We start from the raw sequence: 57281 nt of genomic DNA, 5'->3' as shown, positions 1-57281 counted from the left end.
GATGGCAACCTATCGCCCGCACAATAATAAGTTGATGGAGTGGATCCAAACCCGCGGTCGTATGCGCTCCAACAAGGCCATGATCGGCAGAAATAATCTGCGCGGTATTGTCGGCGCCCTGAAAAAAGGGGAAGCGGTATGGTTTGCCCCCGATCAGGACTACGGTCGTAAAGGGAGTTCATTCGCCCCCTTCTTTGCAGTCAAAAACGTCGCGACCACCAACGGTACTTACGTGCTGTCACGGTTATCGGGCGCAGCGATGCTGACCGTAACCATGGTGAGAAAAGCAGATAACTCCGGTTACCGCCTGTTCATCACGCCAGAAATGGAAGGTTATCCAACAGATGAAAGCCAGGCAGCGGCGTATATGAACAAAATTATCGAAAAAGAGATCATGCGCGCGCCCGAGCAGTATCTCTGGATCCACCGTCGCTTCAAAACTCGCCCGATGGGTGAAGCCTCGTTGTACATCTAAAAAGAAAGGCCGAAAGGCCTTTCTTTTTTTCTGCGCCTGAATTACTTCACGCCCCACTTGTTCTGTAATTCAGCCATTCGCTCATTGTAGTTACGGGCTATACACGCTGGCTTATCCTGCTCTTTCCAGCATTCGTTACGCCCTTTCACCCAGCCGCGTTGCTCTGCTTTGAGCGTCGGGTTATTACTCGATTTCACCAGCGCCTGCTTGTAGGCCCCGTTCAATGCCAAATCCATGGCTGAGAGCGAAGGACTTTGACAGATAACCTCTTCGATACTGCCCTTTGCTACCGCAGAACAGGAAAAAGAAGGGCCGTTGCTGGTCGATTTCTTTGCCCCTGAAAAGTCGATATTGTCTTCAGGCAGGCAAATCCCGTGCTTACGATTAGGCCCGGTCCAGGAAACGTCCGGATTCCCGTCATCTTTACGGGAGATAGACACGGTATTGTTACCGCTTTTTGCTTCCCAGTAATTTTCATTGAAGGCCTTTACCGTCGCCTTAGTGCCATCAATCCAGATATTGCCTTTACCATCACTATTCACACCACCAATACTTGCGCAGCTGAAATTGAATGCCATCGGCGAGGCCGCCATCGACGTCACTGGCGTAAGAACGAGTGCTAACATCATTAATCTGGTCATTTTTAACCTTTTCATAATCTCATTCCGCGAAAAATTAACCGCATTAACATCATGGATGTATGAGAATTCTCCGAGTAAACATTCCGTCGCTCAATAGCAATTTATTACCGACAGAAATTAAACTGTCGCCGAATCACGACACTTGTAAGTTATTGAAATTAAATAAAAAAATGCCTCTTGTCTCACCTCATTTTTAGGCGTACATTAGCGCCGTCTGGAGCATAAAAGCTCAGAATTCTGAGGTGATGCAGACAAGCAAACGAAGGGAATTCTCCATTTCGTTTACGCGTGCATCAGCTCTCTGTCAGGTTAGCATATGTTCATTTAGACGTACCTCAGGTACGCGGAGAGATGAAAAGTGAAATATTTCTTTATGGGCATTTCTTTTATGGTCATCGTTTGGGCCGGTACTTTCGCCCTGATGATCTAAATTAAAAGACGCAGCAAAAAAACAGGAGCCTGATGGCTCCTGTTTGCTTTTGGGGAAACGTGTTGTTAGTCGGTACTTTCAGTGGCCGATTTTGCACTGGCAGGCAGTAAGCCATCGGCGCGGAACATTGCTTTGATGCCACGGATCGCCTGGCGGGTACGGTCGCGGTTTTCAATTAACGCAAAGCGCACGTGCGTATCACCATAATCACCAAAACCAATCCCCGGCGAAACGCATACCTTCGCCTCGTTCAGCAGTTTCTTGGCAAATTCAAGTGATCCCATCGCGGCGTATTGCTCTGGGATTTTCGCCCAAACGTACATCGAGGCCTTGGGCATCTCGACCATCCACCCGGCTTCATGCAGCCCCTTAACCAGCACATCTCGACGACGTTTATATTGCTCAGCAATATCCCGCACGCACTGCTGATCGCCTTCCAGCGCGGCGATTGCTGCAACCTGCAACGGAGTAAAGGTTCCGTAATCGTGATAGCTCTTAATTCGAGCCAGCGCGTTCACCAGCGTTTTGTTACCTACCATAAAACCGATACGCCAGCCCGCCATGTTGTAGCTTTTCGATAGGGTGAAAAACTCCACCGCGACATCACGAGCGCCCGGTACCTCCATAATCGACGGCGCTTTCCAGCCATCGTAGACGATATCGGCATAGGCCAGGTCATGAACCACCAGCACGTCATAGCGTTTAGCCAGGGCCACAACTTTTTCGAAGAACTCCAGCTCGACGCACTGCGCAGTCGGGTTGGAAGGAAAACCTAAGATCATCATCTTCGGTTTCGGGTAGCTTTCGCGAATCGCGCGCTCCAGCTCATTAAAGAAATCGACGCCTTCGACCAGCGGCACTGAGCGTACCTGCGCGCCGGCAATCACCGCGCCATAAATATGGATCGGATAGCTCGGGTTCGGTACGAGGACCGTATCGCCGTGATCCAGCGTGGCCAGCATCAGGTGCGCCAATCCTTCTTTCGAGCCAATCGTCACAATCGCTTCGGATTCCGGATCGATCTCAACGTCATAGCGTTCCTGGTACCAACGGGAAATCGCCCGACGCAGACGCGGAATGCCGCGCGAGGTGGAGTAACCGTGCGTATCCGGGCGCTGCGCCACGGTACAGAGTTTTTCGACGATGTGAGGAGGCGTGGCCCCATCCGGGTTCCCCATGCTGAAATCGATAATATCTTCGCCGCGCCGACGCGCAGCCATCTTTAGCTCAGCAGTAATGTTAAAAACGTAAGGGGGAAGGCGATCAATACGCGTAAAGTGACGTTCAGGGCGGGAGTCAGCCATAATATCCTCAGATTAACGTTAGCGCCCGGACCGTCCGAGCGACGCTGCCACGATGGTGGCACGTTTAGAAAATAGCCTGAATAATTTCCTTCTGTCGAGAGGCAAAACAAAATATTTTTTATTGAGATAAAAGAGGAATAGCCAGAAAAAATGAGGAAATAAAATTTTTCACACTCCGCTTAAAATTACCACCATTTAACATTTTATTGTTAAACATATTACTTTGTGCGCTCCGTTGACAGGACAGGCATTGTAAATACAACAATCATGCAACAATCCCCTTTTAATATTAAGGTTTTTCCCCATTAGCTACAGGCTGCGGGTTTGCTGGTCATCCAGCCTCAGGTTACCTATCATAGAGGTTTAACCCTTGCGCAAGAGTCACCCGTGCACGAAATATTCAATATGCTGCTGGCGGTATTCGACCGGGCAGCACTGATGCTGTTCTGTCTGTTTTTCCTGATTCGTATCCGCCTGTTTCGCGAACTGTTGCACAAGTCAGCCCACTCCCCGAAAGAGCTGCTCGCCGTTACCGCGATTTTCTCAATGTTTGCCCTGTTCAGTACCTGGTCCGGCGTACCGGTTGAAGGCTCACTGGTTAACGTACGTATTATCGCCGTCATGTCAGGGGGAATTCTGTTCGGTCCCTGGGTCGGTATCATTACAGGCCTGATCGCGGGCACCCACCGCTACCTGATCGACATCGGCGGCGTAACCGCCCTGCCCTGCTTTATCACCAGCATTCTGGCAGGCTGCATTGCCGGCTGGATCAACCGTAGGATCCCCAAAGCGCAGCACTGGCGTGCGGGTATTTTAGGCGGAATGCTGTGCGAATCTCTGACCATGATCCTCGTCGTCGCCTGGGCGCCCACCACCGAACTGGGGCTGGATATCGTCTCGAAGATCGGCATCCCAATGATTCTGGGTAGTGTCTGCATTGGTTTTATCGTCATGCTGGTGCAAAGCGTGGAAGGCGAGAAAGAAGCTAGCGCCGCGAAGCAGGCTAAGCTTGCTCTGGATATCGCCAACAAAACTCTGCCGCTTTTTCGCCAGGTCAATAGCGAATCGCTTCGCCAGGTGTGCGAAATTATTCGCCATGATATCCATGCTGATGCCGTCGCTATTACCAACACCCAGCACGTGCTGGCCTACGTTGGCGTGGGTGAACTTAACTACCGCGATAATGATGATTTCGTCAGTCCGACTACGCAACAGGCGATCAATTACGGAAAAATCATCATTAAAAACAATGATGAAGCGCACCGTACGCCGGAAATACACTCCATGCTGGTGATTCCGCTTTGGGAGAAAGGTGTTGTCACCGGTACGCTAAAAATCTACTACTGTCACGCCCACCAGATAACCTCCTCGCTACAAGAAATGGCCATCGGCCTGTCGCAAATTATCTCGACTCAGTTGGAAGTCTCCCGGGCGGAGCAGCTACGCGAAATGGCAAATAAGGCAGAGCTGCGTGCGCTACAAAGTAAAATAAATCCCCATTTCCTGTTTAACGCCCTGAACGCAATTTCATCGTCGGTGCGACTGAATCCAGACACAGCGCGCCAGCTGATTTTTAATTTATCGCGCTATCTTCGCTATAATATTGAATTAAAAGACGATGAGCAGATCGACATCAAAAAAGAGCTGTATCAAATCAAGGATTACATCGCCATCGAACAGGCCCGTTTTGGCGACAAGCTGACGGTTATTTATGATATCGATGAAGAGGTAAGCTGTTATATTCCCAGCCTGCTGATTCAGCCGCTGGTAGAGAACGCTATCGTCCATGGGATTCAACCCTGCAAAGGAAAAGGGGTGGTCACCATCAGCGTTGCGGAGTGCGGTAATCGGGTACGGATTGCCGTGCGGGATACGGGCCACGGTATCGATCCAAAAGTGATTGAACGGGTCGAATCCAATGAAATGCCGGGCAATAAAATTGGTCTGTTGAATGTGCATCATCGCGTTAAGCTGCTCTACGGCGAGGGCCTCCATATCCGCCGTCTGGAGCCAGGCACTGAGATTGCCTTTTATGTGCCTAATCAGCACTCGCCCGCAGCCGCACCGGCCACATTGTTGCTTTAACCAGGAGTGAAGTCGTGAAAGTCATCATTGTTGAAGATGAATTCCTGGCCCAACAGGAACTTAGCTGGCTGATAAAAGAGCACAGCCAGATGGAGATTGTCGGCACATTTGACGACGGTCTGGACGTGCTGAAATATCTCCAGCACAACCGCGTTGACGCCATTTTTCTGGATATCAATATTCCCTCGCTGGATGGCGTCCTGTTGGCGCAAAACATCAGCCAGTTCGCGCACAAGCCCTTTATTGTCTTTATTACCGCGTGGAAAGAGCACGCTGTTGAAGCCTTTGAACTGGAGGCCTTTGACTACATCCTGAAGCCGTATCAGGAATCACGCATCGTCGGCATGCTGCAAAAGCTGGAAGCAGCCTGGCAGCAACAGCAAACGGGAACCTCGCCTGCCAGTCCGGTGACCCGCGAAAACGATACGATCAATCTGATCAAAGATGAGCGGATCATCGTGACCCCGATCAACGACATCTACTACGCAGAAGCCCATGAAAAGATGACGTTTGTCTACACCCGGCGCGAATCGTACGTGATGCCGATGAACATTACTGAATTTTGCAGCAAATTGCCTGCTTCGCATTTCTTCCGCTGCCACCGCTCGTTCTGTGTGAATCTGAATAAAATCCGCGAGATCGAACCCTGGTTTAACAACACCTACATTTTGCGCTTAAAAGATCTGGAGTTTGAAATCCCGGTGAGTCGGAGTAAAGTGAAGGAGTTCAGGCAGTTAATGCACTTATAGCGCAGAGAAAGAGCGATGAAAGAGCCAGGCCTCCCCGCAGACCAACAGTTTTTCGCCGATCTGTTCAGCGGCCTGGTATTGAACCCGCAGCGTCTTGGCCGCGTGTGGTTCGCGACCCAGCCCACCACGTTTCCGTCCGGCAGTTTGTGTATTGACCTTCCGCGCCTCGATATCGTGCTGCGTGGCGAATACAGTAATCAACTGGAAAAACAGCAGCATAGTCTGCCTGAAGGCGACATGCTGTTTATCCCGGCGAAAGCGGCGAATTTGCCCGGCAGCGATAAACCCGTGATGCTACTGAGTCTGGTGTTTTCTCCGGCCTGGCTGGGGCTCTCTTTTTACGATAATCGAACGGCATCGCTGTTACGTCCGATTCGCCGTATTGAGTTACCACATCCGCAGCGCGGCGAAGGTGAGGCGATGCTCACCGCATTAACCCATTTAAGCCGCTCTCCTCAGGCGCAGGATATTATTCAGCCGCTGGTGCTTAGCCTGCTGCATCTGTGTCGTAGCGTGGTGAATACCCGCCCTGACACAGAGCGTCCGCGCGCTGAATTTCTCTATCACAGTATGTGTAACTGGGTGCAGGATAACTATGCCCAACCGCTGACCCGGGAAAGCGTAGCGCAGTTTTTTAATATCACGCCCAACCACCTGTCAAAAGTGTTTGCCCAGCACGGCACCATGGGGTTCGTCGAGTACCTGCGGTGGGTCAGAATGGCGAAGGCGCGCATCATCTTACAGAAATACCATCTGTCGATTAGCGAAGTCGCACAGCGGTGCGGGTATCAGGACAGTAATTATTTCTGCCGCCTGTTCCGGCGTCAGTTTGGCCTGACGCCGGGAGAGTACAGCGTACGTTTTCAGTCAGCACGTTAAGTGAGACAACACCAACAGGTTAGTAATATCCGTTTGCATCGTTGTAAAATAACGGCATGTAGCTCCCCCTGCAGGCTTACTCAATAAAGTGAATATGCGATGAAAAACAGACGTGCACTCTCCCTGATGTGTTTTCAGATGCTGGAATCAGGTGCGGATCGTCAGACCGTGAAAAGAGCCCTTACCTCCCGCCGTGTTAAAGCTCGCCAGGCGGTGGTTCTGCTCTGCAAGCAAGAAATGACGCTCTTAAGAGCCGGGAAACTGCCGGTGCCAAACGCGCCGCATTGATGATGTCGCTTTCCGGTCGCGTTCATCCAGCCTGCAACCAGATCGTCGCAGGCTGGAGAGCGCTCTTTCAGTGAAGCTTAAAACGTCAGTTCCGCCTCCAGCAACGCGAGAATACTGTCGGCATTTTCAGCGGCAAACAACGACTGGCGGAACGGCTTGTTCACCAGCTTACGCGCCAGCTGCGAGAAGACCTTCACGTGGTTAATGCCTTCATCAGCCCCCAGCGTCAGCATGATAACCAGTTCCACTTCGCCCATCTCTGACTGCCAGTCAACGGGATGAGCAAGCCGGGCAATACTGATACTGGAATGGCGGATCCACTGGGACTTAGTGTGCGGAATAGCCACACCAAAACCGACAGCAGTGGTGACTATCTCTTCGCGCTGCCAGATATCTTCCTCCAGTTCAAACGGATGTTCAGTTCGCCCATTAACCCCCAGATTGCCGCACAGAAACTGAATCACCTGCTCTTTGTTACTCAGAGATTCACCAACAAAGATGTTCTCCCGCGCCAGTAGCGGACGCACGTCTTTCTGCGGTGCAAACTGGTTTAGCAGATCTTCTATCTCTTGAGCGCTACGGCACTCACAGGCCCGTATGGCGAGTTCCCGGCATGCCTGGCCCTCCAGTTGACGAAGCTGACTTTTCACCGCCGGAATACGTGGACTGCTCATGCTCAGCTCGTCGAGTCCTAAGCCCAGTAGCAGCGGTAAATAGCGTCCTTCGCCCCCCAGTTCGCCGCAAATGCCCACCCATTTACCGCGTTCGTGCGCCACGCGGACAATCTGCTGCAACATTCGCAGGAACGACGGCGTAATCGGGTTGTACAACGGCGAAACGCGCGGGTTATTACGATCGACGGCGTACAGGTACTGGGTCATGTCGTTTGAACCAATACTGAAGAAATCCACCTCATCGCAGAAATGGTCGATGATGTAACACACCGACGGCACTTCAACCATAATCCCCAATGAAATTGTCGGAGCATGGCGTAAACCGTCGGCTTTCAGTGCCACCAGCGCTTTTTGCAGTTCGCTTTTTACCCACAAAATCTGGTCAAGGCTGTGCACCATTGGGATCATCAGTTGCGCATTGCCGAAGGTTGCCGCACGTAAGATGGCGCGCAGCTGCGTGCGAAACAGTCCGGCAAACTGCGGATAAATTCGCACCGCGCGGTAGCCCAGGAACGGATTCTCTTCCTGCGGAATATTGAGGTAACGGATATTTTTATCCCCCCCAATATCCATGGTGCGAAAGATTACCGGCTTGTCGCCCGCGGCCAATAAGACCTGCTGGTAGGCTTCAAACTGTTCCTGCTCGTCGGGAGCGCTGTCGCGGTCCATAAACAGCATTTCAGTACGAAACAGCCCAATCCCTTCCGCGCCATTGGCAAACGCCCCCGGCGCTTCCAGCGCGGTACCGATATTCGCTGCAACGTCAATACGCTGATTATCTTTGGTCAGCGCGGGCTGGGCGGCATCAAGCGCCTGCCGCCGCTGGCATTCATCGGCCAGCTTCTGCGCAATCGCGTAATAACCGCGAACCGCATCGTCTGGATTGATGGCCAGTACCCCACAGCGGGCATCCAGTACCGCATGCTGGCCTGCATAGCGGCTAATGGCCTCCAGCGGCAAGCCGCTAAGCACCGGAATAGCCGACGCGCGAGCAAGGATCAGGGTGTGCGATGTGCGCCCTGTTTTCTCCAGGATCATGCCTGACAGATGCTGCAAATTGAGGCTTAAAAACTGGCTGGGCGTCAAATCCTCAGCAACCAGAATCGTCGGCTTATTCAGCACCAGCGCATTGCGCGGACGTCTTTCAGGCCAGGTGATGTGCAGCAGCTGTTCGCTGATATCACGGATATCGCTAACGCGCTCGCGCAGGTAATCGCTACCGGAGGCCGACAGCTTGTCGCACACCTGCTCCATATTGGCGATAATCGCCGCCCCTAACCCCAGATGCTGCTCCAACATTAAGCGACGAATATTCCCGGCAAACTCGTCGTCCTGAATCAGAGACAGATGGGCGCTGAGGATGGTTTTACTCTCACCCTCACGCTCGCGCAGTTGCTGATTGAGCTGTTCGGCAAGCGTCGCCAGACTATGCTCCAGCCGGGTATTGTCTTCCGCACTCGGCGCAATCGCGCGATAGCTTTCCAGATTATCGCTCTGCCAAAGCGTGAGCGAACCTGCCCCCACGCCTCCTGCCAGCACGGTGCCATAAAGAAGGTCTGGGTTGAGGCGAATCAGCGAACGCGGCAACGGATGCGCCGCCAGTTCCGCCTCCGTCGGCTGAACGCTGTCGCTGTCAATAAACCGGTGCAGGATGTACTCCTCTAGCGCTCGTCGGGCCTGTTCTTCATCGCGACCGGTGATGGTTAAGCTACAACTGTCATTAAACAGCGTCCCGGTGCCAATCAGCGCCAGCGAGCTTTTCGCATCAGCCCTGGCGTTCTGGCGATGGTTAAGAAATATCACCTCACTTTGCCACTGGCTGCACTGCTCTTTCAGCTCCCACGCCGGACGCGCATGCAGGCCATTGGGTAACGGGCAAAGAAATTGAATCGTTAGCATAACAACTCCTGATTAGCGCGAAATCAGCACCTGAAATCCGTCAGATGAACCACGGTTTCGCACGTAAGATGTGAAAGAAGAGCCGACAACAACTGCTGCGTCTGGATGATGTCACGGCAGTCGGCAATCGACGCCGCGCAGTGTCCATGCCGCGTAGCTGGCCCCATGACAACCGTGGGGATCCCCGTACCGCTTACGTGCACTGCCCCGCCGTCAGTGCCGCCGTTACTGAACATGTCAATCTGCAGGGTAATGCCCGCATCGGTGGCCACGCTTTCAACCCACGCGGTCAGCTTTGGCGAGGCAATCAGCGATTTATCGCTTAACACCAGCATCGGGCCATTACCAATCTGCCGATGGTTGGCCGCACCATGATCAAAGTTTTTGGCCCAGCAGGCGGTATCCAGCACGATCGCCACATCCGGGGCGACCGCGCGTGCTGCCGTTTGTCCTCCGCGCAGTCCCACTTCTTCACTGGAACTGGCCACCAGCCAGACCTCACATGGGAGAATGGCGTTATGCCATTCGCGCAGCAGCGCCACCAGCAAATAACATCCAAGTCGATCATCAAAGGCTTTGCCCATGACTCGCTGGTGCGGCAAAACCTGAAACGTCGTGTCAAAGGTGACGCGATCGCCAGGGCGTACGCCGGCCTGAAGTACCTCGTCATAAGACCGCGCGCCAATGTCCACCTGCAGCGCACTGACGTCATTACCGCTGCGCACTCCGTCGAGCAGACCGGGAATTTTGCTCTCTTCACGGGTAGTGATCCGCACCGGCTGCAATTGCCTGGCCGCCATACGCACATTTCCCACCGGCAATACATCGATCGCTCCTTCGCTGGAAATACTGCGCACAATAAATCCCACTTCATCCATATGCGCGCAGATCATTACCTTCGGACCGGTTGATTCATTCAGACGGATCAGCACCGATCCCAGGCCGTCAAAGCGCACCTCTTTATGCAGACGATCCGCCTCTTCAAGCAGGATCTGCCGCACTTCCTGTTCTGAAGAGGCGATCGCGTCCGCCTCACTCAGCGCCTTCAGTAGCGATAAGTCCATTACGCTTCTCCCGTGTGTAACAATGTCTTCGCCATGGTGTAGAGCACCTCGCCGCCGTCTGGCGTAACCAGCACCACATCCTCAATACGCACGCCTCCCTGCCCCGGCAGATAAATACCCGGCTCAACGGTGAGCAGCATGCCAACCGCCAGAGGCGTCGCGTCGGTGGGGGAAAAACGGGGATTTTCATGCACCTCAATGCCGATAGCGTGTCCGGTATTGTGACCAAACTCATCACCATAGCCCGCCTGCGTAATGACCTGCCTGGCTGCGGCGTCAACCTCATGGCAACGCCGACCTGGTCGAATTGCTGCCACCGCCGCACGCTGCGCCGCCAGAACAATCTGATACACGGAAAACAGCGGGCTTTCTTGCGCTGGCTGGTTTGCGTCTGGGATGCGAAAGGTTCTCGTCATATCCGAACAATAGCCCTGATACTGCGCGCCAAAATCCAGCGTGATGAACTCACCCGCCTCGACACGCTTGTCGCTGGCTTTACCGTGCGGCAGCGCGCCGCGCCAGCCGCTGGCGACAATGGTGTCAAAAGAGGGTTTGTCTGCACCGAGCGTGCGCATGTACCACTCCAGTTCAGCGGCGATTTCGCGCTCACTGAGGCCGGGTTGAATAAAGCGGCGAATATGTTCAGCACTAAGGTCAGCTATCCGACAGGCTTTGCGAATGCAGGCTATCTCCTGCGCCGTTTTTACCTGCCGGAGCACATCCGGCACGGCACTCACTAGTCGCGCAAGCAGTTTGCCCGACCATCCATTCACCGTATTCCAGCTTACCTGCTCGCCTTCAAATCCCACCGTCTGCAGCTTTTCGTCAGCAATAATGTGATTCACCCGTGAATACAGCGTCTGCGCGCCATCAAGTAGATGGATCTGATAGCCCTGAGTACGCGAAGCGACATCGGTGTAGTAACGGGCGTCGACCAGGATATGCGCGCTTTGATGGCTGATAAAGACAAACCCTGAACCGCTGGAGATCCCCATATGCGGCTGTTTATTCTGCCGCGATGACAGCAGCATCGCATCGAGATGTTGCGCCGTTAGCCAGTCACGCAGCGAGGCAAGTAAGCTCATGGTCACAATCCTTTTAATCAGAGGCTTTCAATCAGCAATTTGCCTTTGCGGTACATCATGTTGCGCAGGAACACCACCATCAGCGCCGTAATCACCGCACCTAACAGGATCCCCGCCATATAGACGCCGAGGTTAGTGACCAGCGGCCATGCCCAGATAGCCGATTCAGGGAACCACTGCACCGCCCCCAGCCAGACGGCAGCCGTCGATCCGACAATAGCGCCAACCATATAGGATGGAATTGCCGTGATGGGGCTTTCCAGCGCAAACGGGATTGCCCCTTCGCTGATGCCCATAAATGCGAGGAACATTGCCGTTTTCCCTTGCGGGTAGAGCTGTGCGCTGAACAGGCGTTTGCCGGTTAAGCGCCGATCGAGAAGCGTAGCCAACCCGAGGCCAATTGGAGGAATCACGATGGCAATAGAGCGTGCGGTTACCGGCAGAACGTGATCGGTAGTAAAGCTAAAGGCGACAAATCCTGCGGCTTTATTAATCGGACCGCCGAGGTCAATCGCCGTTGCCGCAGAAATCCCCATCGCGTACATCAGCGTGCCTTTCTCTCCAGCCGCCGTCAGCAGAGAACGAATTCCGCCGTTGATCCACCCGCCAAACGGCGTTATCACGTAATACATCGCCAACATGACGAAGATCGCGGAAAGAATGGGCAGTAAAAAGGTGGTTTTGAATGCCAGCAGGAAATCAGGCAACTGGATTTTTTGGTTCATCCACTTCACCAGATACCCGGCGACAATCGAGATAATCAGCGCGCCAATAAAGGTTGACGGGACGGGAGCACTGGTTGCCCATTGCAGCGTCGCTGGGTCAAAATTCAGTATCTGTGTGGGCTGAGTGGACATCAGTCCACCAATGAACCCCGCCGGAAACGCCAGCTTACCGCCGATAGAGTTGGCGACAAACGCGGCAAACATCGGAATAGCAAAACCAAACAGCACGCCGCCAAAAGATTGCGACAGCCAGGCAAACTTCAGTAATGAGAGATTAAAACCGCTGAATTTTCCGCTGTTCAGCGCATCCATGATGCCGGTGTCAGCAGGAATATCGAGCCAGCTATAGGCGATCAGTTGCGAGAAGGCGAGAATTACCCCGCCCATAATTAACGTCGGTACCATGCGCGAAATACCCGACATCACATGCTGCGGAAGTTCGCCCCAGAAGCTATTGTGGGAGGCCGGTGGATTTTTTATTGCCGCTGCCGCACCAGATGCGCCAGGCACAACGGTTGCACTGCGTTTTTTAATGGCCATACGTAATTCCCTGTCGATGATTATTGTTGTTCAGCGGCAACCATCTCTTCGATCTCTTTGATGATGCCAGCTGCATTTTTTATCGCGTCCTGTAACGTAATTTCGTAGACGTCACGCGACTCAAAACGCTCGTTATCTTCCGGAGTAACGGCAACAGAATGGATGATCAACGTTGCCTCTGCGATATCCTGCGCCGTCAGGCGATTTTGAATTCCGTCCGCACCCTGGGTTTCAATTTTCACTTCATAACCCGCTTCAACTGCGGCTTCTTCCAGCGCCTGAGCCGCCATAAAGGTATGGGCCAGCCCCATTGGGCACGCGCAAACGGCAATCAGTTTTTTGCTCATAATCATTTCCTCGTAATAGTTAACGAGTGAAATTATGGTCCGGGGAAAGTAACGACCGTTATCAGACAAATAATGCTTTTACTGGACAAATAATCCCGCCATTCGGAAATGTGACGAAGGTCGGAAAGGCGGGCGGCAGGCATAAAAAAACCGCGTAATAAACGCGGTTTTGCGGGATATATGTAAGCCGGATAAGCGCTGTGCACCGTCCGGCATTGGTCTTACAAAATATGGCCCAGCGTCTGGCGCAGATGCGCACCGGAACCAAGCAGGCCCGGGTTATCATGCACGATCAGATATACCGGAATATCCTGTACGTAGGCTTTAAAACGCCCCTTATCTTCAAAACCACCACGGAAACCCGAAGCTTTAAAGAAGTCGAGGAAGCGCGGTACGATGCCGCCAGCGATGTACACACCGCCAAACGTGCCCAGCGTTAACGCCAGATCGCCGCCAAAACGCCCCATGATGACGCAGAACAGCGACAGCGCGCGACGACAGTCGATACAAGAATCAGCCAGCGCACGCCCGGTGATATCCTTCGGCTGCAGATTTTCCGGCAGGCGCCCGTCTGATTTGACGATGGCGCGATACAGATTAACCAGCCCCGGACCTGACAGTACGCGCTCTGCGGAAACGTGACCAATTTCCGCACGCAGGACCTCAAGGATAATCCCTTCTTCTTCGCTGTTAGGCGCAAAATCCACGTGACCGCCTTCACCGGGCAGGCTCACCCAGCGTTTATCTACATGCACCAAATGCGCCACGCCGAGTCCGGTACCTGCGCCATAGACAGCAATCGGCTTGCCTTCAACAGGTTCCGCACCGCCAAACTGGATCAAATGCTCTTTCTTCAGCATCGGGATCGCCATCGACACGGCGGTGAAATCATTGATGATTTCCAGATGGCTGAAGCCCAGATTTTTTTTCATCTCAGCAATAGAGAATGCCCAGGTATGGTTGGTCATTGCCACCCAGTCACCGGTTATCGGACAGGCAATGGCAATACAACCATCCTCGACGCTGACGCTATGCTCATCCAGGTATACGCGTACTACCGCCTCGAGGCTTGGGTAATCCAGCCCGGAATAGGTTTTTGCCTGCGAAATCTCGCCGCTGGCAATGTCGCACAGAGCAAGACGCGCGTTGGTGCCGCCAACATCACCTACTAAAGCATATTTTGTCATTCTTCCACTGCTCCGCTAAAGTCAGAATAAATCTTTGCCACACTGTAAATTCATGGGGGCATAACAACAACGCCCTGAAGGCTGATGCCCGTGGAAAATCGATCCAGATCACATAATTACTTTATCGTTTCAGCACCATTTGCAGCGATGCGGTTGCGCAGGCTGTGCAAACTATGTCTATGACTCTGTTTTAAGGAATAGAATATGCTTCATCCACGAGCCAGAACGATGCTCTTGCTATCAACTCCTGCGCTAATTATTGGTATTGCCTCCAGCCTGGTGTTGATCGTTGTGATGAAAGTGGCGTCCGTTTTACAGCAATTTTTGTGGGAACGCCTGCCCGTTAGCATCGGTATTGCCCAGGACTCTCCGCTGTGGATTATCGGCATGCTGACGCTCACGGGGATCATGGTCGGGTTAGTTATTCGCTACAGCCAGGGTCACGCAGGACCGGATCCTGCCTGTGAGCCGTTAATTGGAATGCCGGTCCCCACCTCAGCAATTCCGGGCTTGCTGGCAGCGCTCATCCTCGGCCTGGCGGGTGGCGTCAGTTTGGGTCCGGAACACCCGATCATGACCGTGAATATCGCACTGGCTGTGGCGCTCGGCAGCCGTATGTTTCCCCGCATTGCTAAGCTGGACTGGACCATCCTCGCCTCTGCCGGCACCATCGGCGCGCTATTTGGCACCCCCGTTGCCGCCGCGCTGGTCTTTTCACAAACGCTGAATAGCTCGGACAATGTTCCCTTATGGGATCGCCTGTTTGCACCGTTAATGGCCGCCGCCGCGGGCTCGCTGACCACCAGTCTGTTTTTTCACCCCCATTTTTCACTGCCTATCGCGCACTACACGCAGATGCATGTGATCGATATCCTCAGCGGTGCGGTCGTTGCCGCCATCGCCATTGCCGCCGGGATGGTGGCTGTCTGGTGTCTGCCACGTTTACACCATTTAATGCATCAATTGAAACACCCGGTCCTGATTCTTGGGGCTGGCGGCTTAATCCTCGGCATTTTAGGCGTTATCGGCGGACCGCTTACCTTGTTTAAAGGACTGGACGAAATGCAGCAAATGGCATTTAGCCAGACGCTGGGAGCATCGGATTATTTCATGCTCGCCGTGATCAAATTGGCGGCATTAGTGGTTGCAGCTGCGAGTGGTTTTCGCGGCGGGCGAATTTTCCCGGCAGTATTCGTTGGGGTCGCGCTTGGCCTGATGCTGCACGCCCACGTTGAAGCGGTGCCTGCGGCCATTACCGTCTCCTGCGCGATTCTTGGACTGGTGCTGGTCGTCACCCGTGACGCCTGGCTGAGCCTGTTTATGGCAGCAGTGGTGGTGCCAGATTCCACCCTGCTGCCGCTGCTGTGCATCGTCATGCTGCCCGCCTGGCTGCTGCTGGCGGGCAAACCGATGATGGTCGCCGAGCGCACCGATAAGTAGTTAGCCTCCGTTACGCGTTTCCAGCGCACGGGTCACCGTGCGCAATAGCTCAGGAAGATCGGCTTTCGGTAGTACCACCTCAATTAACGACAATCGTTGCGGATGGGACAAACGGGCAAGCACTTCTTCCAGTTGTACCGCCTGCTCCACACGCCAGCACTCCGCCTGACATTCACGACGAAACGCCTGCGGCACCTGCGTCCAGTTCCAGGCGGCGATATCGTTATAGCGCTGATTTGCCCCATGTATAGCCCGCTCCACGGTATAGCCGTCATTATTTAGCAGCAAAATAACGGGAGATTGCCCGTCTCTGAGCATAGAGCCCAGTTCCTGAATGGTGAGCTGCGCCGCACCATCGCCAATAATCAGGATCACCCGGCGGTCCGGGCAGGCGGTTTGCGCGCCAAATGCAGCCGGGAGCGCGTAGCCGATAGACCCCCACAGCGGCTGAACCAGCACCTCCGCTCCACCGGGTAGCGTGAGCGCAGCCGCGCCAAATGCAGCGGTCCCCTGGTCGACGAGGATAATGTCATTGGGTGCCAGATACTGCTGCACCGTATACCAGAAATTTTCCTGCGTCAGAGGTCCCTTCTCAACCTGAATACGTCTAACTGGCGGGCGTTCTGGCGGCAGTGAAAAGGACATCTCCAGACACAGCTCCCGCAAGGTGGTTACCGCCTGCTCCATCGGAACGTTAAACCAACGGTTTCCAATCCGTGAGGCATGTGGCTGCACCTCAATCGTGCGCTCCTGTGGTAACTGTTGCGTAAACCCGGCGGTCAAAGTGTCAACAAATTGTGTGCCAACACACACTATCGTGTCGGCATCTTCTATCGCCTGACGTACATAGTCGCTGCTGGCTCCAGCGCTGTAGGTGCCGACAAACGCCGGATGGCGCTCATCGAATAGCCCTTTGCCCATCAACAACGTGGCGTGGGCCATCGGCGTTTCCGCCATCCAGCGTTGCAATACCGGCTGCAGGCCAAAGCGTTGCGCGAGAACGTCTGCCAGAAGCGCTACGCGCGGGCTGTCCAGTAACCGCTCGCGGGCATGGTAGCGAAACGCTTCTGCCACGCTGCTTTCTGGCTCGCTCAGAGGAACAATCAGGATGTCATTCGGCGGCGTGGTGCGCTGTTTTGCCACATCAGCAGGTAACATCAGATAGCCCGGTCTGCGTTCGATGAGCATTGTTCGCAGCACGCGGTCAATTTCATAACAGGCGTTTTGTTCATCCAGCACTGCGCTGGCCGTCGTCACCGCCTGCTGCATACGATAAAAATGCTGAAAATCACCGTCCCCAAGGGTGTGATGCATCAACTCCCCGCGACGTTGAGCACCGCGACAGGGCGCGCCAACAATATGCAAAACAGGAACATATTCCGCATAACTTCCCGCGATACCGTTAATCGCGCTTAACTCACCCACGCCAAACGTGGTGAGCAGCGCCCCCACCCCGGATACCCGGGCATAGCCATCCGCAGCATAAGCCGCATTCAACTCGTTCGCACACCCGACCCAACGTACGCTGGGATGTTCAATCACGTGGTCAAGAAACTGCAAATTATAATCGCCAGGCACACCAAAGAGATGGCCAACACCACAGCCTGCCAGCCTGTCCAGCAGATAATCAGCAACGGAATACGGGGTTTGCATGACAGCTTTCCTTCTGACGGTAACCTCATGTTGAGTATCGAAGAACTGTGATGACTGTCCAGGAAAGTCGCTGTGAAGGGGGTGGAAAGCAAGATGTACAGTTTTCATCCCTAAATTTAATTGCAGCTGGCCTTGTGTAAACGTATACACTCAAAGTCACACCTTATCTGACAGGAGGCTATATGGCTTATCAGGCTGCTGAAAATCGTTATCAGACAATGGAGTACCGCCGCTGCGGTCAGAGCGGCCTCAAGCTCCCGATTGTATCACTGGGGTTGTGGCACAATTTTGGTGATACCACGCAGGTCGAGAACAGTCGGGCGCTGTTACAGCGTGCATTCGATCTGGGGATCACCCATTTTGATCTGGCGAATAACTATGGTCCACCGCCGGGTTCAGCGGAGCGAAATTTTGGTCGCATCCTGCAGGAAGATTTTTTACCGTGGCGAGATGAGCTGATCATCTCCACCAAAGCGGGTTACACCATGTGGGAAGGCCCTTATGGGGACTGGGGTTCACGCAAATACCTGATTGCCAGCCTCGATCAAAGCCTGAAGCGTCTGGGGCTGGAGTATGTCGATATCTTCTACCACCATCGCCCCGACCCTGAAACACCGCTCAGAGAAACCATGCGCGCACTGGATCATATCGTCCGTCATGGCAAAGCGCTGTACGTAGGCCTCTCTAACTATCCGGCTGAACTTGCCAGACAAGCGATTGAAATACTCGACGATTTAGGTACGCCATGCCTTATTCATCAGCCCAAATATTCTATGTTTGAGCGTTGGGTCGAAGAGAGCCTGCTGTCACTTTTACAGGAAAAAGGCGTCGGTAGTATCGCCTTCTCACCGCTGGCTGGCGGGCAGTTAACCGACCGCTATCTGAACGGTATTCCTGCGGATTCTCGCGCCGCAAGCACCAGCCGTTTTCTGAATCCGGACCAGATCACCCCACAAAAACTGGAAAAAGTTCGAGCACTGAACGCACTGGCAGAGCGACGGGGACAAAAGCTGTCTCAGATGGCGCTCGCGTGGGTTCTTCGGGAAGACAAAGTTACGTCTGTGCTGATTGGCGCCAGTAAACCGGCGCAAATTGAAGATGCCGTCGGCATGCTGGCAAACCGTCACTTTACGCCTGAAGAGTGCGCGGAGATTGATGCCATTCTGAGTCGGTTGAAATAAAGACACATTTATTAACAAAAAGTGCTCTCACTTGCGATTTAAGAGTTGTGGCGATGAAACGGGGCTTTACTGCCCCGTAATATTACGTTAACAGGCCGGCTACGGCTCGATCGTGAAGGAGAGAAAACATGTTCAGGTCACTGATTCTGGCGGCAGTCTTAATGGCTTTTACACCGCTGGCCGCGAACGCTGGCGAAATCACCCTGCTGCCATCAATAAAATTGCAAATTGGCGATCGCGATAATTACGGTAACTACTGGGATGGCGGCCGCTGGCGCGACCGGGATTACTGGCACCATAACTATGAGTGGCGCAAAAATCGCTGGTGGCGTCATGACAACGGCTACCATCGTGGCTGGGATAAACGCAAAGCTTATGAACGCGGCTACCGAGAAGGCTGGAATGACCGTGACGACCATCGCGGTCGTGGGCGCGGCGGTCACGGGCATCGTCATTAAGAAAAGGAACCTGTGGTAACAGAGAATTTTTAACAATGGCAAAGGGTTCCGTTCACCGTATGTTCATTATATCTCTGAACCCCTCATTCCCGTAACGGCAAGGGAGGCTCACCGTCTCCCTTGCCACCCAGGCTTCCGGCAGGAAAAATCGTCACTTCGTGATCCATTCGCCTTATGTCGTCTTCCTTCGGATCGCTTCAGTACGCTGACTTTCAGTTCAATCCGTTTCGCTTTAATAAAAAATACCTTTGCAGCTAATCAATCCTTAAGTGACCAGCATTAACCTGCAGGCTGCTTTTTTATGGTCAAATCCTGCGCTTTTTATTTTTCACTATTTGCCCTTGAGCAAAAATCTCCTGAACGTATCTTATCCTCAAGAGAATTCACGTCAGGATTAACTTATGAATGCTAATTTTAAGAATGAAATTCAGACATTCGGTCGATCGCTATTATTACCGATCGCCGTACTGGCGCCTGTGGGGATGGTCATGGGAATTAGCGCTGCGTTAGGGCAGAGCTATATGATTGATAAACTCCCCTTTCTGGGCAATGAAATTTTCAGAGCAATTCTCTCTTCTCTGGGATTAATCAGCAGCGTCGTTTTTAATAATATTCCTTTACTGTTCGCGATGGGTGTCGCCTACGGTATGTCTAAAAAAGAAAAAGGGATTGCTGTATTTGCGTCCGTCGTGGCTTACCTGACTCTGCTTATCGCCATGCATGTGCATCTTAAGCTGGCGGGTACGCTGGCGAAAGATGATATGGCTTTGGTCGGACAGGGAATGGTATTAGGTATTCAGACGCTAAAAATCGAAGCGCTGGGCGGCATTATTGCCGGGCTGCTGGCAGCTAAAATAACCGACCGTTTTTACCGGCTGCAATTACCTCTCGCTTTCGCCTTTTTCAGCGGTAAAAAATCCGTCGCGATCTTAGCCATTGCTTTTTCCATTCCCGTCGGCTTGATCATTCCTTTTATCTGGGATCTGTTTACCGCAGGTATGCGCGCCATATCAACAATAATGATGGCACCCAACATTGGTGCAGGTATCTATATGACGCTCAATCGCCTGCTGATCCCGTTTGGCCTGCACCACGTCCTCAGTTCCACCGTGCGTTTCACCGCGGCAGGCGGTACGTACCTGATTGACGGGCAGACCTATGTCGGTATTTTGCCCGCTATCAATAAAATCCTGTTTGAGCTTGGTCCCACCCATCCGGCCTGGAAAGAGTATATGCCGACGCTCACCAGCTATCTTGCCTCATCACAAATGCTCACGACGCTGTTCCGCGTTCCGGCGATTGGTCTGGCGATGTACCACATGGCCTATTTCAAGAATAAGAAATTTGCCAAAGGGATGATCCTGACCGTGGTGCTGACCGCCATGCTGGGGAATATTACCGAACCGCTGGAGTTCTCCTTCCTGTTTATCGCGCCAAAACTCTTTATTGTCTATGCGGTACTCTGTGGCTTATTGACCATTCCACTGCAATTACTGGAAGTCTCCATCGGCTATATTCGCGGCACCATTTTTGATTTTGGTATTTTCGGTTTGATGTATGAACACACCCAATGGATTAATTTAATTATCCTCGGCGTGATTAACTTTGTTGTCTTCTATTTCGTCTTCCGCTTCGCGATCGGTAAATTTGATATTAAGACCCCGGGCCGCGAGAGTGAAATCGCTGACAGCACCTTACTGAACAATAAAGAGTACGACAAAGTCGCCGAACTGGTGATTCAGGGGCTGGGCGGGACAGACAATATCAAACGCGTTGAAAACTGCGTTTCACGGTTACGTATTGATTTGAAAGATCAGAAAAAAATGGACATGGCCATTCTTAAAGAATCTGGCTCGCTGGGAACCTTTATCCCCTCCAGCAACCATGTTCATGTGGTATTCGGCCCACACGTAGAATTTGTCCGTAACGCGGTAGACGACCGCCTCGTCGGTGCGAAATAAATTCAAGGAGATAGTAATGCGTGCACTGTATGATTCAAAAAGCAAAACGATCGACGATCGAGGAATGAAATCTCTGCTCGCACAGCCAGCGCGGGTACAGTCATGGCTCGATGTTGAAGCCGCCCTGGCTCAGGCACAGGCCGGACACGGCATGATCCCCGCCAGCGCCGCAGTCAATATTACCGCTAACTGCCACGTGGATAAGATTGACCTGACGGAAATGGAACGCCTGCTGCGCGAGATTGGTCACGGCTTCGTTCCGGTCATCAAAGTGCTGGTCAAAGCCTGTGACAGTGAAAGCGGAAAATACGTGCATTACGGCGTCACCACGCAGAATATTCAGCAAACCGCACAGCTTTATCTGGCAAAGCAGTTCGATACCATCATGCAGGGTTTTGTGGACGATATTCTGCGTAACCTGGCAAAGATGGCATCTGACCATAAAGCAACGATTATGGCCGGACGTACCCACGGTAAGCACGCGCTGCCCATCACCTGGGGCTATAAAGCCGCCGTGTGGATTGATGAGTTACTGAGCGCCCAGCAGCGCATGCGGGAAGCGGAAAAACGCGTCTTTACCGTGATGATGGGGGGAGCCGTGGGCGCCTTCCACGCGACCGGTGAAACCGGCCGCCGGGTTCAGGATAGCGTTGCCCAAAAGCTGGGAATGCATTCAATGGCGATTCCCTCCCGCAACTCGCGCATTTACCGCACTGAATACATCAGTAATTTGTGCCTGCTGGCGACGACGTTACACAAAATAGCCGAAGAGGTTTATCAGACCTCAAGCGAAGAGTTTGCCGAAGTTTCAGAAGCCTTCACTAAAGGCACCGTTGGCAGCAGCACCATGCCGCAAAAAGTGAATCCTAAACTGGCGAAGGGGATCATCGCCAACGCGCAGAAATTGTACTCAGTATTGACCTCCTGCCTGTATGTCAGCCCACGTCCCTTCGAAGCAGACAGCTCCGCTTACTTTATCTTTGACGGTAATATTCAGGAGAGTATGGAGTTAATGGCTGAGATTGTGATGCGAGCCGAAGAGTTGACGCGGACGCTGGTCATCAATCCTGGTCGTATGCGCCAGAATGTGCAGTTAACGCATGGTCTTATTAATAGCGAAAAAATCATGATGCAACTGGTGGAAAGGCTGGGCAAAGATGCCGCACATGAACGCGTCTACCAACTGGCAATGCGCAGCACGCATGAAGGCATCCCCTACGCTGATGTGCTGCGTGATGACCCTCTTATTCGCCAGCACTTTAGCGACTCAGAAATTAATACGCTGCTGGATCCTGCTCACTACATCGGCCTTTGCGCAGAAATCGCCGAGGAAACGGCCGCTCGCGTATGGGAGAAAGACAATGGCTGATCCCCTGCTTTCTCTGGCAAGTGAACGCATTGTCACCCCGAATGGAATCGAAAGCGGCTATCTGCATATTGAAAGCGGACGTATTTCTGGCCTCGACAGTACGCCACGCGGAAAAATCGTCGATTATCGCCATGCCATGCTGATGCCCGGTTTTGTGGATATTCACGTTCACGGCTGGGGGAGAGGGTCGTTTGCCTGGAGAGGTGAACGCCGTTCTTTGCAGGCGATGAGCCGGGATCTGGTTAACGCCGGGGTTACCGCGTGGCTTGCAACATCAGCCACCCAGCCGGAAACGTTCTTGCTGGAGAGTCTTTCCACCGCCGCAGACTGGATTGCAGACGCAAAAGCGGAAGATGGTGCCGAAGCGGTGGGTATTCATATGGAAGGCCCCTTTATTAACCCTGCATACAGCGGAATGCAGAGCAAGGACGCAATTCAACCACCCGGTATCGAAGGATTCAAACGCTATCAGCACGCCGCGAGGGGAAATATCCGTCTGATGACGCTCGCACCTGAACTGCCGGGCGCCCTGGCGCTAATCCGCTATTTACGCCAGTCAGGCGTCACCGTGTCAGCCGGTCATACCGACGCCACCTTTGATGAAACCACCCTCGCCATTGAAGCCGGTTTAACCCACTTTACCCATGCCTTTAGCGCCATGCGCGGGCTGCATCACCGGGAGCCTGGCGTGGTGGGGGCGCTGATGTACCATCAGAATACGTATGCCGAGGTGGCAAAGCAGAGCGGGATTACGTTGCGACCAGAAGTGTTCGACATTCTCTATCGGTTGAAAAAAGATCGCCGGTTGGTCATGGTCAGCGATTGTCTGGGATATGTGGATTTTCCCGAAGGATCTGAATTCCACCATTACCTGCGCCAGGAGACGTTTCGCATTCACAATCATTGTCTTGAAATCACCGACCACAGCGGAAAGACCCGAACGGTTTCACCCACGGAGTGGTCCGAAGTGTGCAAACTGGAGATGAGCTTTCTGGACTCCGTGAAAAATGTGGTCGACAGGCTGGAAAAAGGCTGGGTTTCAGCCGCGCAGATTGCCTGCCTTAATCCGGCAATCCTGGTGGGTGTTGACGCGAGAAAAGGCAGCCTGACGTCAGGAAAAGATGCCGATATTCTCGTGTTGGGTGCAGAGTTAAACCTGGAAGCCGTCTGGTGTCGCGGCGTTTCGCAACCTCTGGTTAAATAAAAATATCACTGTAATGCGTATCAAGAAAAATTTTTAACGCCTCCTGGCTCATTCCCTGAACCTGCTGAATAAAGTCCTCAGCAGGTATTTTTTTGCGCGCGGAGGGAAGTCCATTTTCGCGTAATAACAGGAGATCGTCCTGCGTGAGCCAGAAATTCACTTTGACATAATCCAACCCGGCGTAGCGGAGATGACTCGATATCTTGTTTGTGAAGGTAATCAGCAGGTCGAATTCGAGCTGCTGAAGCCGCGCAATCTCATTGATGTTGATGCAGGCGGGGATTTCAATATGGAAGCGGGAGAAAAGCATCTCTTTAAAATAGCCGACCTTACTCTCTGACGAGTTCGTCACAATAATGACCCGCTTTTTCTTATCGCCAACAACCCGATTTTTGAGCGCATACTTTTTGATAATCAGCACCAGGGTTGCCAGATGAATAGCAGAAAAGGTCGTTTGCCAGTGATGTTCAATCTCTTTCACCGCATACTGGACATGTTCCCATAGCTCAGGATAGCGTCGCTGGACATCATGGAGCTTTTTATCATCGAACCAGAGATGAAATTTATTCTGGATGATGGCGGCATAGATAAAATTATAAATCTCCGCAAACCAGGCGTGCTGATTGTGAATGGTGTTCTCCAGACATCCGGCTAAAGCGTGACAGGTGCGCTTAACGTAAGAGACCAGCCGGGCGTCGTATAATGTGAAGGGGCGATGAGTAAACGTCAGTGAAGCAATCAGCAGATCCAGACAGATATTTTCATCCGCATCAGGCAATACGCCATAAGGAAAGGTGGTCAAAAACTTAGCCGCCGAACTCTCCGTAATTCTGTGTCCCCTGCGGATACGGTGCAGGGCAAGGCTAAGATAGACCAGTAAGTATTTTCTGCCGTTATATCCCAGGGCGATGACCGGACTGATTTTATCTTCGTAATAGTCTGCCGCCTGGTTTATCTGTGCAGCACACTCATGAAGAAACTGTTCGGCAATTGAACGGCCTGTCGGCTCATTGGCCTGGTGGGCGATTAGTCGGTGATCCTCACCAATTTCGACCGTTTTTAGTATCGTCATGCACGCCGCCAGCCGCAGCTGGAACTCATCCCCCGCAAGCCGGGAGCCCTTACGCGGGATACTTTGCACAATCAGATCGCGTTCCTGCACCAGGCTCATCATGACGGGATTATCATTTTTTACCGTTCCCGCACTGACATAAAATTTTTTGTAATAATCATTTTTATTCACGACATCGTGCAAACAGAGCGCCACAAAGAGATCCTTCACCCTCTCTTCTGCCGTAGTGATATAGCGATTAAACTGGACGCGCGCTAAAAACTGTCGGTATTCGCTGTAGCCAATCCGGGTGGTAATAAACTGATTATCCTGATGTAGCTGGACATTTTCTGGCAGAAGTTCATTGAGCTCTTTCATTGTCCGTTTTAGCGTGGAGAGCGTTTTACCGAAACGCTCGACGGCCTCTTCAACGGGGAGCGGACTGTTGTCCTGGAGATATTTCAGGAAAGAGAGATCAAAGTGATTCATGAACGCCTGCCAGTTAATTATGCAGGGCACATAATAGAGGAAAACCTCAATTAAAACCGTGACCCGTCGCGAGTCACGGTTGATTATAGCCCCATCGCCGTGCCAGCCAGTAGCCAGAGATTGAGCGCCACGACCAGTATCACAATGACCCAGCCAATCTGTTTAACGCAACGACGATTGACCAGATCCCCCATCAGCTGACTGTCGCTGGTGAAGATCAGCAGCGGCACCAGCGCCAGCGCGATACCAAAACTGAGCAACACCTGACTCATCACCAGAATACGGGTCGGATCCAATCCCATCAGAATCACAATAAATGATGGCATCATGGTGACGGTACGGCGTACCCATAGCGGAATGTGAAAACGGATAAACCCTTGCATCACCACCTGCCCCGCCAGCGTACCGACCACGGTAGAAGAGAGTCCCGCAGCCACCAGGCTTAAACCAAACACCGTCGCTGCAGCGTGACTCAACAACGGTTCAAGTGTCAGATACGCCTGATCGAGATCGGCAATACCGGTATGCCCGCTAAAATGAAATGCAGCGGCAGCCGTCGCCATCATCGCCAGATTGACAAATCCGGCAATCGTCATGGCGATAGCCACATCCCATTTAGTGGCCGCATAGCGTTGTTGGCGTGTTCCGCCGTGCAAATGCTGAGTTAAGGAAGAGTGCAGATAAATGACGTGCGGCATGATAGTCGCACCGAGCACCCCAGCGGCCAGGAACACCGCTTCGGAATTAGGCAGGCTTGGGATCACCATTCCCTTACTAAGCTGCGCGAAGTTCGGTTGGGAAAAAACCAGCTCCACAATGTAAGCCGCGGCCACAAACAGCAGCAGGCCGCCAATCACCTTTTCCAACGGTTTTTGACCGCGACGCTGCAGCATCAGAATTAAGAACGTCGCGATACCGGTGAGTACGGCCCCTTGCAATAAGGAAACGCCGAGGATCAGTTTGAAGCCAATCGCAGCGCCAATAAATTCAGCAAGGTCTGTTGCCATAGCGATAATTTCTGCCTGCACCCAGTAGAACCACACCACCGGGCGAGGATAATGATCGCGAATTTGCTCCGCCAGGTTTTTACCCGTAGCAATGCCGAGTTTTGCCGACAGCACCTGAATCAGCATCGCCATCAGGTTTGCCCAGACCACCACCCACAGCAATTGATAACCAAAGCTGGCCCCTGCCTGGATATTGGTGGCGAAGTTACCCGGATCGATATAACCGATCGCCGCGATGAACGCAGGTCCCATTAATGCGAGCTTCAACTTGCGCGCTGCCCGCCCACTGCTACTCTCAACGCGATCGTTAGTCATTTTAATGCCTCAGAAACATAGCCTTTGCTATGTTTCAAGCTACGCCTACTGAGAATGATTATCAAATTCATTTTAATGGGTGACGTTGATTTCTCTGATAGCGTTTGTCTATGGATCGATAAGGATTCTGGAAATACCGGCGAGATGTTTAATTATTGTTATGAGAATAGCACAATGACATAACTTTTCACTTCCATACTAAACATAACGGAAGTGTATCACCGATCACTAATTTTGAATCTCGTCACAGGTCCTTATTATAGTGTGTGTTTGATCTCGTTTTCTTTATGGTTGTTACATAGAATGTGCACGAAAACTAAACCTGCCTCATATTTGGAGCAAATATGGACCGCGTTCTTCATTTTGTCCTGGCCCTTGCCGTGGTTGCGGTACTCGCACTGCTGGTAAGCAGTGACCGTAAAAAAATCCGCATTCGTTATGTTATTCAATTGCTTGTTATCGAAGTGTTACTGGCATGGTTCTTCCTGAACTCTGATGTCGGTCTGGGCTTCGTGAGAGGCTTCTCCGAGATGTTTGAGAAACTGCTCGGGTTTGCTAATGAAGGGACAAACTTTGTCTTCGGTAGCATGAACGATAAAGGCCTGGCATTCTTCTTCCTGAAAGTGCTTTGCCCGATCGTCTTCATCTCCGCCCTGATCGGTATTTTGCAACATATCCGCGTACTGCCGGTAATCATCCGCGCGATTGGTTTCCTGTTATCCAAAGTAAACGGTATGGGCAAACTGGAATCCTTCAACGCCGTCAGCTCTCTGATCCTGGGTCAGTCTGAGAACTTTATCGCCTATAAAGATATTCTCGGCAAAATGTCTCGCAACCGTATGTACACCATGGCTGCAACGGCGATGTCGACCGTTTCCATGTCTATCGTCGGCGCGTACATGACCATGCTGGAACCGAAGTACGTGGTTGCGGCGCTGGTTCTGAACATGTTCAGCACCTTTATCGTGCTGTCGCTGATCAACCCTTACCGCGTTGATGCCAGCGAAGAAAATATCCAGATGTCTAACCTGCACGAAGGCCAGAGTTTCTTCGAAATGCTGGGTGAATACATTCTGGCTGGTTTCAAAGTGGCAATTATCGTTGCGGCGATGCTGATTGGTTTCATCGCACTGATCGCTGCCCTGAACGCCCTGTTCGCCACCGTGACCGGTTGGTTTGGCTACAGCATCTCTTTCCAGGGCATCCTGGGTTACATCTTCTACCCGGTTGCATGGGTAATGGGTGTGCCGTCCAGCGAAGCGCTGCAGGTGGGCAGTATCATGGCGACTAAACTGGTTTCCAACGAGTTCGTTGCGATGATGGATCTGCAGAAAATCGCCGCTACGCTCTCCCCGCGCGCAGAAGGCATCCTGTCCGTGTTCCTGGTTTCCTTCGCTAACTTCTCTTCCATCGGTATTATCGCCGGTGCGATTAAAGGCCTGAACGAAGAGCAAGGTAACGTGGTTTCTCGCTTTGGTCTGAAGCTGGTGTACGGCTCTACGCTGGTGAGCGTACTGTCTGCATCTATCGCCGCACTGGTGCTGTAAGCGTAAGACAACGTCGCAGTGATAAAACCGGGGAGATTCAGATTCTCCCCGGTTTTTTTATGCCTGCGATTCAGCAAACCAAAGAGATAAAGAGTAAGAACTGGCTGGATGCAGAAACAAAAAACCCCCGCTTTTCAGCGAGGGTTTAAATTTTGGTGGAGCTAAGCGGGATCGAACCGCTGACCTCTTGCATGCCATGCAAGCGCTCTCCCAGCTGAGCTATAGCCCCACGATGCTTTTACGTACGTACCAAATTCATTGGGATTAAATTTGGTGGAGCTAAGCGGGATCGAACCGCTGACCTCTTGCATGCCATGCAAGCGCTCTCCCAGCTGAGCTATAGCCCCATTACGTAAAGCTTGTCGAGTTGACGGGCGGCATCATATGAATTCCCTTCGCGTGTGTCAACGGCAAAATTAACTCATAGAATTCAATCGCTGAAAAAGCAGTCAAATGAAGAACATTGCGTAACAACTCGCATTCAGTAGTTAAACGCGTCACGGTTTCTACTAAAATGGTGCTATAAAATGAACCACTAATTAACCCCACGACTATTCAGGGAATCGTTATGTTCAAGGAACGGATGACGCCAGAAGAACTTGCTAATCTGACCGGATACAGCCGACAGACCATCAATAAATGGGTACGCAAAGAAGGTTGGGCGACATCACCAAAACCAGGCGTTCAGGGCGGTAAAGCCCGGCTGGTTCACGTCACCGAACAAGTTCGTGAATACATTCGCAGCGCTGAGCGTTCAGCCGAAGGTTTATCAGATAACTTATCGTTATCCGGCGATACCTCTGTTGAAGCGCTGCTGATTAGGCTCGCTAAAGAAATGACGCCGACAGAACAGAAAATGTTTACCTCACTGATCCTGCGTGAAGGCATTACGGGTTTATTACAGCGTTTAGGGATCCGCGAAAACAAATAATATGAAAAAATTACGCAGCAAAATGACGACCGAAGAGCTGGCGGAATGTCTCGGGGTTGCCAAACAAACCGTCAATCGTTGGATCAGAGAACAAAACTGGACTACCGAAAAGTTTCCCGGCGTTAAAGGTGGTCGTGCCAGACTGATTCATATTGACTCCAGCGTCCGCGCGTTTCTGCTCAATATTCCCGCTTTTCGCAAAGTTCCTGAAGTTTATCAGGCTGAAGAACCGCTGGCAGAATACACCCACGTAGTACGCAGCCACGCGTGTCGCCAGATAATTAGCGCACTGGACAACATGTCCCCAACGGAACAAGAAAAGCTGGCGATGTATATTTCGCGCGAAGGTATTCGCACTTTTCTTACTCGTTTGGGTATTGATGAGTCTGAATAACAGGCAAAAAAAACGGCAGGATACGCTCCTGCCGTTATTTCATCGGTCAATCAGTCTTATTGCTGGCTTTCACGCTCAGCAATAAACGCCAGCGCTTTATTAATACGCTCAATGCTGCGGGATTTACCAATCGCATGCACCGTAACGTCTAACGCCGGGGACTGACCCGCGCCGGTAACGGCTACGCGCAGCGGCATCCCGACTTTACCCATACCAACTTCCAGCTCATCAGCCGTTGCCTGAATCGCATGGTGCACGTTTTCTGCCGTCCACTCGCTAATCGCAGCCAGCTTGTCACGAACCACTTCCAGCGGCTGACGCGCAACCGGACGCAGGTGTTTCTTCGCTGCATCAGCGTCGAACTCGGCAAAGTCTTCGTAGAAGTAGCGGCAGCTCTGCGCCATCTCTTTCAGCGTTTTGCAGCGCTCACCGAGCAGTTTAACCAGCTCTGACAGCTGCGGGCCTACGCGGGTATCGATATTTTCCTGCTCAATGTGCCATTGCAGATGGGTTGCTACATATTCCGGCGCCAGCGCATTAATATAGTGATGGTTCAGCCACTGCAGTTTTTCAGTGTTAAACGCACTCGCAGACTTGCTCACCGCACCGAGGGAGAACAGTTTGATCATCTCTTCACGGGTGAAAATTTCCTGATCGCCACTGGACCAACCCAGACGCACCAGATAGTTCAGCAGCGCTTCCGGCAGGTAACCGTCGTCGCGGTATTGCATAACGCTGACCGCACCGTGACGTTTGGAGAGTTTTTTACCATCGTCACCGTTGATCATTGATACGTGTGCGTAAACTGGCACCGGCGCGTTCAGCGCTTTCAGGATATTGATCTGACGCGGAGTGTTGTTGATATGGTCTTCACCACGAATAACGTGGGTGATTTCCATATCCCAGTCGTCGACAACAACACAGAAGTTGTAGGTCGGGGAACCGTCGGTACGGCGAATGATCAAATCATCCAGCTCCTGGTTGCTGAATTCGATCGGCCCACGGATCTGGTCGTCAAAAATAACGGAACCGTCCTGCGGGTTGGCAAAACGGACCACGCAAGGTTCATCAGCGGCATGATGCTCGTGGCCGTGGCGGCATCGGCCGTCGTAACGCGGCTTCTCACCGTTCGCCATCTGCTCTTCGCGCAGCGCGTCCAGACGCTCTTTAGAGCAGTAGCATTTATATGCGGTGCCTGCTTCCAGCATTTCATCAATCACCGCGTTGTAGCGATCAAAACGTTTGGTCTGGAAGTACGGGCCTTCATCCCATTCCAGATTCAACCAGTTCATGCCATCCATAATGGCTTCAATAGCTTCCGGAGTGGAGCGTTCGAGATCGGTGTCTTCAATACGCAGCACAAACTCACCGCCATGGTTGCGTGCAAAAAGCCAGGAATAAAGAGCAGTACGCGCACCGCCGACGTGCAGGTAGCCTGTCGGGCTTGGCGCGAAGCGAGTTTTGATTTTCATGAAATGGCCTTACGTTTATAAAGATGCCGACAACCGGCAAATCCAGGGAAGATTATCAGGCTCGTATTCTATCACCCTGGTCTGATTCCTCAATGTTGTTCAGGTTGGAACATTACGCTTTGCCATTTTCGTATACAAATCATGCCGCACGGACTGTTTTGCGATCGTTTTGTTTAAATTTACGACGAACGAACAATTTCTTTAGAAAATGCGTTGACTCATTTTCAACTCTCCCTATAATGCGACTCCACACAGCGGGGGTGATTAGCTCAGCTGGGAGAGCACCTCCCTTACAAGGAGGGGGTCGGCGGTTCGAACCCGTCATCACCCACCAACTACTTTATGTAGTCTCCGCCGTGTAAAACAAGAAATTGAGAAGTGGGTGATTAGCTCAGCTGGGAGAGCACCTCCCTTACAAGGAGGGGGTCGGCGGTTCGATCCCGTCATCACCCACCACTTTCTCGCCAGCTGGATTTCTTGTTAAAATGTGAAGTACCGAAGTGGGTGATTAGCTCAGCTGGGAGAGCACCTCCCTTACAAGGAGGGGGTCGGCGGTTCGATCCCGTCATCACCCACCACTTCGGGTCGTTAGCTCAGTTGGTAGAGCAGTTGACTTTTAATCAATTGGTCGCAGGTTCGAATCCTGCACGACCCACCAATGTAAAAAGGCGCCCTAAAGGCGCCTTTTTGCTATCTGCGATTCACAAGATTAGAACCAGCTTTCCTGATGCGCTGCACATCCTGCAATGCTTATTACCCCACCAACGCATCAATCAGCTTCGTTAACGCTGGCGTGGCCTGTTGTTGGTCATAGACAATATACAAATCCGCCGGAATCCGTTCCTCTAACGGCCGGAACACCACGCCGGGCCAGTTCATTTGCGCATAACCATCAGCCATCAACGTTATCCCGATTCCCATACTGATCATCGCCAGTACTGTCTGGGGCTCAACAACTTCACGAATTATCATTGGCGAGAAGCCCGCCTGCTGGCATACACGTTGTAAAAAGCCCCAATCGGAATGTACGGAAGGAAGCGTGACAAAATATTCGTTGCGCAGCGCCGCCAGCGAAATAGCATCCCTTGAAGCCAGTACGTGATCTTCCGGTACTGCAACCATAAATGAAGATTCATGGAGACGTAGGCTGGTAAAACCAACGGCTGGTTCAATAGCCATGCGCCAGATCCCTGCATCAAGCTCCCGACGCTCTAACAGCGCCATTTGCATGCCTGGTGATTTTTCGCGAAACAGTACCTCAACATTGGGGTTTGCTTTCAAAAAGTGGTGCATTGCAGGACGCATTCTTCCCCACAGCGCCGTCCCCACCACACCCAGCTCAATACGCCCCGCTTCGCCGCGACCAATCTGCTCCACTCTCGCCATAGCCTGATTTGCACTGGCTAACAAACGACGCGACTCCTCCATCAGAATTTTTCCTGCATGGGTTAACGCAACGCTGCGGGAATGGCGAATAAACAACAAGGTGCCAAGTTGCTGTTCAAGTTCTTTGATATGAATACTCAAGGGAGGTTGTGACATATTTAACCGGGCAGCAGCCCGGCCAAAATGCAATTCTTCTGCAACAGCGAGAAAATAACGCAATAACTTCAGATCGATTCGGTGGGCTCGTTCCATCTCTGCTGCACTCCAGGAATAAGGGATAACGTCTGGAATCTACCACATTGCTTAGTAAAAAATAGATTTAACGACAAGATACCCAATATACATAAAAACAATAGATAAAACCCCGGGCAAAACATTTGGTGCAGGAATAGGTATTCGGCATAAAGTAAATAATGCGCCAATGCCAAACCCAATGCCTGAGGAAAGAATGTTCTCTTTCACATGAAATCCTTGTTTTGAAATGAAATGGCGAGAATCCTCTCGCCAGTTAAATAAATTTAATGAGCCAATGATTTGGTCGACAATTTGTCTGGCTGGTGCTGATACTTAAAGAACAATGCAAAGACAACAGCCAGCGCCAGCGCATACGCGGCAAAAACCAGCCAGATGGTTTGCCAGTCTTTAACGCCATCTATAGAAAAATAATCCACGGCAATACCACTTAAAATTGATCCAATCCACGCACCAACACCGTTAACCATCGTCATAAACAGCCCCTGAGCGCTGGCACGAATGTTTGAGTCAACCTCCTGCTCGACAAATACTGACCCGGAAATGTTAAAGAAATCGAACGCGCAACCGTAAACGATCATCGACATCAGCAGCAGCACAAAACCGAACGGAGAAGGATCGCCGAAGGCAAAGAAGCCAAAGCGCAGCGTCCACGCCAGCATGCTCATCAGCATCACCGTTTTAATGCCAAAGCGTTTAAGGAAGAATGGAATAGTGAGGATAAAGCCCACTTCCGCCATCTGAGAAACAGACAGCAAAATGGAGGGATACTTCACGACAAAGCTGTCAGCAAACTCAGGATTACGGGCAAAATCATGCAGGAACGGATTACCAAAGACATTGGTTATTTGCAGCACAGCTCCCAGCATCATGGCAAACAGAAAAAAGATTGCCATACGCGGGTTCTTAAACAGCACAAACGCATCCAGCCCCAGTTTACTGGCAAGCGTGGCAGATTCTTTTTTCTGCGCAACAGGAATTTTCGGCAACGTCAGTGCATAAAGCGCGAGCAGCAACGACGCACCGGAGGCGATATACAATTGCGCGTTGCTGAGCTCCAGGCCCATCAGGCTCACCGTCCACATGGCCACAATAAAACCTATCGTGCCAAAAACGCGTACGGGTGGAAATGCCGTCACAGGATCCTGACCCGCTTTCGCCAGACAGGAATAGGAAACACTGTTCGATAACGCAATCGTCGGCATATAGGCCATCGCGTTAACTAACATCACCCAGAACATGGTATCAGAATCGGTAACAGTGGTGGCATACAGCAACACGCCAGCGCAGACCAGGTGGCACAACATATAAGCGCGTTCGGCACGCAGCCATTTGTCAGCGATAATCCCCATAATGCCAGGCATAATAATCGCTGCCAGCCCTTTCGAGCTGTATACCATACCCACATTTGCACCGGTAAAGTGTAGAGTGTTAATCATGTAAGAACCCAGGGTAACCAGCCAGCTACCCCAGATAAAATATTGCAAAAACGACATGATTTTTAAGCGGGACGTAATACCCATTTTTTATTCCTTGCCGTGAGATAAGGCTCCCAAAAGGAGCCTTTGCTATTGTGTGTTTAGGCCAGCTTGCGTAAAAAGCCGCAAATCAGATTAATAAAGTTCTGACGGGAAAGTTCAGCCGCGGCCAGCGTTTGCGCATGGGACAGTTTTACATCTCCTAACCCTTCCGCCAGATTGGTGATCGCAGAGACGGCAACCACGCTGAGGCCACAATGACGAGCGGTAATGACTTCCGGCACCACTGACATTCCGACCACATCGCCGCCAATAATCTGCATCATGCGTATTTCTGCCGCGGTTTCGAAGTTCGGTCCCGGATAAGAAACAAATACGCCTTCGGTGAGGGGGAATCCCTCCTCTGTCGCAACAGTCTGAAGAATGGCGCGGTAATCTGCATCGTAAGCATTTGCCAGAGAGAAGAAGCGATCGCCAAAACGATCATCATTCGCGCCGACCATCGGCGTGCCCGGCATGGTGTTAATATGATCGCGTAACGCCACCAGACTTCCTGGACCAACTTCCGGACGCAGAGATCCTGCCGCATTGGTACAGAACAACACTTCACAGCCCAGTAATTTCAGAGTGCGAATGGCATCGGTCATAACCGTCATACCCCGACCTTCATAAAAATGGCCACGCCCTTTCATACACGCAACAGGAATGCCCGCCAGATGCCCGAGTACCAGTTCTCCTGCATGACCGTGAACGGTGCTCACAGGAAAACCAGGAAGTTTTTCATAAGAGATAGCGACCGCATTTTCAATTTGCTCCGCCAGCGCCCCCAGGCCGGAACCCAAAATAAACGCGACTCGCGGGGTAAACTCCGGTGTGTGTGCACGAATAATATCAACACAATATTCAGGATTATGAGAAAAAAAATCGTGAGACATAAGTATCCTTGTTCTATCGGGTTAAATTTGACTCCTTTTTTATAACGACCTTCGCCCTGCACTGACCAATACACTTTTCACGTGCCATCAATAGTCATTTGATATCGATAGATTTAGATCGCTTCTGTATTAATGAAGAGACAAAAAAGTATTGGTGGTTATCTGCTCTTCATATTAAAAATATGACGCTTTCATTTTTATAAATTACTTATTTTTAATTAAACCATTAATAACTATTGGCATAGGGAAATATGCTATGAAAAAAAACCTTACTCTGACACTCTCTTCTTTACTCATTATTCCCGCGTTATCCCATGCGGAATTTAAAAGTGGATTCGCCGATATCGGCCTGCATTATCTCGACTGGACATCAGAAACTACAGAAAAAACCAGTAAAAAATCCCATAAAGATGACTTTGGGTATCTGGAGCTTGAAGGCGGAGCGAACTTTAGCTGGGGAGAAATGTACGGCTTCCTCGATTGGGAGAATTTCTACAATGGCCGTCACGCTAAACCCGGCAGCGAACAGCGTTATACTTTCAAAAATACCAACCGTATCTATCTCGGTGATACAGGATTAAACCTCTACCTCCATGCTTACGGGACTTACGGTTCACCGAATCGCGCTAACTTCCATGATGATATGTTTCTGTATGGGTTAGGTTATAACTTCACCGGCAATGGGTACTGGTTTAAACCCTTTTTTGCTAAACGTTATACCGATCAGACCTATTACACCGGGGATAATGGTTATGTCATGGGCTGGGTGGCCGGATATAGCTTTCTGCTGGGCAGTGAGAAATTCTGTGTGACGAACTGGAACGAATACGAATTTGACCGCGATGCAACCTACGCTGCTGGTAATGGCGGTAGGGATGGAATCAACGGTGCTGTCGCATTCTGGTGGAACGCGACGCCGCATCTGACCGCTGGAATTCAGTATCGTTACGCTGATAATAAACTGGGTGAATCATTCCTGCAGGACGGTATTATTTATTCTCTTAAGTACTTGTTTTAACGCATTACTCCAGCCGGGGAGAGAATCATAACTGATACAACGGATCGCGGGCGCGGGCTGCGGTTAATTCACTGGCCTGCATACGCACCACATCCCACAGCGCCTGAGCAGCGGTTGATAAAGAGCGGTTTTTACGTCGGGCCAGCATCAGTTGCCGTTCAACAACCGGCGTCAGGCGCTTAACCTGCAAGTGACTGCCCTGCGGTAAGGGGAGCGCCAGCGCGGGCAGCACGCTGATGCCAATCCCCGCCTCAACCATCGGAAACAGCGTGGCGGGATGGCCAATCTCCTGAACGATATTGGCATCAATGGAAAAATGGGCCAGCGCAGCGTCGATCAGCGGTCGACTACCGGAAGCATAATCCTGTAGCACCAGGCGTTCGTGATACAAATCCTGCCAGTTCACCCACTCTCGTTGGGCTAACGGATGATCCTGGCGACACAGCAGCAGGAACGGTTCGGACAGCACGGCTTCACACTGCAAATCGGTGACTGCGCCGGGATCAATCACAATGCCAAAATCCACTTCTCCCTGGCGAATACTCTCCAGCACCCACTGCTGTGGCCGGTCGTGCAGCACAAAATCGATAGCCGGATAAAGCTGATTACTCTGGGCAATACACTGCGGAATAAGATGAGCAGAGATCGTCTGGCTGGCGGCAACCCGCACCGTGCCGGTTAACTGCGTTCCTACCTGTCCGGCTTCGCGCAGCGTGCTATGCAATTCATCCAGAATACGTTCCAGCCGCGCCGCCAACTGGTGTCCGGCCTCCGTCAGCACCACTTCCCGCGTCGTTCTGTCCAATAACCGCACACCCGTCTGCCCTTCCAGCTCTTTGACACTATGGCTAACCGCCGACTGGCTTAAGCCGATGATATCCCCCGCCCGGCTAAAGCTTTTGGCTTGAGCGACGGTGACAAAGATACGCAACTGACGCAGAGAGTAATTCATCTATTCGATTCATATATGGATGCAATAAATCAATTTTATTTCTCAAACGGAAAAAAGCAAAATGTTACTACCGAATTTCAGGAGTCTTTATGAAACTTTTTCGTATTCTTGATCCGTTCACGATAACGCTGATTACCGTTGTTTTGCTGGCGTCCTTTTTCCCGGCCGAAGGTGGTTTTGTGCCTTTCTTTGAAGGCTTAACCACCGCCGCCATTGCCCTGCTGTTTTTTATGCACGGGGCGAAACTCTCGCGTGAAGCCATTATTGCCGGTGGTAGCCACTGGCGTTTGCATCTGTGGGTGATGTGCAGCACGTTTGTTGTCTTCCCGGTTCTCGGCGTTCTGTTCGCCTGGTGGGCGCCGGTCAACGTTGACCCGATGCTGTACACCGGTTTCCTGTACCTGTGTATTTTGCCTGCCACTGTGCAGTCGGCCATCGCTTTTACGTCGCTGGCGGGCGGTAACGTTGCCGCCGCCGTTTGTTCTGCTTCGGCCTCCAGCCTGCTGGGTATTTTTCTCTCGCCGCTGCTGGTAGGGCTGGTGATGAATATGCACGGCGCAGAAGGCAGCCTGGAGCAGGTGGGAAAAATCATGTTGCAGCTGCTGCTGCCGTTCGTGCTGGGTCACCTTTCACGTCCGTGGATTGGAAACTGGGTTTCTCGACATAAAAAATGGATCGCGAAAACGGATCAATCCTCTATTTTGCTGGTGGTGTACTCCGCCTTCAGTGAAGCCGTCGTTAACGGGATCTGGCACAAAGTGGGGGTGGGTTCACTGCTGTTTATCGTGGTGGTCAGCATCATACTGCTGGCAATCGTGATTGGCATAAATGTCTTTGTTGCGCGCAAATGCGGCTTTAACAAAGCTGATGAAATCACCATTGTGTTCTGCGGTTCGAAAAAGAGCCTGGCGAACGGGATCCCAATGGCAAATATTTTGTTCCCAACTTCGGTGATTGGGATGATGGTGCTGCCGTTGATGATCTTCCATCAAATACAGCTAATGGTGTGCGCCGTGCTGGCGCGTCGCTACAAGCAACAGACGGACGCATTGCAGGCGCAACAGAAAAGCCGCGCCGCGAAGGCTTAAAGAGGACGTTTCAGGGGCTGCACCAGTTGCGTCAGCCCCTCAGTTTTAATCAGCAGCGTGATTTGCATCAGCTCGCCAAGCTTGCCCGGCGGGAATTCATCCTTACGGGCAAACCACAGCAGATACTCTTCCGGGACATCAATCAACCGACGCCCTTTATATTTACCAAAGGGCATCACAGTATTAGCGATGTCAACCAGCTGCTCTTTTTCCATCTCAGGCACCCAGCAAGCGGATCATTTCAGCTTCATCGATCACGGCAATACCCAGTTCCTGTGCTTTTGCCAGTTTCGAACCCGCCGCTTCACCGGCAATCACCAGATCGGTTTTCTTCGACACGCTACCGGCCACTTTTGCACCTAACTCGGTCAGTCTCGCTTTGGCGTCATCGCGCGACATCAGGCTCAGGCTCCCGGTCAGCACCACCGTTTTACCTGCGAAGGGGCTGTCGATTTCTTCAGCGTTAATGACCACCGGCGCTGGCCAGTGGATCCCCTGCGCCAACAGTTGAACAATTACCTCGCGGTTGCTCTCTTCGGCGAAGAAATTAAACACGTGCGTCGCCACCACAATGCCGACATCCGGCACTTTTTGCAGCTCTTCAATGGAAGCGGCTTCCAGCGCGTCGAGCGTGCCAAAATACGCCGCCAGACCAGCAGCCGTGGCTTCGCCGACTTCACGAATGCCCAGCGCATAGAGGAAACGGGCAAACGTGGTTTCTTTCGCTTTTTCCAGCGCGTTGACCACGTTTTGCGCCGACTTCGGCCCCATACGATCAAGCCCCGTCAGTTTACCGGCGGTCAGGGTGAAAAGATCCGCCGGCGTGTGGACATACTCTTTCTCAACCAGTTGATCGATAATTTTGTCGCCCATACCGTCAACGTCGAGCGCGCGGCGGGAAACAAAGTGTTTCAGCGATTCCTTACGCTGTGCTCCACAGATTAAACCACCGGTGCAGCGAGTGACCGCTTCGCCTTCCACACGTTCAACGTCAGAGTTACAAACCGGACAATGCGCTGGAAACACAATTTCGCGGGTATCTTCCGGGCGTTCAGAAAGCACGACGTTCACCACCTGCGGGATGACATCGCCCGCACGGCGAATGACGACTTTATCGCCAATACGCAACCCCAGACGCTCGATTTCATCAGCGTTATGCAGCGTTGCGTTACTGACCAGCACCCCGGCAACCTGGACCGGCTCAAGGCGAGCGACGGGCGTAATCGCCCCGGTACGTCCAACCTGAAACTCAACATCGCGTACGAAAGTCATCTGCTCCTGTGCCGGGAACTTAAAGGCCACAGCCCAGCGCGGCGCGCGGGCAACAAAGCCCAGTTGCTCCTGCAACGCCATGGAGTTGACTTTGATCACCACGCCATCGATATCAAATCCCAGCGTTGGTCGGTCTTCTTCAACCTTGTGATAGTAAGCAAGTACTTCCTCCGGGGAGTCGCAAAGCGCCACTCTGTCGCTTACCGGCAGGCCCCACTTTTTAAATTGCAGCAGGCGGCCCAGATGGGTATCTGGCAGCGTGCCGCCTTCCAACACACCAACCCCATAGCAGAAGAAAGTAAGCGGTCGCTTCGCTGTGATACGCGGATCGAGCTGGCGCAATGAACCGGCCGCTGCGTTACGCGGGTTAGCAAACACTTTGTTGCCAGTGCGGCGGGCCTCTTCGTTAATTTTTTCAAATCCGGCCTGCGGCAGGAACACTTCACCGCGCACTTCCAGACGTGAAGGGATGTTTTCGCCACGCAGTTTTAACGGGATCGCGCGAATGGTGCGCACGTTAGAGGTAATGTCCTCACCCGTGGTGCCATCACCACGCGTTGCGGCGCTGACCAGCACACCGTTTTCATACAGGATACTGACTGCCAGGCCGTCCAGTTTCAGTTCACAGCACCAGGTCAGTTTATCGGTACTCTTTAGCCTGTCCTGCACGCGCTTGTTGAAGGCGAGAAAACTCTCTTCATCAAACACGTTATCCAGCGACAGCATCGGCACTTCATGGCGAATCTGGCTGAACGCGGTTAACGGCGCGGCGCCAACGCGTTGGGTTGGCGAGTCGGGGGTAACAAGGTCCGGATGCTGCGCTTCCAGTTCGCGCAGTTCGCGCATCAGGCGATCGTATTCCGCATCGGGAATTTCCGGCGCGTCCATCACATGGTAGAGATACTCATGATGGCGAAGCGTGGTTCGCAGTTCTGTCAGTTGTTGTTCGATTGATTCCATATCGCACCATCAATGATAAAAAACCCCCGACAGGCGGGGGTTTAGAAAGGAAATGTCACGCCAGAGGAAAATCAGGCGCGAGATTCTTTAACTTCGCGGATGCGGTCCTGATACTCGCGCAGTTTCTGCGGCGTCATCATGCGACGTTGATCGTCGAGCACCACACCACCCACTTCATCGGCAATGTGCTGTGCAGACTGCAGCATCAGCTTAAAGTTTTGCAGCTCGTCCCCGTAGGACGGAACCTGCATAAAAATAGTCACGCCAGGGGTGCTGAAGTCGCCCGTCATTTCTGGGTCAAACGTTCCCGGATTAACCATATTAGCGAGGCTGAACAGCGACGGACCGCTGCCATCCGGGCTCAAATGACGATGGAAAATATTCATATCGCCAAATTTGAAACCGGCCTGCTGAATGCTGTTGAGCAGCACTTCCCCGTTGAGCTCGCTACCATGATGAGCCGCAACGTTCATAATGATGACCGCTTCTTTACGCTGCGGTTTTTCAGCAACAGGCGCTTCTTCTACTACCGGCTCGGGCTGCGGTTGATGTTCAACGACAGGCTCTGCTGGCTGGAAGGTCTGCGGCGCAGGTTGCGGTGCTTGCTGAGCAGGTTGCTGAACCTGCGGGGCAACAGGTTGCTGCTGAACAGGCTGATGTTGCACCGGCTGCTGCGGCTGCTGAACATGCGGCGGCGGTACCGGCGCTTGTGCAGGCTGCTGCGCAGGCTGACGCGGCTGAGCAGACGCATAAGGCGGCTGGTACTGGTGTTGCGGCGACTGAGGAGGAACACCATGTTCCTGCGCATTACCGGGAGCATGATTCACACGATGAACGCGAACTTCACCCACGCCTTCGTCTTCCTCGACGTTGTCGTCGAACGAATCCTCGTCTTCACGTTTAGACTTCATGCGTTTCAGTGGGCGATCGCGGAATATAGAAGACCGCTCTTTACGGCTAGTCCAAAAACCATGTACCAGTAAAGCGATTATGGCGATCGCGCCAACAATGATTAATATCAGACGCAAATCCTGCATCATTATATTCTCTGTTGTTCTAACACCTTGCCACCACGGCAAACATTTACTCACTAAGAGTATTTGTCGATTACGCCAAGTGCAAGTGTACTCTTGGCTTTCACGGCATAAAGATGAACAAAATTGTGCTTTTTGCTGTTTTTTCGAACATTTCCGAACAGCTTAACGCTCAACAACCCGGTAAGATACGCACAGTTTACCAGAGCTTATATAACAAGGAGTACGTCCTGACCATGGTTTCATCATCTGCAGTTGTACCTCGCAGCGGCCTTTATTACTTTTCTCAGGGATGGAAGCTCATCACCCAACCGGGCATTCGTCGTTTTGTTATTCTGCCTTTGCTGGTGAATATCCTGCTGATGGGCGGCGCATTCTGGTGGTTATTTACACAACTCGGTAACTGGGTTCCCGCGCTGATGAGTCACGTCCCTGACTGGCTTCAGTGGCTCAGCTATTTACTGTGGCCGATTGTGACCATTTCCGTGCTGTTGGTGTTCGGCTACCTGTTCTCCACTATCGCCAACTGGATCGCCGCACCGTTTAACGGTCTGCTGGCTGAACAGCTGGAAGCGCGCTTAACGGGCGCAACACCGCCCGACACCGGCATTCTCGGCATTATGAAAGACGTTCCGCGCATTATGAAACGCGAATGGCAAAAGCTGGCGTGGTATCTCCCGCGCGCCTTCGTGTTGCTGATCCTCTATTTTATTCCAGGCATTGGGCAGACCGTCGCCCCGGTCCTGTGGTTCCTGTTCAGCGCGTGGATGCTGGCCATTCAGTACTGCGATTATCCTTTTGATAACCATAAGGTGCCTTTTAAGGAGATGCGCGTCGCGCTGCGCACGCGCAAGGTGACCAATATGCAGTTTGGCGCGTTGACCAGCCTGTTCACCATGATTCCGGTGCTCAATCTGTTCATCATGCCGGTAGCAGTTTGTGGTGCCACGGCGATGTGGGTAGACTGCTATCGTGCTAAGCATGCGTTATGGAAGTAATGCAAAAATGTGTAAAAGCGGGCTGGCTTATGCCCGCTCTTATTCCATACTGCTACGCATTATTTCTCATCAGCATATAGATATGCGAATTCCTTACTTCCCCATACTTTCTCAACAGGTATGCTGAAGCGGTATCCCAATTTCATACAGTTAAGGACAGGCCATGAGTAAGATTTTTGAAGATAACTCGCTGACTATCGGTCATACGCCGCTGGTTCGACTGAACCGTATCGGTAACGGACGCATTCTGGCGAAGGTGGAATCACGCAACCCAAGCTTTAGCGTCAAATGCCGTATCGGTGCCAATATGATTTGGGATGCCGAAAAACGTGGTGTACTGAAACCGGGCGTTGAGCTGGTAGAACCGACCAGCGGCAACACGGGGATTGCGCTGGCCTACGTTGCCGCCGCCCGTGGTTACAAACTGACTCTGACCATGCCGGAAACCATGAGCATTGAGCGCCGCAAGCTCTTAAAAGCCCTAGGCGCGAACCTGGTGCTGACTGAAGGCGCAAAAGGTATGAAGGGCGCAATTCAGAAAGCGGAAGAAATCGTAGCCAGCGATCCGGAAAAATTCCTGCTGCTGCAGCAGTTCAGCAACCCGGCGAACCCGGAAATTCACGAAAAAACCACCGGCCCGGAAATCTGGGAAGATACCGATGGCCAGGTTGATGTCTTTATTTCCGGTGTCGGCACCGGCGGTACGCTAACTGGCGTGACCCGTTACATTAAAGGCACTAAAGGCAAAACCGATCTGATTACCGTCGCGGTAGAACCTACTGACTCCCCTGTTATCGCCCAGGCATTGGCGGGTGAAGAACTCAAACCTGGCCCGCATAAAATTCAGGGTATTGGCGCGGGCTTCATTCCTGGCAACCTTGATCTGAAGCTTATCGATAAAGTCGTTGCTATCACCAATGATGAAGCTATTTCTACCGCGCGCCGCCTGATGGAAGAAGAAGGTATTCTGGCGGGGATCTCTTCTGGCGCAGCCGTGGCTGCCGCGCTTAAGCTCCAGGAAGATGAATCCTTTACCAACAAGAATATTGTGGTTATCCTACCGTCATCGGGTGAGCGTTATCTGAGCACTGCACTGTTTGCCGATCTCTTCACAGAGAAAGAACTGCAACAGTAATGCCAGCATGTTAAAAACGCGTAAAAAAGCACCCTTTGGGGTGCTTTTTTGTGGCCTGCTTCAAATTTTCAACTCTCCTGGCATTGATTCAACCCGCCGGAACTGGTATTTAACCAAACTAATTATTTTGATGCGCGAAATTAATCGTTACAGGAAAAGCGCTAGCTGAATCGATTTTATGATTTGGTTCAACTCTTCCTTTCGCGGCATAATGTTTAATGACGAACGAAACGTCAGCGGCAAGAAGTTGCCAGCAACGGATTGCACCGAACTCCTTTTGTGTCGCGTCCAGTTTACGCCGATGCTAACAATACAGGCTAAAGTTGAACCGCCAGGCTAGACTTTAGTTCCACAACACTAAACCTATAAGTTGGGGAAATATAATGTTCCAGCAAGAAGTTACCATTACCGCTCCGAACGGTCTGCATACTCGCCCTGCTGCTCAGTTTGTTAAAGAAGCAAAAGGCTTTACTTCTGAAATTACTGTGACTTCCAACGGCAAAAGCGCTAGCGCCAAAAGCCTGTTTAAACTGCAGACTCTGGGCCTGACTCAGGGTACCGTTGTCACCCTGTCCGCAGAAGGTGAAGACGAGCAGAAAGCAGTTGAGCATCTGGTTAAACTGATGGCTGAACTCGAGTAAGTTCAACGAGTTCTTTTAAATATCAGTCACAAGTAAGGTAGGGTTATGATTTCAGGCATTTTAGCATCCCCGGGTATCGCTTTCGGTAAAGCATTGCTGCTGAAAGAAGACGAGATCGTCATTGACCGGAAAAAAATTTCTGCCGACAAGGTTGATCAGGAAGTTGAACGTTTTCTGAGCGGTCGTGCCAAGGCATCTGCGCAACTGGAAGCGATCAAAACCAAAGCTGGTGAAACGTTCGGTGAAGAAAAAGAAGCCATCTTTGAAGGGCATATCATGCTGCTCGAAGATGAGGAGCTGGAGCAGGAAATCATAGCCCTGATTAAAGATAAGCACATGACGGCTGATGCAGCTGCGCATGAAGTTATCGAAGGTCAGGCCACAGCCCTTGAAGAGCTGGATGATGAATACCTGAAAGAACGTGCGGCTGACGTACGTGACATCGGTAAACGCCTGCTGCGTAACATCCTGGGTCTGGCTATTATCGACCTGAGCGCTATTCAGGAAGAAGTTATCCTGGTAGCCGCAGACCTGACCCCGTCAGAAACCGCACAGCTGAACCTGAACAAGGTGCTGGGTTTCATCACCGACGCGGGCGGACGGACTTCCCATACTTCTATCATGGCGCGTTCTCTGGAACTGCCTGCCATCGTAGGTACGGGTAGCGTCACCTCTCAGGTTAAAAACGACGACTATCTGATTCTGGATGCCGTAAACAACCAGGTTTACGTCAATCCGACCAACGAAGTTATTGAGCAACTGCGCGCCGTTCAGGAGCAGGTTGCTACCGAGAAAGCGGAACTTGCTAAGCTGAAAGATCTCCCGGCTATCACGCTGGACGGACATCAGGTAGAAGTTTGCGCCAACATCGGTACCGTTCGTGACGTTGAAGGCGCTGAGCGTAATGGCGCCGAAGGTGTTGGTCTGTACCGCACCGAATTCCTGTTCATGGACCGTGAATCGCTGCCGACTGAAGAAGAACAGTTTGCTGCGTATAAAGCCGTTGCTGAAGCCTGTGGCTCTCAGGCGGTCATCGTCCGTACCATGGACATCGGCGGCGATAAAGAGCTGCCGTACATGAACTTCCCGAAAGAAGAGAACCCGTTCCTGGGCTGGCGTGCCGTACGTATCGCCATGGATCGTAAAGAGATCCTGCGGGATCAGGTTCGCGCTATCCTGCGCGCCTCTGCTTTCGGCAAACTGCGCATCATGTTCCCAATGATCATCTCTGTTGAAGAAGTGCGCGCACTACGCAAAGAGATCGAAATCTACAAACAGGAACTGCGCGACGAAGGTAAAGCATTTGACGAAAGCATTGAGATTGGCGTGATGGTGGAAACACCGGCAGCGGCAACAATTGCGCGTCATTTAGCCAAAGAAGTTGATTTCTTTAGTATCGGCACCAATGATTTAACGCAGTACACCCTGGCAGTTGACCGTGGTAATGATATGATTTCACACCTTTACCAACCGATGTCGCCATCTGTGCTGACGCTGATCAAGCAAGTTATTGATGCTTCTCATGCGGAAGGCAAATGGACTGGCATGTGTGGTGAGCTTGCAGGCGACGAACGTGCTACACTTCTGTTGCTGGGGATGGGTCTGGACGAATTCTCTATGAGCGCCATTTCTATCCCGCGCATTAAGAAGATTATCCGTAACACGAACTTCGAAGATGCGAAGGTGTTAGCAGAGCAGGCTCTTGCTCAACCGACAACGGACGAGTTAATGACGCTGGTTAACAAGTTCATTGAAGAAAAAACAATCTGCTAATCCACGAGATGCGGCCCAATTTACTGCTTAGGAGAAGATCATGGGTTTGTTCGATAAACTGAAATCTCTGGTTTCTGATGATAAGAAAGACACCGGAACTATTGAGATTGTTGCTCCGCTCTCTGGCGAGATCGTCAACATCGAAGACGTGCCGGATGTAGTTTTTGCTGAAAAAATCGTTGGTGATGGCATCGCTATCAAACCAACCGGTAACAAAATGGTCGCCCCTGTTGATGGCACCATCGGCAAAATCTTTGAAACCAACCACGCTTTCTCTATCGAATCCGACAGCGGCATTGAGCTGTTTGTTCACTTCGGTATTGATACCGTTGAACTGAAAGGCGAAGGCTTTAAGCGCATCGCTGAAGAAGGTCAGCGCGTCAAAGTGGGCGACCCGGTTATTGAATTCGATCTGCCGCTGCTGGAAGAAAAAGCCAAGTCTACCCTGACTCCGGTTGTTATCTCCAACATGGACGAAATCAAAGAGCTGATCAAACTGTCCGGTAGCGTGACAGTGGGTGAAACTCCGGTTATCCGCATCAAGAAGTAATTCTTGCTGCAGAGAAGAATGGCGCCTGATGGCGCCATTTTTTTTATCTGGCAGACCTCAAAATCTGCCGGATAACGCTAAATTTGTGAGGTGACCGGTCGGTAACACGCCTCGCGCATCAGGATTTTCATCCCTTCCGGCCCGCTTTCCAGCATCCGTCGCTCCGAATCCGCCACTAACAGTTCACAATTGTAGCCACCCGCGATGCCAAACATGGCCCGCGCCACACAGATATCTTCCAGCGCCGTTGCCCCGCTGGTGTCAAAATGTCCAACCATACGCCCATTCTGGCGAACCACCAGCCGGTAACTCTTCATCGCGCCTCCCCTGCCGGTGGCAGAATTAACTCATCACAACCGCACAGATTGGTCCATTTCATCACTTCCAGTACGCGCTGTGCTGCATCGTGCGTCGCGGTTGTCAGCGCTTTACCCAGCACAATACCGCTCACCAGTTCAGCACAAAACAGATCGCCAGTTCCCTTCAGATCCGTTTTAACCCGTGGATGAGCGAACACCTCAACCGTTTCAGCCGTCACTACCGCCACGTTAATAATATCTTCGCTATCCCCCGGCGCGCTGGTGATCACCACCCATTTCAGCGTTTCGGTAAGCAGCGATTGCGCCGCCGTGATGGCTTCATCAAGCGTACGACACGGCTTTCCGCTCAGCATTTGCAGTTCAAACACGTTCGGCGTCAGTCCCTGAGCCAGCGGCAGCAGGTGCTGACGGTAGGCCTGCGGAATTTCAGCTTTTACATACATACCGCTGTCCGTATCGCCAATCACCGGGTCGACCAAAATGCACACTGCCGGATGCGTAGCCCGCACCGTTTCCAGCCACTGTGCTAACAGAGCGATTTGCTCTGCACTGCCCATATAGCCTGTAGTCACCGCCTTCAGCTCGCGCAAAGCTTCACGCTCATTCAAGGCGCGGAGATACCCGCTAAACCAGTCGGCCGGAATAACGCCGCCGTAAAATGTTTCATAATGCGGGGTATTGCTGAACAGCACCGTTGGCACTGCCGTCACGCGTAATCCCTGCGCTTTAATGGCCGGAACGGCGATGCTATTGCCTACGCTGCCATAGACCACCTGTGACTGGACGGCGACGATATCGGTCTGTAACGCCCGATGCTTGTCGCCGAAGAGCACTGACTGAATATCACTCCCCTGCTCCATAAATTTCTCCTCTCGCTGGACAGCGGGCTTACGCCTCACTATTATCGTCATATGCTAAAATTCATTTTGTCATAGGTCAATAATGATCGACGGAAAAACCGCTAACGAAATTTTTGACAGTATTCGTCAACATGTCGCTACAGGCACGTTGGCAGCAGGAGAAACGTTGCCGCCGGTGCGTGAACTGGCAACAGCATTGAACGTTAACCGTAATACTGTCGCGGCGGCTTATAAACGCCTGGTCACCTCCGGGCTAGCACAAAGCCAGGGACGTAACGGCACGGTAATCAAGGGGATTTCAGCCCCCGTTGCGCTGGAAGGCGGCAATCCGGATACCGCGCTTATCGATCTTTCCGGCGGTAATCCAGCCCCCGCGCGTCTTCCCGACCTCAGCCGTTATTTCGCGCAAATAAATAAGAATCCTCGTTTGTACGGTGATACCGCTGTATCACCCGGCCTTGAGGCGTGGGCCGCGCAATGGATGCAAGATGCGATGCCAGCCACGGGAGAAATTGATATCACCAGCGGCGCCATTGATGCCATTGAGCGCCTACTGTGCGCCCATTTACTGCCTGGCGACAGCGTTGTGGTAGAAGATCCATGCTTTTTGAGCAGCATCAACATGCTGCGTTATGCCGGATTCTCCGCCAGTCCGGTCAACGTTGACAGCGAAGGCATGCAGCCAGACATGCTGGAAATCGCGCTACAGAAAGGCGCGCGGGCGGTGATTCTGACGCCGCGCGCCCATAATCCGACAGGATGCAGTCTGAGCGCATCCCGCGCGGCGCAATTGCAGGAAATCCTGGCCCGCTATCCCCAGACGCTGGTGATCGTCGACGACCACTTTGCGCTGCTGTCCGCATGCCGTTGGTATCCGGTGATTGCGAAGGAAACAACGCACTGGGCGATTGTCCGCTCAATGTCGAAAACTTTAGGCCCGGATTTACGCCTGGCCATCGTCGCCAGCGATCCACTCACTTCCGCGAAACTGCGTTTACGGCTTAACGCCGGCAGTCAGTGGGTCAGCCATCTGCTGCAGGATCTGGCCTGCGCCTGCCTGAGTGACGAGACTTATCAACACACGCTGGCGCAAACTCAGCAGTTTTACGCCGCCCAGCAGCAAAAGCTGACAGCGGCTCTGCGGCTTCATGGCATTACGCTGCCCGACTGCGACGGTCTTAATCTGTGGCTGCCGCTAGAAGATAACAGCCAGGCGATCGCTTTTGCGCTGGCAAAGTCCGGCTGGCTGGTACGTGAAGGCGAAGTGTTTGGCGTCAATACGCCTGCGCATGGCCTGCGCATTACGCTGTCAACATTAGCAGACAGCGGCATTGATAAGCTAGCGACTGATATCCATCAGGCGCTAAAGCGCTAACAGGAGAGAAAAAGTGCGAGTTCATTTTGTTATTCATGAGTCTTTCGAATCTGCTGGCGCGTACCTGCCGTGGGCCGAATCACGCGGCTATACCATCAGTTGGTCGCGCGTTTACGCCGGAGAAACTGTTCCTGCTAATGCCGATGGCTTCGATATGCTGGTGGTATTTGGTGGGCCGCAGTCACCCCGCACCACGCTCGCAGAGTGCCCATACTTTGACTCTCAGGCAGAGCAACATCTGATAAACCAGGCGATTGCGGCACGAAAAATCGTGGTGGGGATCTGTTTGGGGTCGCAGTTAATCGGCGAAGCACTGGGCGCGAAGGTGTGCCAAAGCCCGGAAAAAGAGATTGGTCACTATCCGATCGCCCTGACCGAGGCAGGCCAACAGCATCCGTTGTTCAGCCATTTCGGCTCACCGCTCAACGTGGGTCACTGGCACAATGACATGCCGGGATTGACCGACCAGGCGACAATTCTTGCCACAAGCGAGGGATGTCCGCGACAAATCGTACAATACGGTAATTTCGTCTATGGTTTTCAGTGCCATATGGAGTTTACCGCCGAAGCGGTCGAAGGATTAATTCAGCACTCTGCGCAAGAACTGGCCGAAGCGAAAGGGAAACGCTTTATTCGCGCTGTTGAAGAGATGCGCACCTGGGATTACCAGCAGATGAATGAGACGCTGTGGCAATTCCTTGATAAGTTGGTAGAAAAACGTAACGATTGAACAGTGCGGGCCGGAGAAGACGCTTTGCGTCGTCATCCGGCGATCCTGCCTTACGGTTGCCTGCTAGCGCTACGCTTATCAGGCCGACAAATTAAATACCTAATCCCTGGCTGAAATGCTCTTCGCCAAAGACCCCGGTGGAAAGGTAGCGATCGCCGCGATCGCAGATAATCGCCACCACCACCGCCCCCGGTGTCGCGCGCGCCACGCGTAACGCGCCCGCAACCGCGCCGCCAGAACTCACTCCGCAAAAAATCCCTTCGCGAACGGCCAGTTCACGCATGGTGTTTTCCGCATCGTTCTGATGAATATCCAGCACCTCATCCACCAGCGAGGCGTTGAAAATGCCCGGCATATATTCCGCTGGCCAGCGACGAATGCCCGGAATACTACTGCCTTCTTCCGGCTGCAGGCCAACGATGGTGACGGGTTTGTCCTGTTCACGCAGAAAACGCGATACGCCGGTAATGGTGCCAGTCGTCCCCATGCTGGAGACGAAATGGGTAATACGGCCTGACGTCTGCTGCCAGATTTCGGGTCCGGTAGTCGTGTAGTGCGCATACGGGTTATCAGGATTATTAAACTGATCGAGAAGTTTACCTTCTCCGCGCTGCGCCATCTCAAGGGCTAAATCACGCGCCCCTTCCATCCCCTGCTCTTTGGTCACCAGAACCAGTTCAGCCCCGTAAGCACGCATCGCCGCACGTCGCTCCTGGCTCATGTTGTCTGGCATCAGGAGCTTCATGCGGTAGCCTTTCAGCGCGGCAATCATCGCCAACGCTATACCCGTATTACCGCTGGTGGCCTCAATCAGCACGTCGCCTGGCTGAATTTCCCCGCGCTTTTCCGCTTCAACGATCATCGACAACGCCGCGCGGTCTTTCACCGAACCTGCGGGATTATTGCCTTCCAGCTTGACCCAAATTTCACTGCCGTTATCCGCCGTCAGACGTTGTAATTTCACCAGAGGCGTATTGCCAATTGTTTGTTCTAATGTGTTCACGTTTTCAGCTCAATAAAATGCCGGGTGGCGCTGCGCTTACCCGGCTTACAGGTCATGCACCACCCGTTAAGCCCGGTAAGCGCAGCGCCACCGGATGATAACTATACGAATTAACCTATCAGGCACTTTGCGCCAGGGCAAGTTCCTCTTCACGCGTTTCAATACGCTGGTCGCCATTATACAAACGCGCATTTTGCAGCCCAACAAACAGACGTTCGCCGCGGTTCGGGGAATCATCGCCCTGCATAATCACCGTCAGCGGTTCGTTATACCACCCCAAGGGTTGCACAACTAATTGGGTGTAGTGTCCTTTCGGACTGGCTTCCAGCACCTGTACCGGCAACGGCGAATCCAGACTGGTACGGCGGCTGACATCCACTTCCCACGGACGCAGGAACAGATCCACCGGGCCCTGATAGCCAGGCGTATAGCCCAACGGCCAGCGATGTGCGCCCACGTGGAATTGTCCACCGCGAATCGTCCCTTGCAGGCGGTTAACTTCACCCATAAATTCCAGGACAAAACGGGTAGCCGGTTCGCGCCATACCTGATCGGGCGCATCGGCCTGCTCGATATGACCCTGGCTCATCACCACCACGCGGTCTGCGACTTCCGTCGCTTCTTCCTGATCGTGGGTAACAAACACGCTGGTGAACTTCAGCTCTTCATGCAACTGACGTAGCCAGCGACGCAGTTCTTTACGCACCTGAGCATCGAGCGCGCCAAACGGCTCGTCGAGCAACAAGATCTGCGGCTCTACCGCCAGCGCACGCGCCAACGCCACGCGCTGCTTTTGCCCCCCGGAAAGCTGTGCCGGGAAACGGTCCGCCAGATGAGCCAGTTGAACCATCTCCAGCAGTTTGGTCACTTTTGCTTTGATCGTTGCCGCATTCGGGCGCTCCCGCCGTGGCAGAACAGTCAGACCAAAAGCGATATTGTCGAAAACAGTCATATGACGAAACAGCGCATAGTGCTGAAACACGAACCCCACCTTACGGTCGCGGGCGTGCAAACGACTGACGTCAGTGCCGTGGAAACGGATATGCCCGCTGGACTGATGCTCCAGCCCGGCGATGATGCGCAGCAGCGTGGTTTTGCCCGATCCAGAAGGCCCCAACAGGGCGACCATCTGACCTGAAGGAATATCCAGCGAGATATCGTTCAGCACCTGGGTGCGACCAAAAGACTTCTTAATATTGGCAATCTCAATGCTCATGATTTTCCTCCTGCTGCGCGCGTTTCTCCTGGTTTTCCAGGCGCCATTGCAACATGCTCTTCAAAAACAGGGTAATAATCGCCATCAGCGTTAATAGCGCCGCGGCGGTAAAGGAGCCGACTGTGTTGTAGTCCTGCTCCAGTAATTCAATCTGTAACGGCAAAGACAAGGTTTCACCGCGAATCGAGCCAGAAACCACCGATACCGCGCCGAACTCGCCAATCGCACGGGCGTTGGTCAGCACCACGCCGTACAGCAATGCCCAACGGATATTCGGCAGCGTAACGCGACGGAACATTTGCCAGCCGGAGGCGCCAAGCAGAACCGCCGCCTCATCTTCATGGCTGCCCTGGCTTAACATCACCGGCACCAGTTCGCGCACCACAAACGGACAGGTCACGAACACCGTCACCAGCACCATTCCCGGCCAGGCAAACATAATTTGCAGGTTGTGTTCATCCAGCCATCCGCCAAGCGGGCCGTTAGAGCCGTAAAACAGCAGATAGACCAGGCCAGCGACCACTGGTGAAACGGCAAATGGAATATCCAGTAACGTGAGCAACAACTGGCGTCCAGGGAAGTTAAAGCGGGTCACCAGCCAGGCCAGTAACACGCCAAACACCAGGTTCACCGGCACCGCAATCAGCGCAATCAGCACCGTCAGCCAGATGGCGTGCAGCATGTCCGGATCAGCCAGGTTGTGTAATACCGGCATCAACCCCTTGCTGAACGCCTGCACGAAGATGTAAACCATCGGCACCAGCAAAATAAAGGCGGATACCAGCATGCCCGTGCCGATCAGAAACCATTTCCCCCAGTTGATGCGGGGTGCGCCATAACGTTTCAATTGGGTAATGTCTGCCATCAGTGACCTACCACGCGTCGACCAAAGCGACTTTGCAGGGTGTTAATTGAAAACAGCAGCAGCAACGAAGCCCCGAGGATCACAGATGCAATCGCGCTGGCGGCCGGGTAGTCAAACTCCTGCAAACGAACAAAAATCATCAGCGAGGTCACTTCCGTTTTCCATGCGATGTTTCCGGCGATAAAGATAACCGCGCCAAACTCACCGAGGCTGCGGGTAAACGAGAGCGCAACGCCCGCGACTAGCGCGGGAGACAGCTCCGGCAGTACCACTTTACGAAAGCTCTGCCAGCGCGTAGCGCCGAGCGTTTCCGCCGCTTCTTCATACTCCGGACCTAACTCTTCCAGCACCGGCTGCACGGTACGCACCACGAATGGAATGCTGGTAAAAGCCATCGCCACCGCAATGCCAAGCCAGGTGTAGGTCACTTTAATATCCAGCTTCGCCAGCCACTCGCCGTAGAAACCGTTGACCGAAAACAGCGATGCCAGCGTCAGACCTGCTACCGCCGTAGGCAGCGCAAACGGCAGATCCATCAGCGCATCCAGCAGCGTACGGCCCGGAAAGCGATAGCGGGTTAAGATCCACGCCATCAGCAAACCAAACACGCCGTTAAAAATCGACGCCACAAACGCCGACAGCAGCGTCACTTTATAAGCCGCCACCACCTGCGGGTTGGTAATCACATCCCAGTATTGCGCCCAGCTCATTTGCGCCAATTGCATCACCAGCGCGCTAAGCGGCAGCAGCAAAATCAGGCAGACAAACAGTAAGCTGGTGCCCAAGCTCAAGGTGAAGCCGGGCAGTACGCGTCGGGAAGAAACAGCAAACATTTACTTACGCCCCGCCGCCAACAGTTTGTCCAACTCACCGCCGCTGACAAAGTGCGTTTTCATTACCTCAGGCCACGAGCCAAACCTGTCTTCCACGCGGAAAAGTTCGGTCTGCGGGAATTTATCCTGCAGTTTGTCCATCACCTGCGGGTTATTCACGCGGTAGTAGAAATCGGTAATGATGGTTTGCGCCTGCGGGCTATACAGCCAGTTCAGGTAAGCTTTTGCCGCTTTTTCAGTACCGTTAGCCTGCACATTTTTATCTACCCAGGCCACCGGGAACTCCGCCAGAATGTTGACCTTCGGCACCACCACTTCGAAGCCCTGGTCTTCATACTGTTTACGGATGTTGTTCACTTCTGATTCAAAGGTGATCAGCACATCGCCCAGGCCGCGTTCCACGAATGTGGTGGTTGCCCCGCGACCGCCGGTATCAAACACTTCCACGTTTTTCAGAAACTGGGTCATGAACTGTTCAGTTTTGGCTTTATCCCCACCATCCGCTTTATCTGCCGCGCCCCACGCAGCCAGATAGGTATAACGCGCGTTACCGGAGGTTTTCGGATTCGGGAAAATCAGTTTCACGTCCGGGCGAACCAGGTCGTTCCATTCGTGGATATTCTTCGGATTACCCTTACGCACCAAAAACGCCATGGTGGAATAGAATGGCGAACTGTTATTCGGCAGACGGCTTTGCCAGTCGGCCGGGATCAGCTTGCCTTTGTCATGCAGGATCTGCACATCGGTCACCTGGTTATAGGTCACCACATCGGCTTTCAGCCCCTGCAGAATCGCCAGCGCCTGTTTTGATGACCCGGCATGAGATTGTTTAATCGTCAGTTTGTCACCGCCGTTATCCTTCGCCCATTGCTGTTCAAACGGCGGGTTAAGGGCGGCAAACAGCTCGCGAGAGACATCGTATGAACTGTTCAGCAGCTCCGTTGCCTGCGCCTGACCCACCAGCAGCAGCATTGCTGCCAGCGTCAGGGTTCTTTTTTTCAGTAAGTTAACGGCCATTGCGCACCCTTATAAATTTAATGACTTTCTTATGGTCATCATATTTATAACCAGTGCTAAAGGAGTAACGGTTTTATATACCGTTTGATGATTTGAAAGTTGAAAAGAGAATAAGGGTACCTCCTCCCCAGCGCACGGGGAGGAGACCGGCATCAATCAGACGCCGACGCTAACGCTTTCAGGCAGGGTGCTGCCACCATCAATCACGTTTTGCGTGCCAGTCAAGTAACTGGACTCATCCGACGCCAGGAATGCCGCCAGTTCACCAACCTCAAGTGGGCAGGCCAAGCGGCGCATCGGGATCGCTTTTGCCATTTCGACTAATACGGATTCAGGATCCTCCGGATTAGACTGACGAGCGATATTTTCCGCCATCGGCGTACGAACGTAGCCCGGGCAAATGGCATTAACGCGAATGCCGGACTGCGCGTATTCCACCGCCAGAGATTTGGTCAAACCGATGATTGCGGCTTTCGACAGCGCGTAGGCCGTTTCGCCCGGATCGGCAACCATATCGCCGGTCACAGAGGACATCATCACGATGCGCCCGTCTTTGCGCGCAATCATCTCCGGCAGAACGGCTTTCGTCACGTTCCAGACGCCTTTAATGTTGATATCAATGTGGAAATCGCGATCTTCATCGCTCATATCAAGGAAGTTGCCGAGGCGACATACGCCCGCATTGTTGACCAGAATATCGATTTTGCCTTCAATCTTCTTCGCGCGTTTTACCGCTTCCGTGACCGACGCAAAATCTCTGACGTCAGCGTGAACGGCGGTGCAACGGTGCCCGCGCCCAGCCAACTCATCCGCCAGTTTTTCAATCTCATCGGAGATATCCAGCAGGATTAGGTTCGCGCCATGGCGGGCAAATGTTCTGGCGATCCCTTCGCCAATACCCTGAGATGCGCCCGTAATCAATGCTGTTTTGCCCGTGAGTTTTCCCATTTCAATATTCTCCTTTTGAATATGAAGCATTCGCTTCATTCACGCAGAAGATACAGCAATAACAAATAAGTGCTGAGGAATAGCTCACTAAATCAGGTTAATCTCAGGTAAAAAAAATCCCCGGCATTGCGGGGACCCAATAGTAAACATGCTCTGACCAGGTTAACAGAAGACTTACAGCCGTTTTTCCAGCAAATGTGCTCTCATCAACTCCGATGCCATCTGCGCATCCCCTTTTTTAATATGAAGCAGTATTTCCCTCTGTTTTGCCGCCGTATCAAGAAAATACTGACGATCGTTCGCAGGTAACGACTCCCTTGTTTTCTCAAAATAAGTAATGAGGACATCAGAGAAAACCTGCAGCACCCGGTTGCCACTCGCCTGTAGCAAGAGCAAATGAAAATCTCTATCGTGACGATCGGCCACCTGGGGGTTATCCGCATTCTCTTCAATAAGCCTTAGCTCATTTTCAAGTTTGGAGAGCATCGCCGGAAAAATTCTACGCGTTGCCAGAGGGATAATCGCGCACTCAATCAGGATCCTTGCCTCTGTAAATTCTGTGATATCAAACCCAGACAAATCAAACTGCATTAACAACTGGTGATTTATGTTGTGCTGTTCCAAATTCTTCAAGACGCTGCCACGACGAGGAGATCGTTCCAACATTCCCATCTGTACCAGTGTGCTGAGCGCCTGACGAACTTTATATCTTGATGTATTAAAACGAACGGCAAGCTCAGTTTCAGTTTCAATGCGACCATCAGCATTGCGGTTAGCATCATCAAGCAGATAATTTTTAATACTTTCAAACAGTTCGTTTTTGTTATCCATAAACACTCTCGGATTAAAGTGCTGCAAAACTGATGAGTATAAATAATCTAATAAGTTAGATTGCTTAATATACTGTTATGGTAAGATTATAGCCCCTATTATTCAAATTATACCAAGCCATTTGTTAATAAAAAGGAATTAATTATGGTGTTATTCGTAACTCAGTTTGCGATAGTACTTATATGTATCGGTATAGGTGGGCGTTTTGGTGGGATTGGCCTGGGGGCTGCTGGCGGGTTAGGACTCGCTATCCTGACTTTTGGTTTTGGACTCCCTCCCGACTCACCTCCTTTCACTGTTATTTCTATTATCCTTGCGGTTATCACTTGCATCACAATCCTCCAGGCGGCTGGCGGGCTTGATTTATTCGTTACGATGGCAGAACGGATCCTCAGAAAGTGGCCGGGCGCGATCACTTTCCTCGGCCCCGCAGTCGCTTACCTTTTTACTGCTATCTGCGGAACAGGATATGTTGCCTTTTCGGTTTATCCAGTCATTGCTGAAATTGCAGCAGATGCCAGGGTACGGCCAGAGAGGGCCATGTCGATGTCAGTAATCGCTGCCAATTTTGGGCTTATTGCCAGCCCGGTCAGTGCGGTCGTTACAGGGACAATTGCTGTCCTTGCTGGATTACATGTCTCTGCTTTAGATATCTTGTTAGTCACCGTTCCCGGAACGTTCCTTGGCTGCGTTGTCGGCTGCCTGTTCGTCTTTAAAAGAGGTCATGAGCTTAAAAATGATCCGGAATTCCAACGCAGGGTTGCTGAAGGTGAGTTTGAATCAGTAAAAGCTGAAGAGCGAACAGCCAATATAGTGACAAAAGAGGCGAAGAGAGGATTGCTGATTTTCCTTACCGGTATCATTCTGGTCGTTCTTATGGGTTCAATTCCTGAATTACGTCCTGAGTGGAATAACGGTACCGGAATGGAGCGTATGAGTATCCCTACCACGCTGCAAATAGTTATGC

Annotated in this window: 54 protein-coding genes and 6 tRNA genes (2 of these 60 only partly in view); 29 read left to right on the top strand and 31 right to left on the bottom strand. The window is 52.2% G+C overall.

Annotated features, from left to right (window positions below; all coding sequences use genetic code 11):
* Positions 1-475 carry the 3' portion of a kdo(2)-lipid IV(A) palmitoleoyltransferase gene (gene lpxP / locus HV229_RS07390; RefSeq protein WP_019077327.1) on the top strand. 446 nt of this gene lie to the left of the window's left edge, so 475 of the gene's 921 nt are visible here — the last part of the coding sequence; its start codon lies off the left edge, out of view; the stop codon is at positions 473-475.
* A 41-nt stretch (positions 476-516) separates the two neighbouring features.
* Here the strand turns inward: lpxP and HV229_RS07385 are convergent, their stop codons facing one another.
* Positions 517-1131 (bottom strand): lysozyme inhibitor LprI family protein, encoded by a 615-nt coding sequence (locus HV229_RS07385; protein WP_016153893.1) that lies wholly within the window; start codon positions 1129-1131, stop codon positions 517-519.
* Between the two features lie 343 nt (positions 1132-1474).
* Here HV229_RS07385 and ypdK point away from each other — a divergent pair, with 343 nt between their 5' ends.
* Positions 1475-1546, top strand: a complete 72-nt coding sequence (ypdK, locus tag HV229_RS07380; RefSeq protein WP_010723117.1) for a membrane protein YpdK — start codon at positions 1475-1477, stop codon at positions 1544-1546.
* Positions 1547-1611: 65 nt separating this feature from the next.
* Here ypdK and alaC read toward each other — a convergent pair whose 3' ends face one another.
* A complete protein-coding gene (gene alaC, locus HV229_RS07375; RefSeq protein WP_137380930.1) occupies positions 1612-2850 on the bottom strand; it encodes an alanine transaminase in 1239 nt (412 codons plus the stop codon).
* 387 nt (positions 2851-3237) lie between these two features.
* Between alaC and HV229_RS07370 the strand changes: the two genes are divergently transcribed.
* The 4 genes from HV229_RS07370 (at position 3238) to HV229_RS07355 (ending at position 6851) form a co-directional block, all read left to right on the top strand.
* The gene (locus tag HV229_RS07370) at positions 3238-4935 is read left to right on the top strand and encodes a sensor histidine kinase (RefSeq protein WP_029139619.1); all 1698 of its coding nucleotides are present in this window, start codon (positions 3238-3240) and stop codon (positions 4933-4935) included.
* 14 nt (positions 4936-4949) lie between these two features.
* A complete protein-coding gene (gene ypdB / locus HV229_RS07365) occupies positions 4950-5684 on the top strand; it encodes a two-component system response regulator YpdB (protein WP_016153896.1) in 735 nt (244 codons plus the stop codon).
* A 15-nt stretch (positions 5685-5699) separates the two neighbouring features.
* Entirely contained in the window at positions 5700-6563 is an 864-nt protein-coding gene (locus tag HV229_RS07360) for an AraC family transcriptional regulator (RefSeq protein ID WP_049268945.1), read from the top strand.
* 99 nt (positions 6564-6662) lie between these two features.
* Entirely contained in the window at positions 6663-6851 is a 189-nt protein-coding gene (locus HV229_RS07355; protein ID WP_032931709.1) for a hypothetical protein, read from the top strand.
* 77 nt (positions 6852-6928) lie between these two features.
* Here HV229_RS07355 and ptsP read toward each other — a convergent pair whose 3' ends face one another.
* The 6 genes from ptsP to glk form a co-directional block, all read right to left on the bottom strand.
* Positions 6929-9424: a phosphoenolpyruvate--protein phosphotransferase gene (ptsP, locus tag HV229_RS07350; RefSeq protein ID WP_181547174.1), complete on the bottom strand. Its 2496-nt coding sequence runs from the start codon at positions 9422-9424 to the stop codon at positions 6929-6931.
* A gap of 23 nt (positions 9425-9447) precedes the next feature.
* Complete coding sequence (ypdE, locus tag HV229_RS07345; protein WP_181547172.1) at positions 9448-10488, bottom strand: aminopeptidase; 1041 nt, start codon at positions 10486-10488, stop codon at positions 9448-9450.
* Positions 10488-11573 carry an aminopeptidase gene (ypdF, locus tag HV229_RS07340; RefSeq protein ID WP_153647048.1) on the bottom strand — a complete coding sequence of 362 codons (1086 nt, stop codon included), beginning with the start codon at positions 11571-11573 and terminating at the stop codon, positions 10488-10490. Before ypdF ends, ypdE begins: the two co-directional genes overlap by 1 nt.
* A gap of 17 nt (positions 11574-11590) precedes the next feature.
* On the bottom strand, positions 11591-12838 hold the full coding sequence (locus HV229_RS07335; RefSeq protein ID WP_047499810.1) for a PTS fructose transporter subunit IIC: 1248 nt from the start codon (positions 12836-12838) through the stop codon (positions 11591-11593).
* A 20-nt stretch (positions 12839-12858) separates the two neighbouring features.
* Positions 12859-13185: a fructose PTS transporter subunit IIB gene (locus HV229_RS07330; RefSeq protein ID WP_003028254.1), complete on the bottom strand. Its 327-nt coding sequence runs from the start codon at positions 13183-13185 to the stop codon at positions 12859-12861.
* Between the two features lie 221 nt (positions 13186-13406).
* Positions 13407-14372, bottom strand: coding sequence for a glucokinase (glk, locus tag HV229_RS07325; RefSeq protein WP_016153902.1), 966 nt, complete (start codon positions 14370-14372; stop codon positions 13407-13409).
* Between the two features lie 204 nt (positions 14373-14576).
* On the opposite strand from glk, the gene HV229_RS07320 reads away from it, so the two are divergent.
* Entirely contained in the window at positions 14577-15812 is a 1236-nt protein-coding gene (locus tag HV229_RS07320) for an ion channel protein (protein ID WP_181547170.1), read from the top strand.
* Here HV229_RS07320 and HV229_RS07315 read toward each other — a convergent pair whose 3' ends face one another.
* Positions 15813-17465, bottom strand: coding sequence for a thiamine pyrophosphate-binding protein (locus tag HV229_RS07315; protein ID WP_049281510.1), 1653 nt, complete (start codon positions 17463-17465; stop codon positions 15813-15815).
* Between the two features lie 182 nt (positions 17466-17647).
* On the opposite strand from HV229_RS07315, the gene mgrA reads away from it, so the two are divergent.
* From mgrA to HV229_RS07290, 5 genes are all read left to right on the top strand, one after another.
* Positions 17648-18646: an L-glyceraldehyde 3-phosphate reductase gene (mgrA, locus tag HV229_RS07310; protein WP_047416354.1), complete on the top strand. Its 999-nt coding sequence runs from the start codon at positions 17648-17650 to the stop codon at positions 18644-18646.
* Between the two features lie 128 nt (positions 18647-18774).
* A complete protein-coding gene (gene ypeC / locus HV229_RS07305) occupies positions 18775-19104 on the top strand; it encodes a DUF2502 domain-containing protein YpeC (protein ID WP_016153906.1) in 330 nt (109 codons plus the stop codon).
* A 401-nt stretch (positions 19105-19505) separates the two neighbouring features.
* Positions 19506-21065, top strand: a complete 1560-nt coding sequence (locus HV229_RS07300) for a PTS transporter subunit EIIC (RefSeq protein ID WP_181547168.1) — start codon at positions 19506-19508, stop codon at positions 21063-21065.
* Positions 21066-21081: 16 nt separating this feature from the next.
* A complete protein-coding gene (locus HV229_RS07295; RefSeq protein ID WP_181547166.1) occupies positions 21082-22434 on the top strand; it encodes an adenylosuccinate lyase family protein in 1353 nt (450 codons plus the stop codon).
* Positions 22427-23638, top strand: a complete 1212-nt coding sequence (locus HV229_RS07290; RefSeq protein WP_181547164.1) for an amidohydrolase family protein — start codon at positions 22427-22429, stop codon at positions 23636-23638. Before HV229_RS07295 ends, HV229_RS07290 begins: the two co-directional genes overlap by 8 nt.
* Here the strand turns inward: HV229_RS07290 and HV229_RS07285 are convergent.
* Entirely contained in the window at positions 23631-25178 is a 1548-nt protein-coding gene (locus tag HV229_RS07285; RefSeq protein ID WP_181547162.1) for a hypothetical protein, read from the bottom strand. The genes HV229_RS07290 and HV229_RS07285 overlap by 8 nt on opposite strands.
* Positions 25179-25261: 83 nt before the next feature.
* On the bottom strand, positions 25262-26500 hold the full coding sequence (locus HV229_RS07280) for an Nramp family divalent metal transporter (RefSeq protein ID WP_047358788.1): 1239 nt from the start codon (positions 26498-26500) through the stop codon (positions 25262-25264).
* A gap of 344 nt (positions 26501-26844) precedes the next feature.
* On the opposite strand from HV229_RS07280, the gene nupC reads away from it, so the two are divergent.
* Positions 26845-28047, top strand: coding sequence for a nucleoside permease NupC (gene nupC, locus HV229_RS07275; protein WP_016153912.1), 1203 nt, complete (start codon positions 26845-26847; stop codon positions 28045-28047).
* A gap of 153 nt (positions 28048-28200) precedes the next feature.
* Here nupC and HV229_RS07270 read toward each other — a convergent pair.
* Positions 28201-28276 (bottom strand) — tRNA-Ala (locus HV229_RS07270).
* Between the two features lie 42 nt (positions 28277-28318).
* Positions 28319-28394, bottom strand: a tRNA-Ala gene (locus HV229_RS07265).
* 221 nt (positions 28395-28615) lie between these two features.
* Between HV229_RS07265 and HV229_RS07260 the strand changes: the two genes are divergently transcribed.
* A complete protein-coding gene (locus HV229_RS07260; protein ID WP_016153913.1) occupies positions 28616-28978 on the top strand; it encodes a YfeC-like transcriptional regulator in 363 nt (120 codons plus the stop codon).
* Position 28979: 1 nt separating this feature from the next.
* Positions 28980-29372 carry a YfeC-like transcriptional regulator gene (locus HV229_RS07255; protein WP_016153914.1) on the top strand — a complete coding sequence of 131 codons (393 nt, stop codon included), beginning with the start codon at positions 28980-28982 and terminating at the stop codon, positions 29370-29372.
* A 56-nt stretch (positions 29373-29428) separates the two neighbouring features.
* Here HV229_RS07255 and gltX read toward each other — a convergent pair whose 3' ends face one another.
* Positions 29429-30844 carry a glutamate--tRNA ligase gene (gltX, locus tag HV229_RS07250; protein ID WP_005130009.1) on the bottom strand — a complete coding sequence of 472 codons (1416 nt, stop codon included), beginning with the start codon at positions 30842-30844 and terminating at the stop codon, positions 29429-29431.
* A gap of 258 nt (positions 30845-31102) precedes the next feature.
* Here gltX and HV229_RS07245 point away from each other — a divergent pair.
* From HV229_RS07245 to HV229_RS07230, 4 genes are all read left to right on the top strand, one after another.
* Positions 31103-31178: transfer RNA gene (locus HV229_RS07245), tRNA-Val, on the top strand.
* A 46-nt stretch (positions 31179-31224) separates the two neighbouring features.
* Positions 31225-31300, top strand: a tRNA-Val gene (locus HV229_RS07240).
* 46 nt (positions 31301-31346) lie between these two features.
* A tRNA-Val gene (locus tag HV229_RS07235) sits at positions 31347-31422 on the top strand.
* A gap of 4 nt (positions 31423-31426) precedes the next feature.
* Positions 31427-31502 (top strand) — tRNA-Lys (locus HV229_RS07230).
* 95 nt (positions 31503-31597) lie between these two features.
* Here the strand turns inward: HV229_RS07230 and HV229_RS07225 are convergent.
* Genes HV229_RS07225 through xapA form a run of 4 tightly spaced genes read right to left on the bottom strand, consistent with a single transcriptional unit; the run spans position 31598 to position 34895 of the window.
* Positions 31598-32482 (bottom strand): LysR family transcriptional regulator, encoded by an 885-nt coding sequence (locus HV229_RS07225; RefSeq protein ID WP_094761085.1) that lies wholly within the window; start codon positions 32480-32482, stop codon positions 31598-31600.
* 51 nt (positions 32483-32533) lie between these two features.
* Positions 32534-32692 carry a DUF1427 family protein gene (locus tag HV229_RS07220; protein ID WP_181547160.1) on the bottom strand — a complete coding sequence of 53 codons (159 nt, stop codon included), beginning with the start codon at positions 32690-32692 and terminating at the stop codon, positions 32534-32536.
* 56 nt (positions 32693-32748) lie between these two features.
* Positions 32749-34005, bottom strand: a complete 1257-nt coding sequence (locus HV229_RS07215; protein ID WP_181547158.1) for a nucleoside permease — start codon at positions 34003-34005, stop codon at positions 32749-32751.
* 56 nt (positions 34006-34061) lie between these two features.
* Complete coding sequence (gene xapA, locus HV229_RS07210) at positions 34062-34895, bottom strand: xanthosine phosphorylase (RefSeq protein WP_131379735.1); 834 nt, start codon at positions 34893-34895, stop codon at positions 34062-34064.
* A 256-nt stretch (positions 34896-35151) separates the two neighbouring features.
* Here xapA and HV229_RS07205 point away from each other — a divergent pair, with 256 nt between their 5' ends.
* Positions 35152-35913, top strand: coding sequence for an outer membrane protein OmpK (locus HV229_RS07205; RefSeq protein WP_181547156.1), 762 nt, complete (start codon positions 35152-35154; stop codon positions 35911-35913).
* Between the two features lie 25 nt (positions 35914-35938).
* Here HV229_RS07205 and HV229_RS07200 read toward each other — a convergent pair whose 3' ends face one another.
* Complete coding sequence (locus tag HV229_RS07200) at positions 35939-36865, bottom strand: LysR family transcriptional regulator (protein ID WP_016153919.1); 927 nt, start codon at positions 36863-36865, stop codon at positions 35939-35941.
* 89 nt (positions 36866-36954) lie between these two features.
* Here HV229_RS07200 and HV229_RS07195 point away from each other — a divergent pair, with 89 nt between their 5' ends.
* Positions 36955-37953: a bile acid:sodium symporter family protein gene (locus tag HV229_RS07195; protein WP_016153920.1), complete on the top strand. Its 999-nt coding sequence runs from the start codon at positions 36955-36957 to the stop codon at positions 37951-37953.
* Here HV229_RS07195 and HV229_RS07190 read toward each other — a convergent pair.
* From HV229_RS07190 to zipA, 3 genes are all read right to left on the bottom strand, one after another.
* The gene (locus HV229_RS07190) at positions 37950-38168 is read right to left on the bottom strand and encodes a DUF3820 family protein (protein WP_016153921.1); all 219 of its coding nucleotides are present in this window, start codon (positions 38166-38168) and stop codon (positions 37950-37952) included. The two genes, HV229_RS07195 and HV229_RS07190, sit on opposite strands and share 4 nt — an antisense overlap.
* A gap of 1 nt (position 38169) precedes the next feature.
* Positions 38170-40185, bottom strand: coding sequence for an NAD-dependent DNA ligase LigA (gene ligA / locus HV229_RS07185; RefSeq protein WP_016157087.1), 2016 nt, complete (start codon positions 40183-40185; stop codon positions 38170-38172).
* A gap of 71 nt (positions 40186-40256) precedes the next feature.
* Positions 40257-41225, bottom strand: a complete 969-nt coding sequence (zipA, locus tag HV229_RS07180; protein ID WP_181547154.1) for a cell division protein ZipA — start codon at positions 41223-41225, stop codon at positions 40257-40259.
* A gap of 230 nt (positions 41226-41455) precedes the next feature.
* Between zipA and cysZ the strand changes: the two genes are divergently transcribed.
* The 5 genes from cysZ (at position 41456) to crr (ending at position 46316) form a co-directional block, all read left to right on the top strand.
* Positions 41456-42217 carry a sulfate transporter CysZ gene (gene cysZ, locus HV229_RS07175; RefSeq protein ID WP_016153924.1) on the top strand — a complete coding sequence of 254 codons (762 nt, stop codon included), beginning with the start codon at positions 41456-41458 and terminating at the stop codon, positions 42215-42217.
* A 163-nt stretch (positions 42218-42380) separates the two neighbouring features.
* A complete protein-coding gene (gene cysK / locus HV229_RS07170) occupies positions 42381-43352 on the top strand; it encodes a cysteine synthase A (RefSeq protein WP_005121957.1) in 972 nt (323 codons plus the stop codon).
* A 383-nt stretch (positions 43353-43735) separates the two neighbouring features.
* On the top strand, positions 43736-43993 hold the full coding sequence (ptsH, locus tag HV229_RS07165; protein ID WP_002913505.1) for a phosphocarrier protein Hpr: 258 nt from the start codon (positions 43736-43738) through the stop codon (positions 43991-43993).
* A 45-nt stretch (positions 43994-44038) separates the two neighbouring features.
* On the top strand, positions 44039-45766 hold the full coding sequence (gene ptsI, locus HV229_RS07160; protein WP_016153925.1) for a phosphoenolpyruvate-protein phosphotransferase PtsI: 1728 nt from the start codon (positions 44039-44041) through the stop codon (positions 45764-45766).
* A gap of 40 nt (positions 45767-45806) precedes the next feature.
* A complete protein-coding gene (gene crr / locus HV229_RS07155; RefSeq protein ID WP_000522253.1) occupies positions 45807-46316 on the top strand; it encodes a PTS glucose transporter subunit IIA in 510 nt (169 codons plus the stop codon).
* A 77-nt stretch (positions 46317-46393) separates the two neighbouring features.
* Here the strand turns inward: crr and HV229_RS07150 are convergent, their stop codons facing one another.
* On the bottom strand, positions 46394-46633 hold the full coding sequence (locus HV229_RS07150) for a hypothetical protein (RefSeq protein WP_016153926.1): 240 nt from the start codon (positions 46631-46633) through the stop codon (positions 46394-46396).
* Positions 46630-47496 (bottom strand): pyridoxine/pyridoxal/pyridoxamine kinase, encoded by an 867-nt coding sequence (gene pdxK / locus HV229_RS07145; protein ID WP_046274446.1) that lies wholly within the window; start codon positions 47494-47496, stop codon positions 46630-46632. The genes HV229_RS07150 and pdxK overlap by 4 nt, the downstream gene beginning before the upstream one ends.
* Before the next feature lie 82 nt (positions 47497-47578).
* On the opposite strand from pdxK, the gene ptsJ reads away from it, so the two are divergent.
* Together ptsJ and HV229_RS07135 are read left to right on the top strand one after the other, a co-directional pair.
* On the top strand, positions 47579-48871 hold the full coding sequence (gene ptsJ, locus HV229_RS07140) for a transcriptional regulator PtsJ (RefSeq protein ID WP_181547152.1): 1293 nt from the start codon (positions 47579-47581) through the stop codon (positions 48869-48871).
* 13 nt (positions 48872-48884) lie between these two features.
* Positions 48885-49601 (top strand): type 1 glutamine amidotransferase, encoded by a 717-nt coding sequence (locus HV229_RS07135; RefSeq protein ID WP_047358216.1) that lies wholly within the window; start codon positions 48885-48887, stop codon positions 49599-49601.
* 91 nt (positions 49602-49692) lie between these two features.
* On the opposite strand, the gene cysM is transcribed toward HV229_RS07135, so the two are convergent.
* The 7 genes from cysM to HV229_RS07100 form a co-directional block, all read right to left on the bottom strand.
* Positions 49693-50604 carry a cysteine synthase CysM gene (gene cysM, locus HV229_RS07130; RefSeq protein WP_016153930.1) on the bottom strand — a complete coding sequence of 304 codons (912 nt, stop codon included), beginning with the start codon at positions 50602-50604 and terminating at the stop codon, positions 49693-49695.
* Between the two features lie 118 nt (positions 50605-50722).
* Positions 50723-51820: a sulfate/thiosulfate ABC transporter ATP-binding protein CysA gene (gene cysA, locus HV229_RS07125; RefSeq protein ID WP_016153931.1), complete on the bottom strand. Its 1098-nt coding sequence runs from the start codon at positions 51818-51820 to the stop codon at positions 50723-50725.
* Complete coding sequence (cysW, locus tag HV229_RS07120; RefSeq protein WP_016153932.1) at positions 51810-52685, bottom strand: sulfate/thiosulfate ABC transporter permease CysW; 876 nt, start codon at positions 52683-52685, stop codon at positions 51810-51812. Before cysW ends, cysA begins: the two co-directional genes overlap by 11 nt.
* Positions 52685-53518 (bottom strand): sulfate/thiosulfate ABC transporter permease CysT, encoded by an 834-nt coding sequence (gene cysT / locus HV229_RS07115; protein WP_003038061.1) that lies wholly within the window; start codon positions 53516-53518, stop codon positions 52685-52687. Before cysT ends, cysW begins: the two co-directional genes overlap by 1 nt.
* Positions 53519-54535: a sulfate ABC transporter substrate-binding protein gene (locus tag HV229_RS07110; protein WP_016153933.1), complete on the bottom strand. Its 1017-nt coding sequence runs from the start codon at positions 54533-54535 to the stop codon at positions 53519-53521. It lies immediately after the preceding gene.
* A gap of 156 nt (positions 54536-54691) precedes the next feature.
* On the bottom strand, positions 54692-55483 hold the full coding sequence (gene ucpA / locus HV229_RS07105; protein ID WP_016153934.1) for an SDR family oxidoreductase UcpA: 792 nt from the start codon (positions 55481-55483) through the stop codon (positions 54692-54694).
* 174 nt (positions 55484-55657) lie between these two features.
* Positions 55658-56314, bottom strand: a complete 657-nt coding sequence (locus HV229_RS07100) for an FCD domain-containing protein (RefSeq protein WP_016153935.1) — start codon at positions 56312-56314, stop codon at positions 55658-55660.
* 144 nt (positions 56315-56458) lie between these two features.
* Here HV229_RS07100 and HV229_RS07095 point away from each other — a divergent pair, with 144 nt between their 5' ends.
* Positions 56459-57281, top strand: partial view of an anaerobic C4-dicarboxylate transporter family protein gene (locus tag HV229_RS07095; RefSeq protein WP_016153936.1) — the 5' portion only. It continues 494 nt past the right edge of the window; only the first 823 of its 1317 coding nucleotides appear in the window; its start codon is at positions 56459-56461; its stop codon lies beyond the right edge, outside the window.

This window comes from Citrobacter sp. RHBSTW-00524, assembly GCF_013747755.1.
Lineage (GTDB): Bacteria > Pseudomonadota > Gammaproteobacteria > Enterobacterales > Enterobacteriaceae > Citrobacter > Citrobacter braakii.
Note: the sequence above shows the minus strand (reverse complement) of the source record. Positions and strands in the feature narration are given on the sequence as shown.

What these genes read in the sequence shown, in the direction of transcription:
- ptsP (WP_181547174.1), bottom strand. Translation starts at nt 9,424, where the DNA reads ATGCTAACGATTCAATTTCTTTGCCCGTTACCCAATGGCCTGCATGCG.
- HV229_RS07285 (WP_181547162.1), bottom strand. Translation starts at nt 25,178, where the DNA reads ATGAATCACTTTGATCTCTCTTTCCTGAAATATCTCCAGGACAACAGT.
- ptsJ (WP_181547152.1), top strand. Translation starts at nt 47,579, where the DNA reads ATGATCGACGGAAAAACCGCTAACGAAATTTTTGACAGTATTCGTCAA.
- ucpA (WP_016153934.1), bottom strand. Translation starts at nt 55,483, where the DNA reads ATGGGAAAACTCACGGGCAAAACAGCATTGATTACGGGCGCATCTCAG.
- gltX (WP_005130009.1), bottom strand. Translation starts at nt 30,844, where the DNA reads ATGAAAATCAAAACTCGCTTCGCGCCAAGCCCGACAGGCTACCTGCAC.
- HV229_RS07280 (WP_047358788.1), bottom strand. Translation starts at nt 26,500, where the DNA reads ATGACTAACGATCGCGTTGAGAGTAGCAGTGGGCGGGCAGCGCGCAAG.
- HV229_RS07330 (WP_003028254.1), bottom strand. Translation starts at nt 13,185, where the DNA reads ATGAGCAAAAAACTGATTGCCGTTTGCGCGTGCCCAATGGGGCTGGCC.
- HV229_RS07100 (WP_016153935.1), bottom strand. Translation starts at nt 56,314, where the DNA reads ATGGATAACAAAAACGAACTGTTTGAAAGTATTAAAAATTATCTGCTT.
- ypdE (WP_181547172.1), bottom strand. Translation starts at nt 10,488, where the DNA reads ATGGACTTATCGCTACTGAAGGCGCTGAGTGAGGCGGACGCGATCGCC.
- ptsI (WP_016153925.1), top strand. Translation starts at nt 44,039, where the DNA reads ATGATTTCAGGCATTTTAGCATCCCCGGGTATCGCTTTCGGTAAAGCA.
- ypdF (WP_153647048.1), bottom strand. Translation starts at nt 11,573, where the DNA reads ATGAGCTTACTTGCCTCGCTGCGTGACTGGCTAACGGCGCAACATCTC.
- HV229_RS07290 (WP_181547164.1), top strand. Translation starts at nt 22,427, where the DNA reads ATGGCTGATCCCCTGCTTTCTCTGGCAAGTGAACGCATTGTCACCCCG.
- HV229_RS07195 (WP_016153920.1), top strand. Translation starts at nt 36,955, where the DNA reads ATGAAACTTTTTCGTATTCTTGATCCGTTCACGATAACGCTGATTACC.
- HV229_RS07255 (WP_016153914.1), top strand. Translation starts at nt 28,980, where the DNA reads ATGAAAAAATTACGCAGCAAAATGACGACCGAAGAGCTGGCGGAATGT.
- ypeC (WP_016153906.1), top strand. Translation starts at nt 18,775, where the DNA reads ATGTTCAGGTCACTGATTCTGGCGGCAGTCTTAATGGCTTTTACACCG.
- HV229_RS07355 (WP_032931709.1), top strand. Translation starts at nt 6,663, where the DNA reads ATGAAAAACAGACGTGCACTCTCCCTGATGTGTTTTCAGATGCTGGAA.
- HV229_RS07260 (WP_016153913.1), top strand. Translation starts at nt 28,616, where the DNA reads ATGTTCAAGGAACGGATGACGCCAGAAGAACTTGCTAATCTGACCGGA.
- zipA (WP_181547154.1), bottom strand. Translation starts at nt 41,225, where the DNA reads ATGATGCAGGATTTGCGTCTGATATTAATCATTGTTGGCGCGATCGCC.
- pdxK (WP_046274446.1), bottom strand. Translation starts at nt 47,496, where the DNA reads ATGGAGCAGGGGAGTGATATTCAGTCAGTGCTCTTCGGCGACAAGCAT.
- HV229_RS07110 (WP_016153933.1), bottom strand. Translation starts at nt 54,535, where the DNA reads ATGGCCGTTAACTTACTGAAAAAAAGAACCCTGACGCTGGCAGCAATG.
- cysK (WP_005121957.1), top strand. Translation starts at nt 42,381, where the DNA reads ATGAGTAAGATTTTTGAAGATAACTCGCTGACTATCGGTCATACGCCG.
- cysT (WP_003038061.1), bottom strand. Translation starts at nt 53,518, where the DNA reads ATGTTTGCTGTTTCTTCCCGACGCGTACTGCCCGGCTTCACCTTGAGC.
- HV229_RS07225 (WP_094761085.1), bottom strand. Translation starts at nt 32,482, where the DNA reads ATGGAACGAGCCCACCGAATCGATCTGAAGTTATTGCGTTATTTTCTC.
- HV229_RS07300 (WP_181547168.1), top strand. Translation starts at nt 19,506, where the DNA reads ATGAATGCTAATTTTAAGAATGAAATTCAGACATTCGGTCGATCGCTA.
- HV229_RS07335 (WP_047499810.1), bottom strand. Translation starts at nt 12,838, where the DNA reads ATGGCCATTAAAAAACGCAGTGCAACCGTTGTGCCTGGCGCATCTGGT.
- cysA (WP_016153931.1), bottom strand. Translation starts at nt 51,820, where the DNA reads ATGAGCATTGAGATTGCCAATATTAAGAAGTCTTTTGGTCGCACCCAG.
- ligA (WP_016157087.1), bottom strand. Translation starts at nt 40,185, where the DNA reads ATGGAATCAATCGAACAACAACTGACAGAACTGCGAACCACGCTTCGC.
- cysZ (WP_016153924.1), top strand. Translation starts at nt 41,456, where the DNA reads ATGGTTTCATCATCTGCAGTTGTACCTCGCAGCGGCCTTTATTACTTT.
- HV229_RS07215 (WP_181547158.1), bottom strand. Translation starts at nt 34,005, where the DNA reads ATGGGTATTACGTCCCGCTTAAAAATCATGTCGTTTTTGCAATATTTT.
- mgrA (WP_047416354.1), top strand. Translation starts at nt 17,648, where the DNA reads ATGGCTTATCAGGCTGCTGAAAATCGTTATCAGACAATGGAGTACCGC.
- HV229_RS07315 (WP_049281510.1), bottom strand. Translation starts at nt 17,465, where the DNA reads ATGCAAACCCCGTATTCCGTTGCTGATTATCTGCTGGACAGGCTGGCA.
- crr (WP_000522253.1), top strand. Translation starts at nt 45,807, where the DNA reads ATGGGTTTGTTCGATAAACTGAAATCTCTGGTTTCTGATGATAAGAAA.
- glk (WP_016153902.1), bottom strand. Translation starts at nt 14,372, where the DNA reads ATGACAAAATATGCTTTAGTAGGTGATGTTGGCGGCACCAACGCGCGT.
- nupC (WP_016153912.1), top strand. Translation starts at nt 26,845, where the DNA reads ATGGACCGCGTTCTTCATTTTGTCCTGGCCCTTGCCGTGGTTGCGGTA.
- HV229_RS07320 (WP_181547170.1), top strand. Translation starts at nt 14,577, where the DNA reads ATGCTTCATCCACGAGCCAGAACGATGCTCTTGCTATCAACTCCTGCG.
- HV229_RS07205 (WP_181547156.1), top strand. Translation starts at nt 35,152, where the DNA reads ATGAAAAAAAACCTTACTCTGACACTCTCTTCTTTACTCATTATTCCC.
- HV229_RS07385 (WP_016153893.1), bottom strand. Translation starts at nt 1,131, where the DNA reads ATGAAAAGGTTAAAAATGACCAGATTAATGATGTTAGCACTCGTTCTT.
- HV229_RS07295 (WP_181547166.1), top strand. Translation starts at nt 21,082, where the DNA reads ATGCGTGCACTGTATGATTCAAAAAGCAAAACGATCGACGATCGAGGA.
- ptsH (WP_002913505.1), top strand. Translation starts at nt 43,736, where the DNA reads ATGTTCCAGCAAGAAGTTACCATTACCGCTCCGAACGGTCTGCATACT.
- xapA (WP_131379735.1), bottom strand. Translation starts at nt 34,895, where the DNA reads ATGTCTCACGATTTTTTTTCTCATAATCCTGAATATTGTGTTGATATT.
- HV229_RS07360 (WP_049268945.1), top strand. Translation starts at nt 5,700, where the DNA reads ATGAAAGAGCCAGGCCTCCCCGCAGACCAACAGTTTTTCGCCGATCTG.
- cysW (WP_016153932.1), bottom strand. Translation starts at nt 52,685, where the DNA reads ATGGCAGACATTACCCAATTGAAACGTTATGGCGCACCCCGCATCAAC.
- HV229_RS07150 (WP_016153926.1), bottom strand. Translation starts at nt 46,633, where the DNA reads ATGAAGAGTTACCGGCTGGTGGTTCGCCAGAATGGGCGTATGGTTGGA.
- HV229_RS07190 (WP_016153921.1), bottom strand. Translation starts at nt 38,168, where the DNA reads ATGGAAAAAGAGCAGCTGGTTGACATCGCTAATACTGTGATGCCCTTT.
- alaC (WP_137380930.1), bottom strand. Translation starts at nt 2,850, where the DNA reads ATGGCTGACTCCCGCCCTGAACGTCACTTTACGCGTATTGATCGCCTT.
- HV229_RS07200 (WP_016153919.1), bottom strand. Translation starts at nt 36,865, where the DNA reads ATGAATTACTCTCTGCGTCAGTTGCGTATCTTTGTCACCGTCGCTCAA.